Below are 55,245 nucleotides of genomic sequence, written 5' to 3'. Positions count from 1 at the left end.
AAAACCCGTTGCCAATTACGGCAACGGGCTTGAGCTACCGGGTAGGGTCAGGAAGGCAATATGTAGACCCAACAACACGATGCGCCACGCCTCATGATCGAGGTCTTAACCGAACCGCGACAATTCTAATCATCTTGTCGACGTGTGAATAACTTTGCTGACTCCAGATCATCGGCAGGGAAGACGTGATTTGACCTTGGCGGAACAGCCGCTCACGATGAGACGGCTTGGGAAGGCGCGAGATGCAAGTATGCAAAGACATGATTGTGGTGCCGCCGATCGGCGCACAGTTCGAGACGCCTGAATTCCTCGCCGAGATCAGCGCCCTGCTTGATGAGGCCTATCCCGACTACGATTTCACGATCACCACCATAAGCAAGTTTCGGGATGACAGCTTCGTGTTGATCCCGCTGCTCGGCAGCGTCGGTGGTGAAGGCTCCGTTTTAGCGGCTTACCCGGATATGACGGCAATGCAGGAGATGGGCAATCTCCTGTTCAAGCACATCATCGGCCATCACCATCGCGACATTAGGTGCCGCACGTGGCCCCAATCCGTTCCCGGACCTCCGTCTCACATCTGCCCTGGCGGCTAATCCTTTAGCGCATCCGCGCCGCTATCGTCGTCGCGATGACGTTGACGAAGGCGCTTCAGCAGATCGCGTGAGGCTTGGATCGCCCTGCGCGATTGATCCATGTTCTGGCGAAACGTGGCGCGTTCCTCCATGGACTTCTGCCACTTCAGCAAGGTGGCCGTAGTCGCAGTGGCCGCTTGAGCGATATCTATGGGCGTTGCAACCATCGCATCCTCCCAAAAAGGCAATGGTAAACGCAATCTTTATAGGCCCAACGAAACCCATTCTTCAATCAAAAACGAACATACGGCACATGGCAAAATGGCTATTCGTCGGGCCGCTCGACGGCGGCTTCGTCGACCTCGGCTTCCATCTCGTCGTTGACGGTCTTGGTCTATCCAAAACCAGCCATCGGCACACCGTCAAAACCCTGCAGCCACCCGTCGGCATGTTCCTGCCAGTAATGGCACCTCACGCTCCTTGCCATCCTTGCACGCTTGGGCGCCGTACATCCAGGCGTAGGTGGCGCGCTCCTGATCTTTCTTAGGCACGGCGATTTGTGTCATCCTCAGCGAACGCCGGCTTGCCCGCTTCACGCTCGACGCCGAGCAGATCGAACTCGTCGTTCGCAAAGCACTTGGCCTTCAGCCAGTTGGTCGACGGTATTTGCTGTCCTTGCGCTTCGACACCTTGCATTCAAGTCCGGCCTTGTCGAGCAAGTGAAAGATGGTCTTGGCTTCCCCCCGGCAGAGGCTCGCTGAACTGAATACGCCCGCCGGGCGCGATATAGCGCGGCCTCGGTCAGTCAGCCAAGCGGCATCGCGGTGCACGATAGCACCGAGAATCGCCGCGTACACGCTGCCGACCTCCTCTGCGCAGGATATGCCCAGCTTGTCCGCGCGGTCTTCCATCGCTTGCTCGGCCAGGTCGCTGATGCCAAGCGCGATTGTCTGCTGCGGATGGAAGGACGCTGACTGTAAAAGCCCGCCCAACCTTTCGGCGGGCGGGCTTCCACTGTCGGAACTGGAGAGTGTCATGTCGACAGCCCCGACAGGTCGGAAAGGGGTCGCTGGTTAGCGGCGCGAGATCAGCAGGCAGAACCGGCGCAGGTCACGATCATAGGTGTCTTCGTTGCTAAGCACTTCGACGCAGCGCTTCTTCATCCGAGTGACCTGGGCGTTCGACATATCGCCGACAACGCTAGCCAGATTCGGGTTGCTCGAAGCGGTCGGGTTGCTGGGGTTGGCGGCTGGATTGGTTCCAACGCCGACATTTACGTCGGTACCAACCCCGGTGACGACACCGACATTGGCGCTGCCGGTTCCGATGGAAGCAGTCGCTCCGCCAGTGTCGCCGACGGAGGCTGCGGCATTTGCCCCAGAACCGCCTAGGGACACGCTAGCCGTAGCGCCGCTGTTGCCGCCCACATTAGCGCTGGCGCCTCCGCTGCCGACGGATACCCCGCCGACGCCTCCGACACTAATTCCAGCTGCTGTCGCTGGCATGCAAAGAATTGCGAGAACAGATCCGGCAGTCAGACTGCCCATAAGAATTTCAAAAATTCTTGCCATAGTACGCCTCCTTGTTGCCCTTCAAAGGATGGGACATTTTTGGGCATTTACGGACCCGATAGTGACGCACTAAAGTTTAAAAACAAGCTAACGGCCCGCGAAAGATGCGTCTTGGGTCATTACTTGGTAATTAGCAAGAGTCAGATATAATAAAATTTTACTTTGACTCGGACGTGATTCCTCTACTTGTCATTCAATATCCTTGCCTAAGCACCCCATCGTCAATAATATTGTGCGGTGCAACAAGATTCAGAGATGGACCATGCGACGTCAGTAAGCGGCTAATACCGCCGATCTGACATACAATGCTATATTAGCTCCTCTTGACGAACCCGACCGGCGGGCCGAATCAGAATCCCGTCAGCGCAACCCTGCAAAATCGCACTGGTCTGCCTGAAGCATCGCGACGATGGCCGACGATTTCTTTAGGAGATTTGAATGTCGCACAACGTGCTGCCCACCAAGCCGACGGCCGCGCTGAGCTCCGCGCAGTCACCGGTCTTGGCTACGGCCGGATCTATGATCAAAGCCCTGAGCCGGAGCCATCCGGGGTCCACGCCTGCCGCCCCGTATTTATTGTCACCAAAAGGGGAACAACGGCAGCTCGGCCGTGTTGGGCCAGTTAAGCAATATTGCAGGAGCACAACATGCATTTCGTCAAAGCGCTTTTAGCTGCGATCGCCATCGGTCTCATCAGCCCGGGGGCAATGGCTCAGACCGCGACGACGTCCCCGCAGGAATTTGTCAAAGCAGCTGCGAGCTCAGATATGTTCGAGATCCAGTCGAGTGAATTGGCACTGCGGAAATCGAAGACATCACGAGTGAAGGAATTCGCTCGCATGATGATCAAGGACCACACGACCTCTTCCAAGCGGCTCATTGCGGGGCAAAGAAGGACGACGTCGCAGTGGCGCCGGAGATGACAAGCAAGCATGCTGCCCAATTGGAAGCGTTGAGCAACGACAGCAGCGGGGCGTTCGATAACGCCTATATCGACGCCCAGGTGGCAGCGCACCAGGAAGCCCTGACGCTGATGACCTCCTATGCAGAAAACGGTCAGGCAAAACATCTGGCGGCCCATGCGAAAAAGACCGCGCCGGTCATCCGGCAGCATTTCAAACTTGCCCAGCAACTGAGCAAGAGCGGTTCTCAGTGCTGAGTGGATCTGGCCACGACGTTGGTTCTTCGCGGCGATGTGGAGTCTGTGGCCAACACTGCCTCCGCCCTCAGGGACGCTGCAACCTTTAAGCGGTGGTCGATGCAGGAACTCTAAAGGTACGTCGCTCAGGTAGTCCGGCGTGCAAGCACCAGCGTCGTCGAAGTTGCCAAACGAACAGGAGACCTGACATGCCAAAGCAAAACGAGACCTCGCATTCGAGACGAAGTGACTTCGCCAATGATGAACCCATTCGCCCGGAGGATGCCGCCGTGTTGGACAGCCCCGTGGGCCACGAAGACAGGCACGGCGCGGAGCCAGGTTTCGTGGGAGCCGACGATGTCGACCAGTCGATCGGCGCAAGGCCCCGCAGCGAAATTACCGGTCGTCATGATGAAGGGGCAGGCGCCAATGAGACGATGGACGGCTTAAGCGAAACCGAGGAACTGACCCGCAGCTACGCCGAGGACATACCAAACGGTGACAATGATGAGGACGAAGAAGACATCCCTGTCTTCGAAAGAGGCCGAAGCAACACCGACCTCTGAGCGGCGCCAAGTTTGAACCCACGGTGAGGAACATGACAATGAGCACATTCGGACTTCGGATTGTGTCTTTGGGGCTCCGGGCTTTTTTGGGGCTGGGGGCCTCGCTGATTTTGGGCGCCCAGGCATCTGCGCAGACAAGTCAGCCGGCTCAACAATCCGGCGACTCATCGCAAACAGGCAAGCACGATCGTCTGCCGGCGCAAGGATCGTCGCCGACCGCCAAGGATGATGTCGGCGTTGACGTCTCGCTCGGCCGGCCGGAGGTGAAGCAACAGGTTGCAAGACATCTAGGAGTGGCTGAGACCGAGTTACCACTGGCGGTGCATGTGCCGATCGCGCTCGCTTCGCAAGTCTGCGGGCAAGAGGTATTTACCGCCCACGACAATGTAAACCGAAGCTGCACCGCGACGAAGTTCATTCCGGAAATCGCCGAGGCGGCACGCAACCATCCACAAACCTCCGCGGTACCGGAGCAGTAGCATCGAAATGTCCGAACCCGGCGCGACGGTCGCGCCATGCTTACCCTAGGATAGCGCTCCAACCCGGCGTAAATCAGCCCCACCGCCGTCTGTTGGCGGCATGCATGATGGCGTTCGCCGCCGTCTCTTAACCAATGTGAATGCTGTCGCTCCGCAGCCACGCTACGAGATCCTGTCCGAAGCGGAGGCAGGCAGATGCCACTGGAGTGCCTGATCGATCAATATGTGAGCAGCCGCAAGCGGCGGGGTCTTTTGTCGACACGGCATGCTCTCGAGGCGTTGAAAGAGGCCCTTCCGGCGCTGTCGATCGGCGAAAGCCATCTTGTCAATATGATCGCCGAGCGAGCGCTCGCCTTTGGCCTCGCCATCCACTTCGATCATTCCGGCGAGAATGCCGGGTAAGACATCCACGAGAGCGTCTGCTGATGCCACAGGACGAGGAACTCGGTGTCGCGTAGTTCCATCTTCATTGCCTGGCGGTCGGGCAAATCATTCCGAGGCTGCTCCCGTCCGTGTTCTGGGCGGGTGGTGAAGGTCGCCGACGCGATGCCACGGCGTGCGCCGACCTCACCCCGGCATTCGACAACCCTCCAGCTTTGGCCAGTTGGAGCTTTCGTCTACTTGCAGCAGCCCTAGCGAGGCTCGATCAGCCTCCGCGTTCGGCGGTTTCGGAAGTTTTGCTCCAGCGGGCGGTTCGGGCCGACGAATTGAGGTTGAAGGAGAAGATGATGACGGACAACAAAAGCGAGCGTGATTTTGGCGACAGGAACCGGGTCTCGTCCAACGAACGCAACGAACACTTCCATTTTGCCCAGCAGAACGGCATAACGCCTGAGCAGGCGATGGAGTTCATCATAGCCGCCGGGAATGACCGCGCCTCGTTGCGGCTGCGAAGGAATTGAAGTCAGTTTCCCGGGGCGGCTCGCTTACGGCATGTCGCTATCGAGGAGGACCTTGAGCCGTGGTGAGAATTTGAGTGTATCGTCATGCTGACGCACACGCGGGCAGGTCGAGCGTGAAAGTGACAATTGTACCCTGCCCAACATGCGGCAAGCACTGGAGGTTCGAGGCTGCGCAGATCTCCTATCGTGACCCCGAACCATAATCCACTCCAACCCGAGTCCTGGACGCACGGCGTAGCAACGAGCCTACTTCCTGCCGTCGTTCAACAATAATCCCGCGCCGCAGTCAGCCACGAGATCACCGTCGTCTGCCGGACGCGTGTCGGCTTCCAAACTGACAAACGCACCGCCTTTGTAGCGACGCTTTCCAGCCACGATCACCTGCGCAGCTTTGCCGCGCTCGCTGCGCACCAATAATTTCCATCTCCTTCCCTCAAACTGATCTTGCGCAGGCGGTCGTTTTGCCGCTGGCAGGCGCTGTCCTTCCGCTTCGATCGCGGTAGCGCCCAGTATCAACGCTGGCGGATCAAACCGCACAATCAGCACCTCAAAGCTGATCAGCAGAAGCAGCAGTGAATCAGGATCTTGTCGATCAGGGTCCAAAGGGGCCGAGCACATATGTCTGGGCACGGTGACCGTGGCATAGCCGGCGCTGCAATGACGGCGTCGGCGCCCGGAGCCGGAAAGCCCAACTAAGAAAATCGTCGGCGGTGCCGATCTCGAAGAAATTCTAGCCCGGCACGGTGAACAGGCTGGGGGCCGCATCGCGATATAGGGTTCAGCACAGCTCTGGCGGCACCGAGTTGATCGACCCACTCCCGCTCGACGGCCCCGACTACGTCCATGGTCAGCACGCGCAGCATGGTCAGCTGGCGCTTCATCGCGCGCAGATCGCGACGGTCGGCCTCTTTCGGCTCATGAAAACGTCACTCTGTGTTTGCTAGACGCGGTGCTGGATCGGTTACCACGCGTCAGATCTGGATCATCACGTTGCCGGCCTCGATTCTCACCGGATAGATCGCGAGATTGACGCAGACCGGCGCGCCCTGGCCTGGCCGGTGTTGTAATTGAAGCGGCCATTGTGCTTCGGGCATCGATGACGTCGTCGATCACCAGCTTTCGGCTAGATGCGCCTTCTCATGCGTCCAATATCCGTCGGTGGCGAAGAACTCGTCATCGGGCGAGCGGCAAACCGGGAGGATCGAAGCAGATGACATCCTCTTTGGAGATGTCGTCCACCGCGCACGCTTCGATCCAGTCAGCAATCTCCGGCTCCGGCAAAATTCGCTGTCGCTATTCAGCGGCCGCCGACATATCCACCTGGTGAAATTCGCCGCGATAGGGTCTGGCTGTCGGCGGCAATTTCCGCTTAAGATAGAAATCCTCATATTTCAGCTGTCGAAGCAGCACCGGCCAGACCTCGCGATAGGCATGCCACATCGACGGGTTCGCCACCGGCAGGTCGTGCTTGATCAGCTCGTGCAGTCTTGGCAGCGCATGATAGGGCACCATCGGGAACATATGGTGTTCGACGTGATAATTCATGTTCCAGTAGATGAAGCGGCTGACCGGGTTCATGTAGACGGTGCGCGTGTTCAGCCGGTGGTCGACGACATTGTCGGCCAGGCCGATATGCTGCAGCAACCCTGTCAGCACCATGTGCCAGCTGCCATAGAGGCGCGGCAGGCCGATCAGCACCAGCGGCAGCAGCGACCACGTGAACAACGCCAGCCCGACTGTCGCCGCATAGATGGCGACATGCCAGCGCGCAGCGATCACCGCCTTGTGCTGCTCCATCTCGGGGATATAGCTCTTCTCTTCATCGGACAGCTTGCCGAACGCCTGGCGCACCAGCGTCGGCAGCGAATAGCGGAAATCGAGAATACCGGTGAAGGCGAGCGCCGCCCGCAGCAGATCTGGGGGGCGCATGACGGCGATTTCGGCATCGCGGCCGACGATGATGGTATCGGTGTGATGGCGGGCATGGCTCCAGCGCCATTGCACTGGGTTGCGCATCAGCATGAAGCTTGAGATCTGGTAGACGACATCGTTCATCCAGCGCGTCCGGAACGCGGTGCCGTGGCCGCATTCGTGCCAGCGCGAGTCGCTCGACGAGCCGTAAAGCACGCCATAGACGAACAGGAACGGCACCACCCACCACGTGCCCCAGAACCATACGATGCCGGCGGCCGACACCAGGATCGCCGCGACCCAGATGATCGTGTCGCGGATCGCCGGCCCGTCGGAGCGTTGCATCAACTCCTTGATCGCCTTGCGCGGGACATCGGTGTGATACCATTCGGCCGAAGCCAATCCGGTCTCGATGGCGCGCTTGGTGCTTTCACCGACCAGGCTGTAGTCGCGCTTCCTGCTTGCCGTCATCGTCATCTCCGTTTCCCGCCTGCGCTCCGCAAGGGCCGCCTGGGGTCGGCCGGGCCGCGCCTGCTTCCGTATTCCGGCGCACTTCCCGCCCGCCGCGGCAACCGATCGTGTGTTTCAAGCCGGTCACGCCTGCAGTCTCGCAAAAGCGCCCGACGGCGCAGGGTAATCCTGTTGCGGCTGCCGGGCGATCGACCCTATCCTCGCTTCCGCTTGGGCGATCTGACCGGCACCGTCGAGCACCCGGAACACGGCGTCATAGGAGCGGCTTTCGCCATGGTCCAGCCAGATCATCTCGCCCCGTTCGCGCGCGGCGAGATTGCCCAGAACATGATGCGTCGAGGGTTCGATTCCCAACGCATATAGGCCGGCCTGGAAGTTCTGCCACTGATAGGTGCAGGGCAGCTGATCCTTGCGGGTAACGACCTCGAAGCCGAGGCCCAGGTGATCATTGACGACGGCCACCGGCACCTCGCCCGCCGCATCGGCGCCAAGCTCGTGCTCCCAGACCTGCTCACTGAATCCCAGCTGCGGCGCCGGCACGGTTCGGTAGCCGACCTTCTGAGCCTCGTAACGATCGCCGGCGTGCGCCGCCCAGACGACATCCCGGATCGGCGCCAGGTAGCGCGAACCCTCGTCGAGCAAGGGATGGCTGACGTTGACGTGATAGAAATACATGTGCGGCGTGCGGCTGAAACCATGATTGACGACGCGGTCCGACAGCCGGATCTCGCTCCCGCCGACATCGGCCTCGATGCGGCGCAGCAAATGGAGATCCTCGCCGAACACGGTTGCCTGCTGGACGATGCCTTCCGCCCACAGCACGCAGCGGTCGCCGTCCCAGGCCTCGCCGTAGCCGGTCAGCCGCGCCGGCACGGTGCCGATGCGGCCATGCAGCGAATGCAATACCCGCTTGCGCCCCGGATAATTGTAGCTTTCGGCCGGCACGTCTTCCCGGCCCAGTATATGGTCGAGGCCGCAGGTGACGAGCAGCCCCGAGAACGACCGGCCAAAGGCGAAGCCGTCCTCCCCTTCATGCTCGTGCAGTCCGGGGTGGCGAAAGCCGCTCGGCGAATGCCAGCCGATCGCCTGGCCCCGGAAGTCGCAATCGGCGATATCGAGCGCCCGGTCGACCAGCGCCGTGAAGCGCAGGCCGGAGCCGGTGCGGAACTCGAGCATCCGGATGCCGCGCTCCACGCCGTCGCCGAGCGTCATCAGCCGCACGCCGGCGAACTGCGACAGCATGCCGGACCGCTCGGCCACCTGCCTTCGCGACAGCGTCTTGCCGTAAAGCTCTACCATGCGACGTCCTTCACTTTGCCCTCGCCTCCTTGAGCAAGGCCGACATGTCGGCGCCGGTGATGATGCTTTCCACCGTCAACAGGTCGGTGTCGGCGACCGTCTGTTCCGCGACGATTTCGCCGCGGCGCATGACGATGATGCGGTCGGCGACCTGGAACACGTGGTGGATGTTGTGGGTGATGAGCAGCACCGAGTGGCCGGCGTCGCGCACCTCCTTGACGAAGCGCAGCACGCCGTGGGTTTCCTCGACGCCAAGATTGTTGGTCGGCTCGTCGAGTATGATCACCTTGGCGGCGAACTGCATGGCGCGCGAGATCGCGATCGATTGCCGCTCACCGCCCGAGAGCGTGCTCACCAGCGCATCTGCATCGAGCTTTTTCGAAATGCCGACCCGCTTCAGCAGCGCCGAGGCGGCGTTGCGAAGCTTGGCGAGGTCGAGGGGCGCGAACACGCCGAGCCAGCCGAAATTGACCGGCTCCCGACCCAAGAAAAGATTGCGCGCGATGCTGAGGTCCGGCGCGAGCGATGTGTCCTGATGGATAGTCTCGATGCCGAGGTCCATTGCGTCGCGCGTCGAGCGGATCGACGCCTTCTCGCCGCGCACGAAGATGTCGCCGTGGTCGGCCGGGAAGACGCCGGAGATCGCTTTGATCAGCGTCGACTTGCCGGCGCCATTGTCGCCAAGCAGGGCAACCACCTCGCCTTCGTTGAGGGTGAACGAGGCGTTCTTCAGCGCACGCACGTTGCCGAAGGACTTTTGCAGGTCTTGCAGACGCAGCACTTCCATCGTCAGCTCCTTGCGGCGTTCTTCTGCAGCAAAGCGTGCAGGATGAGCATGGCGAGGATGATGACGCCGACGAAGATGTTGTATGCCAAGCCCGGCACGCCGATCAGCACGATGCCGTTGCGGATGGCGCGCAGCATCAGCGCGCCGACGATGGTGCCGAGGATGGTGCCGCGCCCGCCAGTGAGCGCCGTGCCGCCGACCACCACCATGGCGATCACTTCGAGTTCGTAGCCGGTGCCGGCCACCGGCGAGGCGGCCGAAATCCGGAACGCGCTGATCATGCCGGCCAGCCCGGCCACCACCGAGGTCAGGATGAACAGCCAGATCTTGACCGCGTCGGCCGGCACGCCGCGCGCCACCGCTGCGTTGCGGTTGCTGCCGATGGCGCTGATCCAGTTGCCGAGCTTCGCGTAGCGCAGGATGTAAATCGCCAGCAGCGACAGGCCGATGAACCACCAGAGCGAGGTGTAGAACCGGAACGAGCCTACATTGAAGCTGCCGGCAAGCAGCGTGACGAAGAAGCCGGGCTGGTCCCACGACTTCAGGGGGAATCCCTGCGTGATGTAGAGCGCCGCGCCGCGCACGACGAGCAGCATCGACAGCGTGACCAGGAACGAGGAAATGCCGATCTTGGTGACGATCAGCCCGTTGATGGCGCCGATCGCGATGCACAGCACAAGCCCGGCCAGGAGGGCGACGCCGATGTCGATACCGCCATTCTGCACCAGCAGCATCACCACCACGGGCGCAAGGCCGAACACGGCGCCGACCGACAGATCGAACTCGCCCGCCGTCAGCAGCAGCGTCATGCCGAGCGCGATGATGCCGAGCTCGGGCAGGAACGCCATCATGTTGGATATGTTGAGCGGCGACAGGAAGTTGCCGTCGGCGATGGCGAACACCACGAGCAGCACGATGAGGATGACGAGCGAGGAGAATTGCGGCGAACGCAGCAGCGCAGACCTGCCCTTCGCTCGCTGCGTGTCGTCGTCTGCTGTGATTGCCATATCTGTCAGGACCATGCGTTTCGTCCGGCGCCCGCCATTTCGGGGCGGGCGCCGATTGTCGTCACTTGTTGTAGAGTTTCAGGATCGGCTCGACGCTCGAGGCGTCGTAGAGGCTGAATGTGTGAATGTCGTAGCCGATCGGCTCGCCAGAGGCCGCAAGCCCGAGCAGCGCCACCGGCATGAAGCCCTGCGCCGACGGGTACTGCCAGGCCGCAGCATTGACGAAGCCGGACTTGACCGCCTCGGCCGTCTCCTTTGAGTTGCCCCAGCCGACGACCGGGACCTTGCCGGCCGACACACCGGCCCCGTCGAAGACGCGTTTGATGCTTGCTGCCACGGAATCGCCCAGTGCAATGATTGCCGGCGGATTGTTGGCGACCATGTAGTCGGTCATCTTGGCGATGATGCCGGCTGGGTCGGTGCCGCAATCGACCACGTCGTACTTGATGCCGAGCGGATCGAAGACGCTGGCGATGCCCTCGGTCTCGAGCTGCTGGTAGCTGGCGCCCGGCACTTCGACCGGCAGGAACACCTTGTCGCCCTGCTTCACCATCTTGTGGTCGACGAGATACTTGGCCCAGATGACGCCCGCTTCCCTGAGGTCGGCCCCGACATAGGCCTGCCGCCCGGTCGCCGGATCGTCGGTGTTGAAGAACACGATCGGTATGCCGGCGGCCTTGGCGGCCTTCACCTCCTCCGTCCACAGGCCGGGCTGAGCCGAGGTGGTAGCGATGCCGTCCGGCTTGGCGGCGAGCGCCGAGTTGAAAGCCTCCTTCTGCGCCGCCATGTCGCCGCCGCTGAACGAGATCTTGCAGGTCACCTTGAGCTGGTCGCAGGCCTTGGTCGCGCCGGCATTCCAGTCGATCCAGAACGCGTCCGAAGGGCCACCATGCGACAGCAGATAGAAGGTCTTCTGGCCGTCCTGCGCGAATGCCGGCAGGCTCAAGGAGACCCCGGCTACCAGCGTTGCCGCGGCAGCCACTTTCAATGCGAATTTCAACATTCATTCCTCCCTTGGTTGGAGCTGCGCCGCCATGCTCCGGCGGCGCAACCGGCACTCACAGGCCGTTGGCGCGGAACTTCCCGTCGAGGAATTTCTTCGCGCGCGGCACGTCGTCTTCCGAGAGATGCTCGATGATGACCGGGATGTTTGGGTGCTTTTCCGCCAGCCGCTGCAGATAGAGATCGTAATTCAGCGATCCCAGCCCGGGCGCCGGCAGCTCGATCTCGCCGACGCCGCGGAACGTGTGGCTCTCCATCGCATCCTCGTCGCCGATGTCGGCATGCTTTTCCGACTTGTCGCTGCCGGAGCGTTTCACATCCTTGGCATGCGCGATCCGGATCTTGTCGGTCAGCGTGTCGAACACCTGGTTGAGGATCTGGTCCATTTTGTCGATATTGTGGATCTCGAAATAGTTGGTCGGATCCATCAACAGGCCGAGGCCGGGATGGTCGACCTGGGCGAACATCTTCACCGTCTCCTCGACCGAGCCCACGACGTTGTTGACGTAAGTCTCGAGGAGGAAGACCGCGCCGTGGTCGTAGGCGGTCTGGGCAAGCTCGGCGATCACCTTGCGGCATTCCTCGAAGCCTTCCTCGGTCTTGTTCTTCGGGTGATGCACCCAGTCGGATTCGGTGTTGTAGGTACCGGTCTCGGAGATCACGTAGGGCGAGCCGAAGCTGCGCGCATTGCGGATGATTTCCTTGAGATACCCGACGCGCTTATCGCGCTCGGCCTTGTCGGGATGAATGATGTTGGTGTAGCCCGACACGCAGCAGATCGGCAGGTTGTTGTCGCGGAAGACGTCGCGCACCTGCTTGGCCTTTTCCTCAGTGATCTGCCCGGCCGACAGATCGATATCCCTAAAATGCAGGTCGAGCTGCACCGTGTTGAAACCGAGCCCGCGGATCTTCTTTGCCGTCTCTTCGAGGCCGTACGGGAAATAGCCCGTGAAAATACCTGCCTGCATCATGATGTGAATTCCTCCCTGTAAGCGATTCAGTTGGCTGATTTTATCGAGATTTCGGACAGCTTGACGGTGCGGACTTGCGCCATCGAGCGATAGCCGGCCTCGACCAGCGCCATGGTCTTGACGTTGTCGGCCACCGATAATGCCGGCGGCGCGCCTGTCTTCACCGCATGCTGCAATTGCTCCATCACGCCGATGAAGGCATGCGGGAACCACATCGTGTCCCAGCTCGGGCTGACCCACTTGCCATCCGTCGTCTCGGTCGAGGCATAGGTCAGCGTCGAGGCCACGCCTTTCGGCCAGCCGATCGTGCCTTTGGCGACACCGTTGGTGCCGTCGACGCGCCAGTTGATGTGCTGGTCGTCCAGATAGCCCTCCTGACGTGGGCCGGACCAGACATCCTCCAGCGACACGGCGAGCACGCCGGAGGGAAAGCGCAGCGTCGAGACGGTGATGCCGTCGGTATGTTCGAATGTCGTGCGCGGGTCCTTGCGTGTCAGCGTGGTGATTTCCGAGGGATCGCCGAACAGGAAGCGCAGCACGTCGAGATGATGCACGCTCATATTGGCCAGCGTCAGCCGGTCGTAGTCCTGAAGGAAGGTCTGCCAGTGCGGGATCGCATGCATGTCGATCTGCGCAAAGACGATGTCGCCCAGCGCGCCGCTCTCGATGATCTGCTTCAGCACACGCATCGATTGGTCGTAGCGCATGTTCTGATTCACCGAGAGGATCTTGCCGGACCTGGCCGTTTCGTCGCGCAGCTTCACGGCTTCATCGACCGACAGCGCCAGTGGCTTCTGAGCCAGGATCGCTTTGATGTGAGGCTGCTTCAGCGCATGGCGGATCAATGCCGGCTGCTGGTCGGGCGGAAAGGCAAGGTCGACGATCTCAATCTCGGGATTCTCGATCAGTTGTTCCGGCGTGTCGTGGACGGTCGGGATGTCCCAACGCTTGGCGACCTTCTGCGCATTGGGACGGGTCCGCGAGGCGATCGCCATCACGTTGAACCCCGCTTCGCGATAGGCTGCCAGATGGCACTCGGCCATGATCATGCCGGCGCCGATGCAGCCGATACGGTATTCTTTCGTGCGGACCTTCACGTCCGGCTCGAAGCCTTCGCTCGCCATGTCTTCCTCCCGCAATTCTGTTTTCGCAGCCGCGATCATCTCGCCAACGCGCCTCCGTCCTGCCCGAAATAATGCACCCGGGCCGGCTCGCAGGATATCGCTACCACCGCATCCGGCCTGATGTCGGGCTGGCCGCGCAGCAGCGCCTTCAGCCGCGCCTCTCCGGCGGCGAGCGTTACCACCGTGTAACCGCCAAGTGGCTCGACCTCGAATACGCGCGCCGGGCGGCCAGCGCCCCCGTCGACCCAGGGCCGGACCTTGATGTCCTCCGGCCTCAGCCCGATTTCGATCGCGTCGGCCGGAGCAGCGCGATCGTCGATGCTGACCGTGCCTTCGGCGGCCTCGACGCCATCTTCGCCGCGAACGGATTTAAGGATGTTCATCATCGGCGAACCAAGCAGTCGCGCCACATAGGTGTTCGCCGGGCGGTCGTAGATCTCGGACGGGGCGCCGATCTGTCGGATCCTCCCATTCTCCAGAATCGCGATGCGGTCGGCGATCGACATCGCCTCTTCCTGGTCATGGGTGACGTAGATCAGCGTCTTGCCGAGTTCGCGCTGGATGCGCTTGAGCTCGACGCGCGTTTCCTCGCGCAGCCGCGCATCGAGCGCAGAGATCGGGTCGTCCATCAGATAGGCGTTCGGGTCGCGCACCAGGGCCCGGGCTATGGCCACGCGTTGCCGCTCGCCACCGGAAAGCTGCGCCGGCGGCTTGTGAAGGATGTGGCCGATATGCAGCTTGGCGGCCACATCGGCGACACGCTTCTCGATCTGGGCCTCGGCGACCTTGCGCTCGACCAGCGGGAAACGCACATTGTCGCGCGCGCTCATATGCGGGAACAGCGCCAGGTTCTGGAACACCATGGCGACATTGCGCTCGGCCGGAGAGACGGTGTTGACCGGTTTGCCGCCGATCAGGATCTCTCCGGCGTCAGGCGTCTCCAGCCCGAGCACCAGGCGCAGGATTGTCGATTTGCCCGCCAGCGGCGGCCCGAAGAAGCAGAAGAATTCATTGTCATTGACGGTGAACGAGGCGTCGTCGACGGCGAGCGTCGTGCCGTAACGCTTGCTGACATTGCGAAAGACGATATCGGCCATGTCAACCTGCCTGCATCGCGATGCCGCTGCGGGCATCGAAGACACGCACGGACGATGCCAAGGGGGCGACGACGGCAAGCTCGCCGATCGACAGTCCGACAGCATTGTCGAACACCGCCTTCACGGCGGTCTCGCCATCGCCGAGATGGACGATGGTCCTCGCGCCGATCCGCTCGACGAAGCTCACCGGCATGGCGAGGCCCTGCCCGCTCTGCACCAGCGACACCTGTTCGGGCCGGAAGCCGTAAAGCACCTCGGAGCGCGATCCGCGCAAGGTGGCGGCCAGCGCATCCGGCAGCGTCGGCGTGACCCCCAGTGGCCCGAGATCGACCACCAGGCCCCGGTCGCTCTCCGCCGGCCTTCCCTTCAGCAGGTTCATGCCCGGAGCGCCGATGAAGCGGGCGACGAAGACATTGGCTGGATTGTTGTAGACTTCCAGCGGCGTTCCCACCTGCTGCAGCACGCCGTGATCCATGACGGCAATGCGGTCGGCCATGGTCATGGCCTCGAGCTGGTCATGGGTGACGTAGACCATCGTCTGCCTGAACTGGCGCTGCAGCTGCTTGAGCTCGGTCCGCATTACCGCCCGGAAGGCGGCGTCTACATTGGACAGCGGCTCGTCGAGCAGGAAGATCGCCGGCTCCATGATCGCCGAGCGTCCGATTGCCACCCGCTGCAGGATGTTGACCGAGAGCCGGTCGGCCTTGCGGTCGAGCAGCGGCGTCAACTGCAGCAGCTCGGCGATGGCGCCGACGCGGCGGTCGATCTCGGCTGTCGCCGCACCGCGCATCCGCGGCCCGTAGGCAAGGTTCTGGCGCACCGTCATGTGGGTGAAGATGGCGTAGTTCTGGAAAACGAAGCCGACGCCGCGGCGGCCCATGGGCACGCCGGCCATGTCGCGATCGCCGAACAGGATCTTGCCGCTGGTCGGCTCTTCCATGCCGGCGATCATGTTCATCGTCGTCGACTTGCCGCAGCCCGAAGGCCCGAGCAGCGCCATGAACTCGCCATCGGCGATGTCGAGGTCCATGGTCTTCAGCGCCGTGAACTCGCCAAAGGTCTTGACCAGGTTGCGCAGCTGGATCGCGCTCATGCCGGCACCAGCCTTGCGCGCGCCATGCGCTTCATGGCCAATACCGCAACGATCGAAAGCACGACCAGGATGGCCAGCGCGATCGCCGCCACATAGCCCCAGATCAGGTCCTGCGTCGTGACCTTGTAGATGTAGACGGAGATCGTCTCCGTGGCGACGCCGGGGCCGCCGCCGGTCATGATGTAGAGCGTGTCGAAGATCTTGAAGTTCTCGATGACACGGATCGCCAGCGCGATGATGATGATCGTCTTCATCTTCGGCAGCACGATGGTGACGAAGCGCTGCCACGGGTTGGCGCCGAGCAGGGTCGCCGCCTTGATCTGGTCCTGCGGCACGCCGACCAGGCCGGCAAGCAGGATCAGGAACATCAGCGGCGTCCATTGCCAGATGTCGGCGATGATCACCGCGATCAGCGCCAGCGTCGGGTCAGACAGCCAGGCGATGGTGACGCGGGAACCGCTGAGTGCCGACAGGATGTCGTTCAGCGGCCCGCCCGACTGGAACAGCATGAAGAACATGTAGCCGGCCACCGCCGGAACCACCATCATCGGCATCAGCAGGATCGAATAGAAGATCCGCTTGCCCGGAAAATCGTCCGCGAACAGCGTCGCCAATGCCAGGCCAAGCAGGAATTCGACAGGCACGCACAAGACCATGACGATGGCCGTGCGCCTCAGCGCGCTCCAGAAGCGCGCATCGGCGGCAAGGTCGGTGTAGTTGGCGAAGCTGTTCCACATCTCCCATGCGTTCCACCAGCCCAGGCCGGATAGCGGCGACCAGTCGGTGACGCTGATGTAGAGCTGCATCAGCAGCGGGAAGACGGAGATGAAGAGCACCAGGATCTGCGCCGGCAGCGTCAGCCGGAATCCCAGCCGCGCTCCCTCGTCCCGCAGCGCGGGCTTGCCAAGCGCGGCCTTTGCGTCCTTCGAGACAGTCACGGTCACCGCGCTCATTGCTTGAGCGCGCCGAACGTCAGCCCGCGCACCAGATGGCGCTGGATGGCAATGCCCATGATGACCGGCGGCACCGCGGCGATAACACCGAGCGCGGCCTTGGCGCCATAGAGTTGACCGGTCATCGAGGAGGACAGCGAGGCCATGTAGATGGGGATCGTCACCCATTCGCGCGTCGTCAGCAGCAGCGCGATCAGATAGTCCGACCAGTTGAGGATGAAGACGAAGAGGGCGGCGCTGGCCAGCGGTGCGCGCATCATCGGCAGCGTGATGCGCGTGAAGACGCGCAGCCGCGAACAACCTTCGACAAGCGCCGCTTCCTCGATCTCGCGCGGCATGTCGTCGAAGAAGGTCTTCATGAGCCAGAAAGCGAATGGCAGGGTGACGATGCCGTAGATCAGCGCCAGGCCAAACCAGCTGTCGGTGAAGTTCAGGAAGGCCCACATGATCATGACCGGGATCATCACCGCCATTGGCGGAAACAGCCTGAGCTGGATCAGCGCCAGCGGCAGGTTCTGGCCCGAGCCGAAACGCGACAGCCCGTAGGCCGCAGCCGTGCCCGCCGACATCGCGATCGCCGTGCCGAACACCGCCGACAGCAGCGACGACAGGATCGGCTTCAGCGCGGTGCGGTCGAGCGCCACGATCAGATTGTTGTTGGATTCACCGAAGACGAACTGGAAATTGCCGAGCGTCGGGTTCTTCGGCCACCATGTCAGGTCGGCGCCGGTCGCCGACCATTCGGCGATCGGCTTGAAGGCCATCGACACCATCCACAGGATCGGCACCAGCGTCACCGCCATCGCCGCGAAGATCGCGGCGTAGCGGAATATCTCGAAGGGGACGGAACGCTTCATCTGGCTGCTTTGCTGGTGGCGTTGACTGCGGCGGGGAGGAACAGATGCTCTTCCCCTCCAGCGCTGATCCAGGGAGACGGATCAGCTGATCGGGTCGAGAACAGTCGGCCAGGCCTCCTTGTTCGTCCTGATGGCTTCGAGCAATTTGTCCTCGCCGATGCGGCGGGCGATCTTCTTCCACTCCGCTTCCGTGTCGGCCATCGCCTGTTCCGCTGTCTTGGCTTTGGTCAGCGACGCCATCAGGTTTTCGTCCAATGCGTTGTGGAAGGCGGTGGCGCCGGGATAGTTGATCGTCGGCACCGTGCGGGCGACGGTCTCGCGCACCACGTCGATGTGGTAGGCGTGGTAGGTCTGGCGCACCAGCGGATCGGAGAAATCCGAGAGCCGGAACGGATCGAGATAGCCGCCCGGATTGGCGCTCATCCAGGCATAGATGCGGGCGGAGCCCAGCCACTGCAGCAAGAGGTAGGCGACCTCCTGGTTTTTCGACTGAGACGAGACCATGCCGGTCAGCGAGAACCACAGCACGGAACGGCTGATCAGCTTGCCGTCGACTTCGCGGCCGGGCGGCAGCATCGAGCCGATCTTGCCGGTGACGGCAGAATCCTTGTTGCCGGCATTGTCGAGGAATTTCGGCAGGTTCGAGAAGGCGCAGGTCATCGCCGCGCCGCCCTTGGCGAAATTTCCATACTGCTCCGGCCAGCCCCAGGAGATCGCGTCCGGCGAGTGATGAACCAGCGAGCCGACATATTCGTTGGTGGCGGCAATGCCGTGCTCGGAATTGATCAGCGGCTTGCCGTCGTCGCCGAACAGGAACTGGTTGGGCGATGCCATCGAGACATAGCGCTGATACCAGTTGGTGTAGCCCCAGCCCTGGTTGCGCAGGTCGGTGGAGCCGAACAGGCCCTTGTCGGGCCGCTGGAAGAAGCCCGCGATGTCACTGTGCTGCTTCCAGGTCTTCGGCGGCGCCAGATCGTAGCCGAATTTGTCCTTGAACGCCTTCTGCTCGGCAGCGTCGCCGAACAGGTCGGTGCGGTAGACCCAGGTCTGGAAGTCGCCGTCCAGCGACACGCCATAGTTGGACCCGCGATATTTGTTGAGCAGCGACACGCCCTTGGCGCCGTCGACATAGCCGGTCTTGGGATCGTCCCATTCGGGCTTGTACTGGGCGACGAAGTCGTCGAGCTTGGCGATGCCGCCGGTCTCGGCAAGGTCGCCGAGGCGGTTCCATTCCGTCGAGTAGATGTCATAGGCCCCACGCTTGGTGGAGATGTCCTGCATCGTCTTGGTGAATTCCTGGCCGTTCGGCAGGCCGACGATCTCGATCTGGATGCCGGTCTCCTTTTCCCACAGCTCCTTGATCGACGGCGCACCCGCAGGGAAAGGCTGTGTGAGTTGGCCAATCGAGCCATCCGACAGGCCAAGCACGATCTTGGCCGGTGCCTTGCCAGCTCCCTTCAAGGCCTTGGCCGCCTCAACGGCACGGCCTTCCGGCGTGTCGGCGCCATATTGATAGCGCTCTGCGCCCTTGAAACCGGTGGGGCCGCCGACCATGCCTGGCGCCAGCGCGTCGGCCGCGACGGCACGGCCGGGACGGATGAATTGCGGTGCGATACCGGCCGCAGCCACGAACGCCGCGGCCTTTCCTCCGGACGCCAACAAGCCGCGTCGCGATATGCGGATCAAATCAGACATTGGAATTCCTCCCTCAGGGCCGATGTTTCCTCCACGAGCCCATTGAGGGATATTGACGGCAGCACCGGAAGGCTGTCAACATCATAAATACTCAAAATACATCGTAACACCGCAACCGCGGAGAAAATACGTCATGCAAAGGTCGACACACGGGCTCAATGCCTCGATTTGATGGGAAATCTGCCTTTCTGGCACGCGACTATCACGCCGGGCGACGCGATTTAGCCTAACCTCCTTGCGCATCGGCTAAGGCTCGATACATCATTTCCCATCAGAATCGCTGATGGCTGGCAGCTGTGGCCGTCGGACGGGCTAGCGGCATTGTGCGATCTGATGCATTGAGGAGATGAAGACGGTGCGTTCCACCTTGACTGACATAGCCCGGGAAGCCGGCGTTTCCGCCGCCACCGTCGACCGCGTGCTGAACAACAGGCCCGGTGTGCGGGCGCGCACGCGTGAGATCGTGCTCGAAATGGCGCAGCGCCTCGGCTACATCGCGGAGGGCCCGAACGGAGCGCCGCCCAGGCCCTCACCTGGAGAGGTCATTCGTCTCGACTTCGCTCTGCCGGCCGGCACCAATTCCTTCATCAAGATGCTGCATCGACACATCGAGGCGCAGGCCCTAGCGCGCCCCGATCTCGACGTCCACATCGCCACCATAGAGGGCTTCAACCCCGACCGGCTCGCCCGCCTGCTGCAAGAATTGCGTGGACAGACACAAGGCGTCGGCGTGATCGCGCTCGATCATCCAACGGTGCGCGAGGCGATCCGCTCGCTGTCAGCCAATGACGTCAAGGTGGTGACCATCGCCTCCGACATCCTGCATGTTCCGAGAGTGGCCTATATCGGCATCGACAACCGCGCCGCGGGGCGGCTGGCCGGCTATCTGCTCAACCGCTTCATGGGATCGGAACGCCCAAGCAAGGTGGCGCTGTTCGCCGGCTCGCTGTCCTATCGCGGCCATGAGGAACGCGAGATGGGATTCCGGCACATCTTGACCGAGGAGTCGCCCAATCTCAAGATCGTCGAGATGCGCGAAATGCTGGATGACCGAGAGAAGGCTTATTCGGAAGCATCAGCGCTTCTGGACCGGCACCCCGATCTTGCCGCGATCTACAATGTCGGCGCCGGCAACACCGGCATCGCTCGGGCGCTCAAGGAGCGTGGACGCGCCAAAGACATTCTCTTTCTCGGCCACGAGGTGACAGACGGCACCAAGGAACTTTTGTTGGATGGGACGCTCGATGCGGTCATAGATCAAAATCCGCGCGTCGAGGCGCGGGAAGCGCTCAACATTTTAAGCCACTCCGTCAGGCACCTGAACTATGAACCGCATCAACCACGACTTCAGGTCATCTTCAAAGAGAATATACCTGAAATCTGATCAATGGATCCGTGATCTTATCGCAAAGCACAGCGTTGGCGTCGCCACCGGTCACAAATACGAACGAGAGCCCGAATGATCTCGTCAAAGCCGCCGATCTGGCACTATTCCGTGCGAAGTCGGAGGGACGAGATCGGGTCGTGGTTGATGGTGCATGAGAAGGCCGTCGCCCGTTGCAACTCGGTCAGCCTTTCCGAACCTAAAAAGACCAAGTCCACTCATAGCACCGAGGTCGCGAACGATTGGGGCGAAGACGGTTCTGGATGTCGCCGGCACGAAGCCGACGAATGGCATACGCCCGTCCGTCCGCCACGATCACCTGAAGCATCGCCCCGATCAAAGGCGCTCGAGCAGATATGTTGCAGGCGACCTCGTGTGTTATACACGCACGCTGAGTTTTCGGGTCGGACACGAGATCGATGGATCAGGAGACGCTTCTTGCCGCAGTCCTCTTAGCTGATGTCGTGGGCAGCACGCCGCTCTATGAGCGGATCGGAGACGATGCCGCTCTACAGCAGGTCTCTGATTGCCTGGACACAATGCGCGAGATTGTCGCCAAGCACCGTGGTGATTTCATTTACTCGAAAGGCGATGACATACTCAGCCTCTTCGAGAGCCCGGAAATGGCGCTGAGGGCCGTCTGCCAAATTACCCATCAACTGACTAAAGGGCCGTTGAGCGCCCGTATCGGATTGCATTTCGGGGCGGTCATTCGCGCGCGGGGCGCGATATTCGGTGACGTTGTCAATGTCACCGCAAGGTTGTCCACCACGGCGAACCCCGGAGAGGTGCTGATCAGCCAGAGCTTCTGCGAAGCCCTTTCCCCGAGAAGCCGCAAGGGCCTGCGGCTCCTCGACAAAATGGCCTTGAAAGGGAAGCAAGAGTTCTTCGATGTCTATACCCTGTGGAGCGACGATGGGGCCCCCGGTACGCAGATCACCAGCCATGGCGCCACTACAGATAGACGCTCGGTCCTGCCGCGGCAGATTCATCTGGTCATCCGCTACAGAGATCAGCTGCGATCCTGTCGAAACGGCGAATCCGTGACAATCGGCAGATCGGCGGAATGCGATATCATCGTCGAGCGGCCCTGGGTATCGAGGCGCCACGCCGCCTTCACCATATTGAATGGCAGAGCTCGGCTTCTCGAACGAAGCTCTTCGGGCACATTTGTTTCCATGGGACTCGGCCATGAAGTATTCGTACGCCGTGAAGATATTGTCCTCTTCGGCTCCGGCGTCATCTCGCCTGGAGTGAAGTCGGCACTCGACGAAGCCCAGCTTCTTCACTACGAAATTGTCTCGGATTGACCCGGCCCGGCTACTAGCTCGACCGGTTTCGAGCTGGTTCGCTGGCGCCCTCAATGTCGCGCTGTATTCTTTGACAGCCATTGGAATCGACCGTTCATAAATGTGCCAAGGCCAATCCAGGAACGTCTGCTCTCGAAGTTGGGCTGCGAAGAGCTGACTTCCGTTCCCTCGCTGAGTTCGACGGAGCCGCGGCCGGTGCATCTCCCTCGCAGGATGCGGAGTTCTACCTGCTCCTAGGCGACATTCTGCAGGTGGATGGCTTCGGCAGCAAGCTGGCCCGCTCGATCGGTGACGCGATAGGTCTTGCCGCGAAAAGGCCGGTGCGTGGGAATTGTGCTGGACTGTCGGCCAGACAATGAGTTGGCGACGGGAGCGGCCGGCTGAAGCGGGATGCCAGGACCAATTCCCTGCCCTGTGTCGCCTTGATATCCCTAGGTGCTGAAGGTCAGCACAGGCTGTTGCAGCCCGGGGTCGACGAACGCTTCATCAGACCATTGCGCCGCAATAGCTCCTCGACCACCTGCGAAGGCTCGCGATTGGGCTACCGTCACGAAATTGGCGCAGAAGCGCAGACCACTGACATATCGCGACGTCGAGATGGAGCTCGATGCCACCGTGTTTGCAGCACCGGGGAAAATTCCTCTTGGGCCGATCGAGTTCAAGTTGCTGCGCCACATGGCTCGAGAATCCTGAAAGGTGATCAGCCGTGATGAATTCATCGCAGCTGGCTGGTCGCAGAAAGCCAGTGCGAGCGCCCAGGTGGTCGACGTTCACATGAGCCAGTCGCGAAAGTTGTTGAAGCAGTCGTCGCAGAGTTGCCATTCGCACCGTGCGGCTTGCCGGCTATTCTCTCGATGACACTGCGGGCTGACGATCTCGGCGATTGGGTTCAGAAAGGTCGCTGCGTGACGCCGCAAGGGGACCGACGCGATGGGAAAGGTCTTGGCAGCTAGGGGACTTAGCGCCACCAACATTGCAGCCGTGGCGCTGCTCTAATCGAGAGAAAGTCTGGGCGTATAGAACAAGCGACATGAGCGTGTCGGATTGTTTGCATTCAAACGACCTTTGCGACGTTATCCGTGCCTTCGCCTTGCTGGTGCCGGAGGAAATCATGACGTCGCCCGACAATTCAGTCGAACTCGTTCGCGACAAGAAGTGGACGGTCCGCATCACCGCCTACGGCAGCACCCTGACGTTTCCGTTCGAAGCAGAAAGCTATGCACGTTCTTATGCCGATGGTCAGGCATTCCGTCTCGGCGTTCAGGTGGCGGAACTGAAGCGATGCGGCTGTCACTTTGTCGACGCGTTGGCGGATAGCCTGCATCGCGATCGGAACGAATAGGTCGCTGATTGCAGCCTCGCGATTTTTCCATCAATCCCGCCTGCAATCTTGACAGCAACTCGGCAAAATCCCTCGCCGACTAGTGTTGTCATATGAGCTGGAGCTTTCCTCGCCGCCGGTGGTAGGCGGGATACGCTGCCGGGAAAGCCCTCTTTTCGCATAGACGCGAACCTTGTGCTTTTCCATCTCAAGGCTGATTGGCGGCTGGATGCGCGCGCCGTCTTTCATAGTCTGCCATCGGCCCGCGCGGAGCGTGGAATCAACGGCGGGGAAGCGGATGATGTTTCCTGTTTGCGCTCGCGTAGCGCAAGAAACGCTGCGAAGAGCATGATAGCCATGCCGATGATGTCGATCAGGCTAACCTCCTCGCCGTAGGTGATGATGCCAAGCACGACGGCAATCACGGGTGAGACCCTATGAACGAACCAAACAGCACGAGGAACAGCCACCCGACCCAGGCCGGCCAGCCCCAATCGCCTTTCAGAGCCGCGGCCGCGCCTGGCTCCACAACGAGTGAGATGAGAATTAGGAATGCGCCCCCGAAAAGGGTGGTGAAGCCGGCGATGAAGTCCGATGAATATACCTCAAGAAGCGGCCGCGCGAGCACCGAACCCCATGCATAGATTACAGCTGCCGACGCCACCGCTGTCATCGCCAGCAGCCGTAGCCCCCTGCCCTGCTGGTCTGCGTGTGTCCAACCAGCATAGGCTTCGGGCCCGAACAGGACGCACAGACCGGCCGCACCGAGCAAAATCGCAAAGAGCCTGCGGCCGTCATAGCGTTCGTCCCCCAGAAGCAACGCAAACCCAAGCAGCGTGACGGGGGTCAGCGAAAGCTCAAGAACAGCCGCGGTGCCCGTATCGATGGCTACACACTCTTTATCCAGCTCCTGCACGAAATCGGCGCCTCGCGTGTAGAGCATGCCCCAAAAGAGTGGGCCATAGCAAAGCGGAATCATAAACAACGTAACAACGAAAAGGCGCGGCCAACTCCTTTTCGCCACCCGTGGTAGAGCAGCGCCCCTTAGGCGCGCGTCGCACTGAGGATCAGCAAGCCGGCTACTGTAAAACGCGTGCCTGCGAACATCAGAGGCGGCACGGTGGCGATCCCTGCCTTGATACCGATCCACGTGGTGCCCCAGATCACACATAAATCCAAAAATGTCGCTGTGTTGCGGTTCATCGGAAGCAGCCTTCGCTGGGCGTTTGTTGGTTCGTCGTAACGGCCAAAAGACGTTTATTTCGTTACAACGGCCTCTTGCCAATACGGTTCCGCCAACCGATGTTTCCGCGGATGGATTGTGCGAAGACTATCGTCGACATGCGCATGGTTGGCGGTCACGCCTGCCTGGACTTCGTCAACACGGTCGACGCGCGACGCGATGTATGGGGCCCAGACCTCTTGCAGACCTATGCCGACCTGGTCGTCTGGGCTGGACGTGCCGATTTGATCGACGTCGATGAGGCGCGAGCACTGCTCGCGGAGGCTTCCGCCCGCCCGCTCCTTGCGGAGGCGGCATTGGAAAAGGCCAAGATTTTGCGCGAGGCCGTTTACGCGGCTCTCCAGGCCGAGGCGGCAGGCGCCCGGGTGCCGGACGATGCCTTGCAAATCGTGCGCGATGCAGTCGCCCTAGCCCTGCCGAAGCGCTCGCTTTTCCCGTCCGGCGACCGCCTCGCTTGGCAGTGGACCGACGCAGCCAGTCTGAACACGATCGGCCACCGCGTGGCCTTTGAGACAGCCGAGTTTTTGGTGTCCAGGAATGACCGCCGCCGCGTGCGCGAGTGCACCGGGCCGAACTGCGGTTGGCTTTTCATTGACACCTCGCGTGGCGGGCGCAGGCGGTGGTGCTCGGATGAGAGCTGCGGCAGACGCAGCCGGGTAAGGCGCTTCAGGGCAAAAGCCGCAGGGAACATGGCTCCCAACAGCAAGAATTAGTATCTGACGCCAGGCTTGGATGACCAACGCAGCATAGTTGGCTTCACGCTATCCCTGTCGCTGTTTGTCCAACGAAGCTGGTCTCGCGAGCGACTGTGGCCAAGACTGTGGAGAACACAGCCGGCGCGGCAAGCCATCATCGCGTTCCAGAGCGGGTTGCTTCGGGGCCGCCTACCTCGCCACGCTTCGATCGGTCGATCTGCTCAAACTTGACGGGAACTCCGGTAGCGTTACGGCGTTTTTCTCAGTCCGAAACAAACAAGGATAGGTGCCATGGACTGGAACCGTGTCGAAGGCAATTGGAAGCAGGTAAAGGGCAAGGTCAAGGAACAGTGGGGCAAACTCACAGACGATGATCTGGACCGTATTGCCGGCAACCGCGATCAGTTGGAAGGCAAGATTCAGGAGCGCTACGGCATTGAGAAGGACCGCGCTCAGCGCGACATCGATGACTGGTATGGCCGGCAAGGCTGGTAGGTCGCCGGTTCCAAACTGAACTTGAAAAAGGGCTCCGAGAGGTACGGCGCCCTTTTTTGCCGCGCTTCCTGTCGCCTTTTCGTCTCACGACAATAGCGCTCACCGAGAGACGTGGAACCGCCAAAGGTGCCCGTCGTTATCTGGTTCTCGAAATTACATTGGGGGATTAGTTGGACAGAGACGACGCCTCAGCGATCGCAACTGGAGTTAGTGGGCTCGACTACATTCTTCGTGGCGGCTACGCCAGGAACCGCTCCCATCTTATCGAAGGGAAACCAGGTTCTGGAAAAACCACTCTTGGCCTCCAGTTTTTGATCGAGGGCGCCAAGAAAGGCGAGACATGCCTTTACATCACTTTGTCAGAAAGCAAGCGCGAACTGCTCTCGGTTGCTGGCCGTCACGGCTGGGACCTGAAGGGGGTGCAAATTCTTGAACTTGTGCCGCCGGAGCTCAGTTTCGATCCGGCGCAGCTACAGACCTTGATCCATTCCTCGGAATTGGAACTCGGCGAAACCGTGCAGTCTGCCATGGCCGAGATCGGACGCGTCAGACCCGATCGCGTGGTGTTCGATTCGCTCTCTGAAATTCGACTTTTATCGCAAGGGTCATTGCGGTATCGGCGCCAGGTGTTGGCATTGAAGAGCTTCTTCATGCTCAACAATGTGACGGTGCTTATGCTCGACGACCTGACGGCTGAGCAGGATGACCTCAATTTGCATTCGATCAGTCACGGCGTCATTCGGATGGAGCAGCTGTCGCCCGTCTATGGTGGAGAGCGTCGGCGGCTACGCGTGATCAAAATGCGCGGCGTGCAGATCCGGGGCGGCTTTCACGATTTCGTAATTCGCCCAGGCGGCGTTGTCGCCTATCCGCGGCTCGTTGCAGCCGAGCATGAGGTGGCCGAGCATGATACGCCGGCCATGAGCAACAACCGGATCGACACCCTGCTTGGCGGCGGGCTGGCCCGTGGTACCAGCACGATGCTGATGGGGCCGTCTGGCGTTGGCAAGTCTACCATTGCCTGCACCTATTGCTATGCCGCACTCGAGCGTGGCGAGCGTGTGCTGGTGCTTTTGTTTGACGAGACAAAGCGCATCTTCTTGGCGCGCGCCGCCGGGCTCGGCATGCACCTGGAGCCGTTTGCCGAGGACGGCACGCTGATGCTTGAATCTGTCAATCCGGCTGAGCTTTCACCAGGCGAATTATCTTCGCGCATCCAAGCGGCCGTCGAAGAATCCAATGTGCGGATCGTCGTGATCGACAGCCTAACCGGCTATCTCAATGCCATGTCCGAAGAACAGCATCTGGTGCTTCAGATGCACGAGATCCTCACCTATCTCAATCAGAAGGCAGTGGCGACGATCCTGCTGTTGGCCAATCACGGGCTGTTTGGGCAAACGGCAGCGCCGGTCGATATGACCTATCTCTGCGATTCCATCATGCTTCTGCGCTTCTTCGAGAACGCAGGTCAGTTGAGACGCGCGATTTCCGTTGTCAAGAAACGTGTCGGCCCCCACGAAGAGACGATTCGTGAGTTTAAAATCGGCGGTAACGGCGTGGCCGTAGGTGAGCCACTGGAACAATTCCGCGGCATCCTGATGGGATCTCCGGAATTTGAAGGCAAGCCGACAGACCTTCTGAGGGATAAGGCGCTGTGATGTCGTCCAGCCCCGCCGTTCTCGTGCTGGCGCCGCTTGGCCGTGACGCGAGGATCGCGGCCTCCATCCTGGCTACAAACCAGATTGCCTCGCGTGTGTGCGGCAGCTTGGAAGAGGCAGTGCCGCTTCTCGACGAGGCTCAGTGCCTTGTCGTGGCCGAGGAGGCCCTGCTCAGTTCCGATCGAACGCAGTTTGCGGCCTGGCTTGAAGCCCAACCCGCATGGTCGGATTTTCCGATCGTGCTTCTGACGATGCGGGGGAACGAAGTCGACACGCGGATGGCATTTCTGGACCGCTATCTGATCGTGCTTGAACGGCCATTTCTGGCTTCGAGCCTCGCCAACTCGGTGCGCTCCGCCTTGCGTGCCCGCGCCCGCCAGCGCGAGGTCCAGTCCTACATCGAACAGAAGCGGGAGGTCGCCGATCGGCAGAAATTGCTCATCCGCGAGCTGCATCACCGCGTCAAGAACACGCTGGCCAACGTTCGCGCCATGATGGGCGCGACGGCCAAGTCGAGCGGCAACGTCGATGATTTCGTACGCGATTTTTCAGCCAGGCTCGTTTCCCTGGCCCAGACCCATTCGATGCTTACCGACGATTATTGGCAGACTGCCTCCCTGCACAAGCTGCTCGAAAGCGAGCTTGACCACTATGAGACGCGCGACAGGCCGCGTATCGTTATGGAAGGCCCGAACGTAGCGCTAGTCGCCGACATTGCGGTCCCTGTCGGGATGGCTTTCCACGAACTGGCCTCCAATTCGTCGAAGTTTGGCGCGCTTTCGCAAACGGGCGGCCGCCTTGATGTCCGCTGGTCGTTAGGCGGGTCCGGCGATACACAGATCGTCAATCTTGACTGGCGGGAACGAGATGGGCCGAAAGTCGAGCAGCCCAGTCGCCGCGGGTTTGGCACGACACTCCTGGAAAAAGTCGTGACCGTGCAATGCAACGCCAAGATCGAATTGAACTACCATCGTGACGGCTTGCAGTTCACCATGGCCTTGCCGTTGCGAAACACGCGCCTTGTGCCGGCTTACTGAGCGGCAACGGAAAGGCAGGCTGGGCGCCGCGATAGGGATTAACTGAGCGTCACTCGGCAGGCTGGTCTAGCGCTTTAGCCAAAACATCAGTTCCGAAAAAGACCGCCTCTATATCTCCCATGTGCCTCTGCAACATTGCGAGAGCTCCGGCGTGGTCTATGCGGCCGACCTTGGTGATGAAGTCGAAATCGTGCCGCGGCGCTGTGACCCGGGTCATGCGTCCTAGACGAAACTTTGGGCTCCCGGAGCGCAGTTTTGTCGCCTTCGTGGTCACCCCCGCCATTTTGCTCACGATCCTCGTTGATAGCCGGATGCGCATCTGAATCATCTGCGACCCGTCGGGGTTCCGACTGGCGTCGTAAAAAAACAAGAGGCCCGCAGGCAGGCTCGATCGACGGTCAGCTATCCCGAACAGCAAACGAAATCACCCTCGCCTTTGGCCAACCAACTTTCGCCAGATCACCTTCGCAATGCCTGCGGCCCCAGTCCGGTCGGACAGCCCGCGCCTCTGGCGGCCGAAGTGAGGCGCCGGGAACATACAACGTCGGTCGTTGTTTCTCTGATCAGGAGGAAAGATAATGGCGGACGATAAGAGCAAGCGTGATTTTCGAGATCGCAACCGTGTATCAGTCGATGAAGATTATGAGGTTCGCTATTTCGCCAAACAGCATCGTATCACGCCAGAACAGGTCCGCGAGCTAATCAGAGAACACGGCAACGACCGGAAGAGGCTCGAACGCGAGGCAAGAAACGGGCTGATATCGGCTGATGGTCGCGACGCATCACGCGGCTTTTCGACGAGCGGGTCTGAATGGCTGCGCGAGCGTGAAAACGTCTGGCCGGATGCCCGCCTCGACTTGCTTCCATGTGACCGGGTGGGCAATTGGGAAGCCGAGCCGCGCTCGCGGGGAAAAAGCGCCTATTGCGGTATTGCCCCGTCCGTTGCGGAGATAGTCGAGAAAGATCCGGCCTCCTCGGGCGGCGGGGTCAGCTGACAACAGGTATCGGTCAGGATCGGTATCAACCAGACGGTGGGCGAGCGACTTGGCCAGTTTCCGGGCGCTGTCATGGTTCATCTTCGCAACGAGTGGGGCCATCAAGTGGATGCCTTTGCCGCCAGTGACCTTTGGCCAGCTCTCCAAGCCTGCCGCTTCCAAGATGCCCCGTAGCGCCAGCGTGGCCTCGATCACAGCGTCCCATGGCACGCCTTCTCCGGGATCGAGGTCGAGGACGAGCCGGTCCGCATGTTCGATGTCGTCAATCGTCGCGTTCCAAAGATGAAGCTCAACGGCATCCATCTCGACCAAGCCAAGCAGACCATCCATGTCATCTATCCATACCCGAATGCCTTCGCCGCCTTCGCGCTTTTGAACGCGGAGCTGGTGCACGGACGCCGGTATCCGAGGTAGCGGTCCCTTGTGATAGAAGGTTGCGCCGGAGGCGTGGCGGACCAGCTTCAGCGGTCGCCGAACCAGATGAACTAGAGCTTGATCAGCGACCCGCCGCCAATAGTCTGCCAGCTCTTCCTTGGAAGGTGCAACCGCATCGGGTAGCAGTTGGAGAATGTTCTCGCGCGGGACGCCGTGTTGGCCATCCGACCTCCGCTTGGACGGCGATGGAGGCTTGGGCGGGATTGCCTGAAGGTCCTCGCGGAGTCCCTTGAAGACCGCCTCACGCAAGATGCCCCGGTCCGACACGCCACTGAATTGCACCTCGGCGAGAACGTCTGGTTTGACCCATGTCGCCTTGGGCTTTTTGATCGGCTCCGACAGCGGTGACTTGGCGACAACAAGCGGATCAAGCCGCTCCCTAACGCGCCGGGCTGCGTCCAGCGTATAGCCGGTCTGGGCCTTCCCGGCATAAAGCAGCCGGTCGCCCTCTCGCCTGCCGATGTACAACGATGCGATGCGGCGCGGCTGCGCGCCAAGTTTCTCGACGAAAGCCACGATTGGAAAAGTGTCGCTCTTGACACATTTGACCTTGACCCAACTGGTCTGGACGCCCGAGCGGTAGTGAGCATCCGCTCGCTTCGATACGATTCCCTCTATGCCCATCCGGCAGGCATGGTCGAACATATCCTTGCCGTTCACCTCCAGATGCTCGGCATAAGTCAGGGTTGGCTCGGTTTCGGTCAGCAGCTTCTTCAGCGCAGCCTTGCGCTTCACTAACGGTTGTTCCCGTAGATCACGGCCATCGAGGTACAGGAGGTCGAAAGCGTAGAGAGTCATCCGTAGCGAACTTGGGTTGCCCAGCTCCCGTTCCAGGGCTTGATAGTCCGGCAGGCCGGTGTCGCCCAGGACGACAGCTTCACCATCGATGATAGCGGATTTGACCGGCAGGCTTGCCGCGGCCTGAACAATCCCCTTGTAACGGTGGGACCAATCGTAGCCGCGACGCGTGAATGCTCGCGCCTTTCCGCCTTCAACGACCAGCTGCGTCCTGTAGCCGTCATATTTGATCTCGTGAAGCCAATCTCCGCCTTCGGGAGCTTTCTCGACCAGTGTGGGCGATTGGAACTCGATGAACGAAAGCCGGTCAATGGCACTGGTCATATGCTCGCGACTCCAGGAATCGCGACTCAAGCCCCAGCGCCCCTGTCGGTTCCGAGCCTTTTAGAAGAATTGCATCGCGACGATTGGTTATCCGCCTCACTTGTTGATGTGACGGCGCAGCAGAGTGACGTTGCGATTGTTCGCCTTAAAATAGACGTCGAAGATCGAGCCGAGAATTGGGACACTTCCTACGAGCGTATCCAGCAGCACGTTGCCTAGCATGCGAGCGACCAAGCCATTTCCGGCACCGACGTTTCGAGCTCGCAAGACGATGTAGGCCGAGACAATGCCCGTCGCCGCATCTCCGAGTACGGGGACCAGACCTACGAGCGCATCCAGTCCAAAACGAATTGATGTGCCTGGAATGCGCCAGCGGGAATCGAGTAGCGCGGCCAATAGATCCAACTCGGCAAGTACGTTTGCTGTATCACCACCGTGACCGCCCTGCCCGATCATGCCAACTCGCGCGCCAGTACGATTTAGTATCTCTCCCTGATGGATAGCCGTCACCTTAGATATCGCTTTGACCGCCTGAATTCGCTTGCGTCCTGTGCGATGGCACGTCGTCGAGCAAGGTCGTCTCACCGGAGCTTTTCGGCGCCTCAACGGGCAATTCACCAGTAGGCGTCATTTTGCTGACGGCCTCAGGCAAATCTCGCGTGATCCGGCTTATGAGCTCCTCGCGCGAAAGGCCGGTCTGCATCGAGAGGGAAGTCAGGGTGTCTTCGTCTATGGCTGCTTCCACCTCGCTTGGCTGGATCGGCTCGTTCGGCCCGGTGCCTACCCACGAATCGACCTTCGATCCGGCGCCTGCCCCTCTGAACCGGTCGAGAATATCGCCAAGCGCGGCCCCCGAAACGCCTTTTGAAAGCTGATCCAGAATCCCGCCTTGCGGATCATTTGGGTTGCGATCACCCGCTCCACGGATCATGTCGCCGATCTTGTCGCGATTTTGGTATGCCAAGACGCCGAGCATCGCGATCGCCAATTTTCCCAGGTTAGCCATTGGTACCTCCACTGTTCAATGGACAAGGGCTCAACATCACAAAAGTTCCGACTGGCGACGATCTAATTGAATAAGGGCTGGCGTATCGACACAGACGTGAGCGGTGCTGCCTAACCGGCTTGTTTCCGTTTGCGGTGCAGCTTCGGCCTCGCAGACGTTGATCGTGCAAAGCTCGTTGCCTGCCTGATCGCGCATGCGCACTAACCATCCGGTCATATCGTCATCGCCCAGATCAGCCAACAGGCCGATTCCGCAACGGATCGCTTCGGCGCGAGCGGCCTCAAAACTTGGCGTCTCGGCAGGCGGAACCTAGCGAGCCTGGTCGCCGTCGCGATAGTACAACGTATAAGCGAGATGGATTCCACGCGCTGCCTTAGAGTATGGAACTACCACCCTCATCTTTGACGGGGGTTTGGCCAAACAGCGAACATCGGCTAGGCCTAAGACGATCGATCGAGGTCGACTCGCGCGACGGCGTAGGCGCCAAGCGAGATGCTTTGATCATCCAGCGGTCTTGCGGAACTTTCCATGAAGTCGGGATCGGTTGCCGCCCGCTCGAACTGCTCGGCGCCGAGAAGAGCAATGCGGGCGCTGCTCGGCGAATCCGAAAGCCGCACAGATTGCGTCTTGGCGGTAAGGTTAGCGACCCACAGGGTCACGCGGCGATCTTTTTCAGCCGCGATCGTGGCGACGCCGTCAGCGCCGGAAGTTCCTACGGACAGCAAGGTGGCTCCGCCGAGCTTTGAGAGACCAGCCAAGACATGGAAAGCGGGATAGACCGTTGGGCCATCCTGCTGATCATACCATGGCTGCACGAAATCAGCCTTCCTATGGATTTGGCCAAAGCGGCCGGCGAAGTCACCGAACGCGACGGCCTCGATTCCTTCGCGAGCGCAGGCCGCGAAATATCCGACAGTCCAAGCCGCATTGAACAGCCCGCGCTGACGAGGATCAATGCGCGATAGACAGACGCGAGCGTTCGCTTCATTCGGCGTAGTGGATTTTCCGTATGGGTTCTCACGGCAGCCGAGCTGGATGGGACCGATACGCAGTGGCAAGCGTTCCCCCATGAAAGCATGCGCGGAGCGGATTAGATGGGGGATTGCCTGAAGTGTCTCCATCACCGAGACATCATCTGCGGCGTGCACGCTGGGACAGGTGGTGAAGGTCACGTAGTCGAGCGCTTCGGCTGGCGGACGCTTGCGGTTGAGTTCGGTGAAGTAAGCGGCCATGCCGCCGCCCAGCGCGATGCCCGGGAAAGCCCGGCGAGCGGCGGAGTAGCTTTCGTGGAAGCTGGGCATAGTCGGCCACGGTGCTCCCGGCTGTACGGATGTCATGTCCTGCGCCGGAAAGACGGAGACAGCTTCTAGTTTGAGGCCGAGTGAGTGGACAGCATCCGCGACCGGCGCCAATTCGCCGAATGGATCGCGCGTGCCCTTGGTGACAATCTCGAGGACCACGCCAGCGCCGGTCAGCCGTGCGAGCGCGGCGTAGCTTTCTAGTTCGTCCTGGCCGTGTGCGATCCGGAGATCGACCTGGCAGACCATCCACTGGGGAGCCATTCGTCGTAGGAGCTCGGGGGTTTCGAGCGCGTGCTTTGCCTCGTCGGCGGCGACGCCGACGCCAGTGCGGGGCACTCGGCCGACCGGTCCGCCGATCGTCAGGTTGATGAGTGGATTGCGATTTTCAGACGTCCCGGCAGGGAGCGTTCCTGACACGTGAAGCCGGACGGCCTGCGTGAATTTCTGGCCCCTGGGCAGTCTGTAAGGCCACGGGCGACGCAGAGGGCGGACATATGTTTTATAGGAGGCGTCAGACCAATTGCGTTGGTCCTCCATCTCAAAGGCATCACCCTCCATGGTGCATGTCGCCCAGATCCCAGGCGCGATTTCGTGCGACAACGCCCGGATGTCGGTGAACGGACATTTTGGATCGATGTGGTCCGGAAAGAACGATAGCTCGTCGTGACCATCCTCATGCAGCACCTTTATCGGCTTGCCGGCCAAGCCCTCGATCGGATGAAGGACCACGAAGCCGGTCCGATTCGTCAAAAGGTCAGTCTCGGGCTCTGCCTCCGCCACAAACGACAGCGCACCATCGCCACTGCCTGAGACGCGCGCCCGGTAAATCAGGCGGCCGGATGTTGCGGCACATGTTGCACGGTATTCAATGGCGAACGCATCCGGCCTCTCGTCGATCCGCAGATCATCGAGAACGGTGGTACATGTTCCCCAGTTTTCGTCCCGTACAAGAAACGAGATTCCGCGCAAGATCTCGATCGTCCCGATGCGGATGTAACGCAAGGCGCCATTGTCGAACGCGACCGACAATGATCCGGCGCGCAGTGTGCGCAGCGGTGCCTCGAGCTGTTCGGTGCCACACAAGCGGACTGCCAGGGAAGCTGTCGAGGTCAAATTGCCCGCTCCGTCGTGGCGTCGAAGATCGAGGCCCGGTTCATGTTGATGTCGATCGCAAGCTTCTCGCCCGGACGGCTGACATCGTGCGCCTGCAGCTCAGCCATCACCGGCGCGCCGGCCAGTCGGAATGTCGCGTAACTGCGCGAGCCGGTCGGCTGCAGCAGGTCGATCGTTGCCTCATAGCGAAACGTGCCCTGCTCCGGCATGGCAGTGTGCGCACGAGTGAGGTGTTCTGGCCTCAACCCGAGCAGCACCTGCTGTCCGTCCGCGACGCCCTTCAGCCCCCTGCCGGGCGCTAAGGGTAGCAGTGCATCTGCGAGCCGGATGGCAGCGGCGCCTGCGTCCAAGGCAAGGGTGCCTGGCAGGAAGCTCATCCGCGGCGAACCCAGGAACCCAGCGACGAACGTTGAGGCCGGGTGCTCGAACAACTCGAGTGGCGCGCCCTGCTGCTCTATCAACCCGTCGCGCATCAGCACGATACGGTCAGCCAACGTCATCGCTTCGATCTGGTCATGGGTGACGTAGATCATCGTTGTCGCAATGTCCTGGTGAAGGCGTTTGATTTCGCCGCGCATTTCGTCGCGAAGCTGTGCGTCGAGGTTGGACAGCGGCTCGTCGAACAGAAAGATGCGGGGGTTGCGGACTATGGCGCGGCCGATGGCGACGCGCTGGCGCTGGCCACCGGATAATTGGCGCGGAAAACGCCCCAGCAAGGGAGTGATGCCAAGCATGCGTGCCGCCTCGGCCACGCGCACCTCGACCTCTGGCTTCGGCATCTTGCGAGCCTTGAGGCCGAAGCCAATGTTCTTGGCCACGCTCATATGCGGATAGAGCGCATAATCTTGAAACACCATTGCCACGTCGCGATCGCGCGGCCGGAAATCATTGACCACCTCGCCGCCGATCTCGATCGTGCCTTCCGATATCTCCTCCAGGCCGGCGATGGTCCGGAGCAGCGTCGACTTGCCGCAGCCGGACGGTCCAACCAGGACGGTGAACTCGCCGTCGCGGATGTGGAGGTCAATGCCGCGCACGGCATGGAACGCGCCGTAGCGCTTGTGCAAGCCGGTAATTTTGACTTCGGCCATGCGGGAGCTTTCCTAACCGCGAACGGCGCCGAGCGTCAGCCCGCGCACCAGATGACGTTGAGCAAGGACCCCGAGGGCGATCGATGGCACAAGGGAGACGATGGCAAGGGCCGCGGCTTCGCCATATTGCGCGCCCTGGAAGCCGATGAAGGCGCGGAAGACCGTTGGCAGTGTAAAGGCAGTTCGGCTGGTCAAGATCAGAGCGAAGAAGAACTCCGTCCAGCATGCAATGAAGGCGAAGACAGCCGCCGCGACGATGCCCGGTGCTGCGAGCGGCATGGCAACGCGCCAGAACGCCTCCCATCTCGTGCAGCCATCGACGAGGGCCGCCTCCTCCATCGACTTCGGCATGCCGCGGAAATAGGCGAACATCATCCACACCGAGACCGGCAGCGTGAAGACCGTATAGGCGATGATCAGGCCGACATGAGTGTCGTAGAGCCCGACCTGGCGATAGATCAGGAACACCGGCAGCACGATCCCGATCGGCGGCAAAAAGCGCTGCGACAGCACCCAGAAAGACAGATGCTTGCCGCCGGTGTCGTAGCGCGCCAGGCTATAGGCCATCAGCGTGCCGAGCAGCGCCGAAAGCACCGTGGCCGAAAGCGAAATAATCAGGCTGTTGATGAGCCCGTCGAGACCACGATAGGCGAACAGCGCAGCTTTGTAGTGGACAAGCGTCGGAGCGGCGGGGAACCAGACAGGCGGTACGGTGAGGTAGTCGTCGCTGGGCTTGATGGAGGTGTTGAACATCCAGTAGAGCGGCCACAGCACGAACACCAGGAAGAACCCCAGCAGCAGAATTCGGCCGATCGGCAACGACCGGCGTTTCCTGCGGCGGGCGGGCGCGACGGCGGCCATCAGACCGGTTCTACCTTCAAGAGCCGACGCACCAGCAACGTCACGATGAGCGCCGTAAAGATCAGGAACAGCCAACTTCCTGCTGTTGCCTGCGACAGATGAAACTGTGTGAAGCCGATGGTATAAAGATAATAGGAGGCCGTGTAGGTTTGTGTTCCCGGGCCACCCCCTGTCATGATGAAAATGGTGTCGAACATACGGATTGCGTCGAGCAGACGGAAGGTCAGCGCCAGCAGCATCATCGGCCCGAGATGCGGGAGCGTGATCGCCCAAAAAACCTGCCAGGCGTTGACGCCGTCGAGTTCTGCCGCCTCATAGAGATTGGGTGGGATTGCGGTCAGCCCGGCGAGCAGGATGACGAACATGAACGGCGTCCACTGCCAGACATCGGCGATGATCAGCGAGACGTAGAGCCACGGGCGCTCCGTCATCCAGCCGATCGTAACCTCCTGCCCCAATAGTTGCGTCAGGATATAGTTCGTCGGTCCGAAAGGCCGCTGTAAAAGCAGCGTCCAGGCTTGGCCGACGATGACCGGACTGATGAACAGCGGCACGATCAGGATCGACATGATCACACCGCGGCCCGGAAAGCTGCGCACCATTGTCAGCGCCACCAAGAGGCCGAGAACGAATTCTATAGCGACGCTGATGCCCGACAGCGATGCTGTCAGCAACAGGGACCAACGTGCTACGGGATCGAACACGACCCGCTCGAAGTTCTTCAATCCGACAAAGGCGTGGCCCGGCACCTGGAAGTCGTAGTTGATGAAGGATACCACCAGCGAGAACAGAAGCGGATAGATCGACAGTGCCAATATCAGCAGCACAGCGGGGCCGACCAGCAGCCACTTGAAATGACGGTCTGCCCATTGAGCAAAGGCAGACAGCCGGGGCGGTGCGCCGGCTGCCTTCAAACGACGGATCGTGGCGGTGGGCTGCATAGGCGTATCCAAAATCGCCGCTTAGCGGGGAGGTGTTGCGAGCCAAGCGCCCGCAACACCGATTGCTCCAGAGAAGTCCGCCTGCCCTCAGAGGGTGACCGCCATGCCAAGTTTTTCCACCGTGTTGTCGGCGGTGGCGCCAGGCAGTTTCAAGAACTCGGTGTAGAAGCCCTTCTGCGAATCCACACCCAGTCGGTCGGTCGTCTCGTTCCACTCGGCGGCCGCCGTTTCAAGCGACGCCTTCGGATCCGCACCAGCCCACACCGCCGTGCACATGCGATCGATGCTCAAGAAGTAGTCCTGCGCGCCTGGCATGATCGGGTCGAGCAGACCGACATTTGCCGAGTTGTTGAGGTTGGCAAGGTACTCCTTGGCACTCGGGAAGAGCGCGCCGTAGAGCTCGGACTTGAAGTGCGAGATGCGGTACGGGTCGCGTAGAGCGTAGGGCAGCATGCAACGTGCCAGCGAGACGGGTGGCGAGCATACCCACTGCATGAACAGATACGCCGCCTCAGCGTTGGGCGAGTCGGCCGACAGTGCCTTGTTGTAGCCGGTGGCATGTTCCGGATTTCCCGGAACCACGGCATAGCCGACCTTGCCGGCGATTTGGGACTGCGGAATGAAGTTGATTGCCGTGGCCGACTGCGAATAGTTGGCCGCCATACGGCCGCTAGGAGGCCAGGAATAGATCATCGCGACTTTGCCGGTCAGGAAAGCCGCCCACAAGGAGACGGCGTCGAGCTCGTTGTTGCCGGGGATCGAGGCCTTGTTTGCGGCGAGCATGTTTGTCAGCGTCTTGACGCCGGCATCCGAAACCAAACCTGCCTTCATGTCGTCGCCGAAGAGTTTTCCGCCGTTGGCCCGGTACTGCTGCAGAAAGTCGAACTGATTGCCGGGGCTGCCCGCCTTGCGGAAATGTCCCGCGCCATAGACCTTTGGCGCCATCTGGTCGGTGATGAACTGGGCGATCTGGGCATATTCTTCCCATGTCTTGGGCGGTCCAAGCTTGGCGTTGAACTTCGCCTGGTAAGCCTCCACCATTTTAGGGTCCTCGAAAATGTCCTTGCGGTAGTAGAGAGCGAACATGTCGCCGTCGTCGAAGAACCCCCAGATCTTACCCTTGTAGGTCGGCAGCGCCTTGTACAGGGGATGATAGTCCTCGAGGTCTGCCGGGTTCATGTATTTGGCGATGTAGTCGTCTAGAGGGGCGATGACGCCGCCATCGGCAAGCGACGGCGTCCAGGCCGGCGAGATGTCGAGGACGTCATAGGCACCCGAGCCGGCGATGTGCTCGGCGACCGCCTTGGAGTACTGGTCCGGGTTCGACAGCTCGACGACATTCGACTTCATCCCGGTAAGCTGCTCCCACATCGGCCCACTGAAATTGCGCGGGTCGAGTGCCTGCAGGCCAGCCTCGTAGGTCATGTTGAGGGTGACGCCCGAATGCGCCTTGGCCGCCTCCGCCGCGCGAAAGGCGGAACCGTCCGCAGGCCCTCCCTTCGATGCTTTCAGGGCTGCGGCCTGCGCCTGGCCGAGCGGCGACGTGGCGTCCGCCAATTCCAATGTTTGCTGCGCCAGCGCCCAATCGGTCATTATCCCCAGCAGCGGGCCGGACACGGCCAACATACCGGTCATCTGACCGAAGCGGGTGATGAAAGTTCGGCGGGTGGTTTCGCCGCGCATGAAGGCGTCGACCTCAGCTTCGAGGCCTGCCTGAAAGTCACGTTTTTCACGATCGTTCATAGTGCTTGGTCCTCCCATTTTCCTTTTGCTTCACTCGCCGCCGGCGCAGCGGTCAAGCATTTCCTCCCGTAAGGTCGCCGCAAAGAGGCCGCGGCGGCGCGCCGAAAATCAGTCTCCTCCTAGGTTCCGAAGCGGGCGGCGAGCCCAGACAGCCTGGTCTTCCACAGCTCGCTCGAAAGCACCTCGCGATTGACCACGCCGCGCGGCTCGCGACCACGCTGCACCTCGATTACCGCTTTGACGTCGGCGGCACCGTTGCCAGCAAAGCACTGGTCGGTCCAGCAAAGCGCGTGCGGCGCCAGGATGACATTGTCGAGTTTGAGGATCGCATCGTCTGCGTCGGGAGGCTCTTGTTCCAGCACGTCGAGACCGGCGCCGGCGATGCGGCGCTCCTGCAGTGCTTGCGTCAGCGCTTTCTGGTCGACGATCGGGCCGCGCGCGGTGTTGATCAGGTAAGCTGTCGGCTTCATCAGGGCGATCCGCTCAGCATTGACGATGTGGTGGGTCTGGGGCGACAGGGGGCAACTCACCGACAGCACGTCGGCGCGGCGAAACAGATCCTCCAGCCCGACCAGCTCGACGCCCAGGTCGGCAGCGACCCCCTTGCCGGCAAACGGGTCATGGGCAATGAATTGCATGTCAAAGGGCTTCGCCAAGCGGAAGACCTCGGCACCGATGTTGCCGATGCCCAGCGACCCAAGCGTACGCCCGACGAGGCCGACCCCCATATGTTCGGAGCGCTTCTCAAAACCAACAGACCCTTTGCGGGTGAGCGCGTCCTTTGTCAGCAGCTTGCCGGTCAGCGCCAGGATGAAGGTGATGACGGATACGGCGACGGGCCGTCGCACGCCATCGGGCGTGATGACCAAGGCAATACCGGCTGCGGTGCATGCCTCAACGTCGACAGTGTCGTAGCCGACCCCGAAGCGGGCAACGACGGCCAGGCGGCCGCTCCTGGGGACACTCGTGGCATCGAAACGATGGGCGAGGAGGATCAGCGCATCGAAATTCTCAAGTTGGTCGCCGCGAAGCGGACTGTTTGACTCCAGGAACACCATCTCGACACCTATCGCATTGCGCAGCGGCTCCAGATCGAAATCTGGGTAGGTCGGCGAGCCGTCCGGCCTGCGGAAATCACCGGAAAGCGCCACCCTGAATTTCACGCTGTCCATCGTCTCTTCCGCTCCTATTGGCACCCGGCCCGGATCTTGGAAACCGCGTCGGCGATCGCGTCGTGCAGGACCCAAACGTCGCCTGAATAACATATGAAATCGAAGCCCTGTGCGTAGAACTCGTGTCCCTGGGCGACGTTGGGCACCAAGCGTCCAAGCGATTTGTTGTGCTTCTTGGCGGCGGCCACGATTTTGGCCATTGCAGCAGTGAAAGTGGGGTGGGCGAAGTCGCCAGGAATGCCGAGCGAGACGGACAGATCGAAATGCCCAACCCACAGACAATCGACCCCGTCCAGTCCCGCGATGCCGTCAATGTTCTTGACGCCGTCGGCGGTCTCGATCAGGCAGATGAACGTCGAGCGCTTGTTGGCGGCCTCGAATTTGTCAGCGACCGAGCCCGGACGGTAACGGTCATGAGCGATCTGCAGCGCCACGCCGCGGGCGCCGGCAGGGTGGTATTTCATGGAGTTGATGATGTGCTGCGCCTGTTCGACGCTGCTCACCATCGGCGCGATCAGGCCTTCGGCGCCCATGTCCATGGCGCGGGCGAGGAAATGGTAGTCCTGCGATGGCACACGAACCATCACCGGCAGATCGGCCGCCTCGAAATAACGGATCGCACTCTTCAGCGTTTCCAAGTTAAATCCCGAATGCTCCATGTCGAAAAAGACGAAATCGCAGCCAGCGGACTTCAGGATGTGACCGATTCCCGGCGTGGCGAACTCGGCGACGAGCGTACCGAGCTTGACCCGCCTGTGAGAAGCTAACGCCCTGAGACTTGGCTCCGACATGCACTTCCTCCCGTTCGCCCCAATGGGCCAATCCGCCCATGTTCGCTTCAATGCGTGGCTTCAAGAACGAGGTCGCAGGTCGTCACCAACTTGGTCACGACGAGCGGCGCGCTCTGCGTATTGAATTCGTCGAAATGAGCGGTGCGGCAGTGGTCCTCGAATGCGGCCTCGCTATCGTAAATCTCATAGAGCAGGACCCGATCCAGTTCGCCGCGCGCCTCCGTCACGTCAAAGCGGCGGCAGCCGGCCTCGGTGCGCATCGAGGCGGTCGCATTGGCGTCGACAAGTTCTCGGAATCTGTCCCGGGCACCAGGCCTCAGGCGGAAATCGACCCAGACGACAAATCCGGTCATCACTTGGGCCTCGCAAGTTGCAGATAGCGCTTGGCCACATATTCGAGATGGCTGCGCATGGCCGCCTCTGACGCGTCTGGATCGCGCGCGGCGACGGCCTCGAAGATTTCGCGATGAGCCTGGTAAGCCTTGCGGTCTTCACCCTTGGCCAATGTGGTGCGACGCTGTTCGAGCAACCATTCAGCCAACGCCGCGTGAATAGCTGTAAAGATCCGATTGCGGGTGATTACCGCCAGCACGTAATGGAAGTCTACGTCCGTGCGCTCGAAGCGCGCCAGGTCGCCGATTGATTGACGGTTGAGTTCGAGCGCCTCCTTGAGGCTCTCAATGTCTTTCGGGGTAGCATGCACAGCGGCGTTGCGGGCAAGGCCGACCTCGAAAAACAACCGCGCGCTCTGGAAGTCGTGAACTCCTCCCGGCGCCGAAATCATGTGCCGAGCCGGCCCTGAAAGGGCGTCGATCACGAATTGAGGAGTGGGTCGAGTGACGCGGGCACGCTCCCCCGATTTTACCTCGACAAGGCCCATTTTGCTCAGATGCAGCAGCGCCTCACGGATGGAAGGCCGCCCTACCCCGAACTGCCGCATGAGTTCCCGTTCAGATGGGAGACGGTCGGCTTCGGCCAACTCTCCCTCTCGGATCATCCGCTCGAGGTGCGCTGCCACCTCGTCCGAAAGCTTCCGCTGTTTGATCAGAACTCCGATCATGTGGCATACCTGTTATACCAATCAGGTACGTTATGATCCCATAGCACCCTTGTCAACGATGTCTAAGCATCCGGTAGCCGAGCCGTTTAATCACTCCGCCGATGTCGAGGCGTCCTTTGCACACGCCTTCAACGTCTTCACCAAGGATATCGGTGACTTGAGGAGCGCGAGCACACTCTGCTCGGTGTTCCGATCGGGGACCGTCTTCGAACCCTGGGTCGGGTGGTCAGTTTCAACTGCGGTGTGGACCGCAGTGAGTGCCACCGGGCCGTGTGCTGGCCGAGACCTACCCAACCGCCTGCTTATGAGCTGCAACATTGAACGATGCGCATTTGAAACTGGTTTTCTCAAGATCTTTTAGTCCTGAGGGCCTCAGGCGGGGGCGCTTGCCATTTAGTTATCGTCACCTGCAAATGCCGAACCCGCACTCGACGCCAATCTACGCGTTGGCCAGTTTGCGACATCTGGTTTCGGCGATTCCGCTTTCAGTAGCGACGATCATGCTGGACGGCTGATATGAGGCGCGTTCCCGCCTGGCAGCTTAGGGGCAGCAAGCAGGACGTCGGCTTTCTTGCCTCGACCTGGCCTAAGCAGTCATTCAATTCGTGGCCTCAAGCAACTCATCCACGCTCCTCCTGACGCGGCGTGCCAACCAGCCGATCTCGGGCTGATGTGCGTGGACGGCAGTCGTCCTTTGACCACCGCTTCTGGCGGCGCCGATTGGCGAGCCGCCTCGCCATCATTAGCTATGGAACGGAAAAGAAACCATTCAGCATCAGACTACCGCTTTTCGACGCACCTTTTCGAATATGTCGGAACGAGCGCTTGTCGCGCAGCCCACGATGCCCCCCATTGGTGAACCGGTTCCATGAAGAGTCTGACAATACGCCACCGCATCCTCGTCAGTTTCGCAGCCGTTCTGGTGGTCATGTCCGTGATAGCCCTCATCGCGTACGCCTGGTTTCTTCAGGCGGGGGAGGAGGCGACTGAGGTCGAGAAGGGCATCCTTCCGGACCTTTATCACAGTACCGAGATCATGACGGGCCAGATGGCGGCCCATAGTCTGCTTCAGGAATATGCCCTTCAGGACAACCCGTCAGACAGAAGCACGGTTGCAAACGCGATCACGACCAATCGCAACCAGGTGCAGCGGTCGATGGACGACTATGAGGCAACGATCGTCTCCGATATCGACAAGCAGAATTATGCAGCCGTCAAACAACTCGCCAACCAATTCCATCTGGCTGAAACTGCTGTGCTGGAAACAAGCCGGGCTGCCTTGTCGAAAGGTGAAACTCCCAATGAAAGCCCAGCTATCAAGAACGAAGTAGAGCCGATCTTTGTAAAATTGCAGTCCGCTCTGCAGGCCATGGTTGAGGATCACAGAGGCGAGGCAAACAGCGCGACGCAGCGGATCAGCTCGATCGTCAGAACGGCCGAAGTCGGTTTGAGCGTTGGCTTGTTGATAGCCCTCGGGCTAGCCCTTCTTTTGGGTTACCAGCTGTTTCGCGCCATTACAGGTCCGCTCACCCGTTTGGTCGACGCGGTTCAATTGATGCGGCAAGGCGACTTCAGCGAACGGCTCGATCTGAGGCGCCGAGACGAATTCAGCGTGCTTGCCGACGGCTTCAACGCAATGGCGGACGATCTCACAACCCTCATTGGTCAGGTTCAAAGGTCCAGCATACAGGTCGGCACGTCGATAACTGAGATCGCCGCCACCTCCAAGCAACAGCAGGCAACTGCGACTGAAATCGCAGCGACCACAACAGAAATCCGAGCGACAGCCAAGGAAATCTCCGCCACATCAAACGAACTGGTCCGCACGATGAACGAGGTCTCCACAGTTGCCGAACAAACCGCTGCCGTGGCTGGCGGGGGGCAAGCGGGGCTGACCCGTATGGAAGAAACCATGCAGCAGGTCATGGAAGCGGCTGGCGCGATCAATTCCAAACTGGCGATCCTGAGCGAGAAAGCCGGCAGCATCAATCAGGTGGTGACGACCATCACCAAAGTGGCCGATCAGACGAACCTGTTGTCGCTCAACGCTTCCATCGAAGCGGAGAAGGCAGGCCAATATGGCCGGGGTTTTGCAGTGGTGGCAACGGAAATCCGAAGGCTCGCGGACCAGACAGCTGTCTCCACCTACGATATCGAGCAAATGGTCAAGGACATCCAGTCGGCAGTCGCGGCCGGGGTGATGGGCATGGACAAGTTTTCCGAGCAGGTCCGTCGGGGTATGCAGGACATCCAGCAGGTCGGCGGGCAACTCTTCGAGATCATTCAGCAGGTTCAGGGGCTGGTGCCACGTTTCGAAGTCGCCAATGAAGGCATGCAAGCACAGGCGACCGGCGCGGGGCAGATCAGCGACACGCTAACCCAGCTAAGCGAGGCAGCTCAGCAAACAGTCGAGTCCCTTCAGCAATCGACGCTCGCGATCGACGAGCTCAATCAAGTCTCAGGCGGCATGCGAAGTAGCATATCGAGGTTCAAGCTACGAGCATAGCGAGCCGGCAGTAGGAGGTGACAATGCTATTCCTCGCCTTCAGCATGGGTCCGGATCGCTACTTGATCGATGTCCACAAAATTGAAGAGGTGCTGCCCTATATCGACGTGAAAGTTCTTCCGGGTGCGCCAACTGGTGTGGTGGGTTTGGTCAGCTATAACGGAATACCCATCCCCCTGATCGATGTCACCCTTCTTGCGCTTGGCCGACCATCGGAGCGCCTGTTGAGCACCCGGATCGTTGTGACGCGCTATCCGGCGGATGATGGCGAGCGACGCCTGCTGGGGCTGATCGCGGAACGGGTGACGGATACGATCGAGCGAGACCCGGCCGATTTCGCGCCGTTCGGACTGGAACCAGGAACCCCGCCCTATCTTGGGCCGGTGGCTTCCGATGGTTTGGAGATCATTCAGTGGGTCAAAGTGGAAGCGCTGCTTTCGGAAGAGATTCGTACCGCTTTGCTCCGCCAGGCGGCAATAGGTGATCAATGACCGGAGCAATAGAAAAGCTCCTGACGGAAACCATTGGACTGGACAGTGCCAGCGTTGGTCCGACAGTGGTTCGTCAGGCGGTCAGAGAACGGATGGAAGCATGCCGGATAACCAACCCTCAGGCCTATAGGCAACACTTAGCCGGTTCCTCGCAGGAGCTGCAGGAGCTGATCAATGCGGTGGTGATCCCAGAGACCTGGTTCTTTCGCGACCGAGAAGCGTTCACGATGCTGGCGCGGCATGCGCGCGCGCACAAGCCTGCTCAGCCGATAAGAATCCTGAGCCTGCCATGTTCAACCGGCGAAGAGGCTTACTCGGTCGCCATGGCCATGTTCGATGCCGGCTTTGAGGCGCATGAGTTCAAGATCGATGGCGTGGACGTCAGCAGCCGCAATATCGCGACGGCTGAACACGCCATCTATGGCCGCAATTCGTTTCGCGGCAGCCATTTAGAATTCAAGGATCGCTATTTCGAAGCGGCCGAGGGCGGGTTGCGGCCTGTTGCTGGGGTGCTGAAACAGGTTCGGTTCATGGTAGGAAACTTGTTCGGTTCTCACGCGCCTTTCGGGCAAGAGGTCTATGACATCCTGCTTTGCCGCAATTTGCTGATCTATTTCAATCGAGAGCTGCAGGATCGCGCATTGATCTGCCTGAAGGACCTGCTGGCCAAAGACGGACTTCTTCTGGTCGGTCCGGCGGAAGCAGCTCTTCCAAGGGTGCATGGCTTTCTTTCCGCTGAATGGCCATTGGCCTTCGCCTTTCTGAAATCGGAGCCCGTCAAGACCACGGCGCCGAAGGTTTCGGCCGCCGTCCCGGTGCGGACGCCAAGCCCTAAGGTCAACAAGAGCGAGCCTCTTCGTCCGTTCCGACCGACAAGTGGCAATGAAGGCCGCGGGCAGGCTCCGGCCAAGCCGCTTGCACGCGCCTCGGAAAGCCTCATCGCGGTTGAACGGATCGCCAATGCAGGACGCGTAAAGGAGGCACAGGAGGTCGCCCTGGCGCATCTCAGGGAGTTCGGTCCTTCCGCAGAAATCTTCTACCTGCTGGGCCTCGTCCAGGATGCGGATGGTTCTGCACCCGAAGCCGCGCAAAGTTATCGCAAGGCGCTCTATCTCGCGCCAAATCATCGAGAAGCTCTTGTCCATCTGGCCTTGCTGCTTAGCAAGCAAGGCGACCATAACGGCGCCGAGGCGCTGGCCGGCCGGCTGGGTCGGGTCCAGAAAAGGAGCGGCAGTTGATGGCGGCTTCGACAAGGATCGCTCAGCCGGTGGAGGAGATCGAAATCAACGACTGCTGGCGGCAAATAGGCGTACGGGGTGACAAGTCATGTCCGCTACTAGAGCAGCATCTCCACTGCCGCAATTGCCCGACCTACAAGAAGATCGCACGACGCCTCCTCGACCGTGCAGCTCCCTCGGCATCTCGCGACGAATGGCCTGACAAGGCTGGTCGTGCAGGGATCGATTCGGCAGACAGCGACGCGCTGCAGACGGCCGTTCTCTTCCGTTTGGGGGAGGAATGGCTGGCACTTCCGGTCGGTATTTTTCATGAAGTGGCTGAATCTCGTCGCGTTCATTCACTTCCACATCGCAGGAACAGTGCACTGCTCGGCATTGCGAATGTCCGTGGTGAATTGCTTATTTGCCTGTCCCTGGCCGAATTGCTCGGGATAGACGAGCGCAAGGAAGGGGAACAAGGCACACGAACCAAGGTATTTCGCCGCCTTGTCGTGGTAGGCGAGCGCGACAAGCGGGTTGCTTTTATGGTTGATGAGATCCACGGCTTACATCGGTACCAGGAACGCGACACTCTCGCTGTTCCGGCCATGATTGGCAAGGCACTGTCGGCCGCTACGGTTGCCGTGCTGCCATGGCAAGGACGAGCCGTTGGCTGTCTCGATCCACGACAACTGCTCACGATGCTGGATCGGAGCATCGCATGACAGATGAAGACTTCAGCCAGGTTTCGATGCTCAGCCTCTTCCAGGCCGAACTGGAGACGCAGTCACGGGCTCTGACCTCTGGACTTCTGGCACTCGAACGCGATCCTATCGCCGCCGACGCCCTGGAAGCATGCATGCGTGCCGCGCATTCCCTGAAAGGAGCTGCCCGCATCATCGACCTGATGCCCGCAGTCAAAGTTGCAAATGCGATGGAAGACTGCCTGGTCGCAGCGCAACGCGGGCATCTGAGGGTGCGACGGGAGCATATAGACGCGCTTCTGCAAGGTTCTGACCTTTTGAAATTGATCGCATCGGGATCATCGAGCGAAAGCGCCAACTCAGAAGTCGAAACCTTTCTCGCGAAGTTCGAGGGGTTGTCCCTCCCCCAGGCAAAGCCCGGGCCCCAAGATTCTGCAGCTGATTTCGCAACTCCAGATCATGCCCAGGAGCAACTGGCGACGACCTCTTCAGCGAACCTCCTCGTTGGGGCGGTGCCGCAAGCCCACGGCAGCATCAGCTCTGATAGAATGGTTCGGGTGACGGCAGACAGCCTGAACCGATTGCTCGGGCTGGCTGGCGAGTCGCTGATGGAAGCTCGGCGGCTCAGGCCATTCGCTGACGGGCTGCTACGGCTGAAGCGACTTCAATCGGACCTCGCAAGTGCATTCGACAATCTTCATGCAGTGCTGCCGCCGGTTTCAAACGATGCGGCGGTGGTGGAGGCGCTGGCTGAAGCGCAGCGAAAGCTTCGGTTGAGCCAAGCGTTCCTGGCGGAGCGTTTCGATGAGTTGGATTCAGTGGATCGGAAAGCGACCGATCTTGCCAACAGATTGTACGACGAAACGTTGGCGAGCCGGATGCGGCCTTTTGAGGACGGCGTGCGACACTATGCGAGAATGATCCGCGACCTCGGTCGTACCCTTGGCAAGCGGGTGCGACTGGAGATCGTAGGCGGCTCGACCGGCATCGACCGCGATATCCTCGAGCAGCTCGATGCCCCTTTGGGGCACCTTCTGCGCAACGCTGTAGACCATGGGCTTGAACCGCCTGAGGAGCGCCTCGCGATGGGCAAACCCGAAGAGGGGCTCATCAGGCTCGAAGCGAGGCACAATGCCGGGCTGCTGCAGATAGCCGTGGTGGACGACGGCAGGGGGATAGAGCTCTCGAAGCTGCGCGAGGCCGTCGTCGCCCGGCAACTTGCAACCAGGGAAAGTGCTGAAACACTCAGCGAAAGCGAATTGCTCGCGTTTCTGTTTCTGCCAGGCTTTTCCATGAAAGCGGGCCTTACCGACGTCTCAGGTCGCGGTGTGGGGCTCGATGCAGTGCAAGCCATGACGAAGGAAGTCCGGGGAGTCGCAAGCGTCTCCTCAGAATTTGGCCACGGAACCCGATTTCAACTGCAATTGCCGCTGACACTGTCGGTCCTCCGCACGCTGCTCGTCGATGTCGATGGAGAGCCCTATGCTTTTCCACTCGCTGCCATTTCCAAGACTTTGAAACTGCAACGGACGGAGATCAACGTCCTGCAGGGCCGGCCGCATTTTCGATTGAACGATCGACAGATCGGGCTGGTCACCGCTCGCGAGGTGCTCGATCGAGGTGAGCCCGGATCGGAACCGAACGAACTATCGGTCGTCGTCGTGGATGCGGGTCGGGGCGATGCGTACGGCCTGATCGTTGACCGTTTTCTCGGGGAACGCGAGTTAGTGATCAGACCTCTCGATCCACGGTTTGCCAAGATCAAGGACATCAGCGCAGCGGCCCTGATGGAAGACGGTTCGCCTGTTCTGATCTTCGACGTCGACGATCTGATCCGATCGGTGGAAAAGCTTGCATCGTCCAGCGGATTTCGAGCTCTTCGGCGCGCCGCGGGCGGTCCCGAAGCGAGCAGGCGCAAGCGCGTGCTCGTGATTGACGATTCACTGACGGTTCGCGAACTCCAGCGCAAGATGCTCGGCAATTACGGTTATGAGGTCGAAGTGGCGGTAGACGGCATGGACGGGTGGAATGCCGTCCGGTCTGGTCCTTTCGATCTCGTCGTCACCGACATCGACATGCCTCGCATGGATGGCATCGAGCTGGTGAGTTTGATCAGAAAGGATGCTGATCTCAAGAACACACCCATTATGATCGTTTCATACAAGGATCGGGAAGAAGATCGCGCGCGCGGGCTCGACGCAGGTGCGGACTATTATCTGACCAAGAGTAGTTTTCAGGACGAGGCGCTGATCCATGCCGTCGTGGACATGATTGGCGAGGCGGCTGAATGAGATCGAGATTGGAAGCCAGCGAATGAGAATCGGCGTAGTTAACGACATGCCGATGGCGGTTGAACTTCTGCGTCGACTGGTTCTGTTGACCGGCGAACATCAGGTCGCGTGGATCGCGACTAATGGGCGTGAGGCGGTCGAGGTCTGCAGACGTGATCTGCCGGATCTGATACTCATGGATCTAGCGATGCCAGAGATGGACGGCGTGGAAGCGACCCGCAGAATCATGGCGGAAACCCCGTGCTCAATCTTGCTGGTGACCGCCAGTATCGAAGCCAACCTCGCCGGCGTCTACGAAGCAATGGGTCATGGCGCGCTTGACGCAGTCGATATTCCGTCAGTGGGCATCGAAGGCAACGCGTCCTCGCAATCCGCCCGGCTTTTGACGAACAAGATACTAACGATAGGCAAGCTGATCGGTGATGCGCCTACCCAGGCAAAAAGGCGGATGTCACGTGCGGCTGAGCCGTCAACTCGACGCCTGATAGCAATCGGCGCCTCTGCGGGCGGGCCGGCTGCCGTTGCCGCAGTCCTGAGCGCGTTTCCCGTTGATTTTGGCGGCGCGATTGTGCTCGTCCAGCATCTCGATGCTCAGTTCGTTCCAGGCCTTGTTGATTGGCTAGGGCAGCATACGCGTCTCCCGATCCGTCCGGCGGGGGAAAGGGATAGCCCTCAAGCGGGCACCGTTCTCGTTGCCAGTTCTGCGGATCATCTGGTTTTCAAGTCAGCTCAGCAACTTGGCTATACGCCCAGCCCCAAGGACAATGTTTATCGGCCGTCCGTAGATGTGTTCTTCGAAAGTGCGGCGCAATGGTGGCCTGGCCCGGTGATTGGTGTTCTGCTCACAGGCATGGGCAGGGATGGTGCGCGCGGGCTGAGACAGCTCCGTGACAAGGGGCATCTCACAATCGCGCAGGATAGAGCAACCAGTGCCGTCTATGGCATGCCGAAGGCCGCCGCCGACATCGGCGCGGCTGTTGATATTCTTCCTTTGGGTGCGATCGGCTCACGTATAATCGAAGCCTGCGAGCGCTCCACGTGAAAGGCCCCTTCCGATGACGCAAGAACCAGAGTTGGTCCCGCCACTCGCAGATAACTATTCATCCATGGTTCTGCTCATCGATGATCAGATCATGGTTTGCGAGGCGGTCAGGCGCGCTCTAGCCAACGAGCCCGATATTTCCTTACACTTCTGCACCGACCCGTTGAGAGCGATGACGGTCGCGGATGAGGTAAAGCCAACCGTTATCCTGCAGGATCTCGTGATGCCAGGGGTCGATGGGCTGCATCTGGTGCGAGAATACAGGAAGCATGCGTCGACACGCGCGGTGCCAGTCATTGTGCTGTCGAGCAAGGAAGATCCAGCCACCAAGGGCGAAGCCTTCGCTGCGGGCGCGAACGACTATCTCGTCAAACTGCCGGATCGTATCGAGTTGATTGCACGCATTCGATATCACACGCGGGCCTATCTGGATCACGTCCAGCGAGACTCGGCACACCGAGCGCTGAGGGAAAGCCAGCGACAGCTGATCAGTGCAAATCTAGAGCTTGAACGTCTGACGCGGATCGATGGCCTGACGGGTCTCGGCAACAGGCGCTATTTTGACGAATATCTGGCGGCTGAATGGAAACGCGCTTTTCGCGCACAGTCCCCACTGTCGCTGTTGATGATCGATGCCGACAACTTCAAACGATACAACGATACCTATGGCCATATGGCCGGCGACGATGTGCTCAAGCAAATCGCCCGCGTAATCCAGAGCGGTTCCGGCCGCTCCACCGATCTCGCTGCGCGGTACGGAGGCGAAGAGTTCGTCATCGTGTTGGTCGACACTATACTGGAACAATCCAGTGCGATCGCCGAGCGGCTCGTCCAGAGCGTGCGGGAGTTGAACATACCCCACGGCCCGGATCGCGTGACCATCAGCGTCGGCGTCGCAACAGCGGTGCCCACCGAGAACGAGACGCCAAACGATTTCGTCAATGCCGCCGATTTGGCTCTGTTTCGTGCCAAATCGGAAGGACGAAATCGTGTTGCGCTTCATATGTCCCGCAGCTAGAGAAGCTCACATCTCAGTCAACGAAGCGCGCCCTGTTCGATTTGAGGACGACCTTGGCAAAGTCGGGCATCTCGAGACCTTGCCGCACCAGGCCATCAAGAGTTTTCTCAGCCGCCCTGATGGCGGAGAGCCGGGCCAGCACAGTCTCAGCCTCCAGGCGAGGCACCACGGCGACACCGTCGCGGTCGCCGACCAGTATGTCTCCCGGCGAGATAGTCACTCCTCCCAGCACCACCGGGAATCCGACCGTGCCTGGACCATTTCGCGCAGGCGAATTCGCAATGACCCCGGCACAGTAAACCGGCAACCCGACCGCCTCGATCCCGACAACGTCGCGCACCAGGCCGTCAGTGATGAAGCCGGCGACCCCCTTGTTGCGCGCCATGCCGAGCACGAGATCGCCAGTTACCGCGGTACCGGCAAAGCTGTCGGTGGCCGCGACGATGACATCGCCACTTGCTGCGGCATCCAGTGCTCCAAACAGGGCGAGGTTGTCGGCGGGACCGCAGTGACAGGTCACGGCGACGCCGACCATCGTCGCAGTAGCTGGCGACAGTGGCTTGATCGCATAATGCAAGGCGCCGCGTCCCCCCATCGCGTCTACGACCTGGCTAACCGGCACGCCCGCAAAAGCACTGATGATTTCTGCTGCGGGCCGTTCGAAACGGCGCTTGATGGTGAGCAGTGGTGGGTCTTCAATCATGTAGCGGCCCCATTCCCTGAACGAACGAAATACAGTCCGGCCCGAGGTCGCGCAGGCTCCGCGCGCCCATCAGTCCCATGACGCGGTCGATTTCCTTGCGGTAGAGTTCGAGCACGTGGCGTACCCCCTCCTCGCCGGCGACCGCGAGCCCCCACAACTGCGGCCGCCCGATCAGACAGCACGAGGCGCCGAGCGCCAGGGCCTTGACGACGTCAGAGCCTCGCCTGATGCCGCCGTCGATAAGCACTGGTACGCGGCCGGCGACAGCCGCGACAACTGCCGTCAACGCGTCCAGGGATGCGGCGGCGCCGTCAAGCTGACGTCCCCCATGATTGGATACGATGATGCCGTCGATTCCTCGGGCTACAGCCTCGGCGGCTTCGCTGGGATGCAGGACGCCTTTCAGCAACAACGGTCCGGACCAGACAGTGCGCAGCCAGTCGACATCGGCCCAGGAGAGTCCGGGATCGAGCATTGCGGCCATCCGGCCCGCCAATGCACCGACCGTCGCCGTATCTCCGGGGCGCGCGTAGTTGCCGAAGGTCAGTTTCGGGAGTCGGGTGCGCATACGAAGAAGCCACGCCGCCTTGGTGGCGGTCGCGAGGGTTCCGGCCACACCGAAGCGCGGCGGGATGGCAAAACCGTTGCGGATGTCGCGTTCACGGTTGCCAAGCATCTGGTTGTCGATGGTGAGCACCAGCGCGTCGTAGCTTGAGGCACGCGCCCGATCCACCATTTCTCGGGTGAAGCCGCGATCGGTGTAGACGAACACCTGCATCCACCGTGGGCTACTTCCGGTGGCTGCTATATCCTCCAGCGTGCAGACGGATCCGTGGCTGGCGCAGTAGAATGTCCCTGCGGCCGCTGCGGCTCGGGCGGCTGCGCGCTCGCCGTCGGGCCAGAACAGCCCAGCCAGGCCGGTTGGCGCGATGCCCAGCGGGATGGCAAGTTTCGCGCCGAAGAGGTTAAGGGAAAGGTCTCGCGTCGTTGCACCGTTGAGCGGTCGCGGCAGAATGGCAACCTCACTGAAAGCTTGCTCGTTCCGGCGCAGCGTTCGCTCATCCTCGGCACCGCCATCGGCGAAGTCGAACACCGGGCGTGGCAAAGTCCGCCGCGCGGCGGCGCGGACCGCGGCCACGCTGTACAGGCGCTTCAACGCCGCCATCGAAGCAGACGATGCCGCACCGCCGGCGCCGGGGTCATCGCCTGTGTTTGAGGCGGACGAGGAGCTACTCACGGTTGCTTTCCGCCGATGCGACCATGATGCGTCGGTCCACCGCCTCCCGGAACACGCACGCAGGAGAGTGTTCCCTCAAAGGAGGGATCGCTGCCGGTCGCCAGCACGCCGGCATTTGTCACCCAAAGCATCTCGCCCGAGAAGACGCAGTTGGTCGTTGCCTTGCCGCAGACGAAGAAACCTTCCGCTGTGCCGTTGGGCTTCAGAACGTGAATGCCGTTGGCGGCAATATCCGTGACATAAAGGCGGCCATCGGCTCCGACCTTCAGCCCGTCCGGGATCGGATTGGGCCCAGGCAAGCGGCCCAGGTCTTCGACGGAACCATCCGGACGCTGCCGCTTGACGCGCCCCGTATAGGACTCCCCCCAAATGATCGAGCCGTCGGCTTCGATCGCCACACCATTGGGGAAGGTCGGCTTGTCGAAGCCGAGAGCAAGGTACGCACTGCCGTCGGGGTTGACGGCAAAGATGTAGCTTGGGTCCGGATTCCCCGGGTTGTATGTGCCGGGATCGCTGAAGATGAGCCGGCCGTCAGCAGCAAATACAAGATCGTTTGGCCCATTGAGCCGAATGCCCGCGACTTCGCTCAGCAGGATTTCCGGCTTTCCGCCTTCGGCAACCCGCTGGATCGATGGCGTCGTCATGTCCGCGGCCCGCCAAGGTCCGGTCGTGCCGCCGTTCTGGCAGACATAGAGCAGGTCATCCGATCCGAGAACGCAGGCGTTGGGCGCTCCGGCAACATACGCGAACTGGCGAGCACTTCCGTCGCGATCTATGGCCGTCAGCTGGCTGCGATAGCTTTCGACGATGACAATTCGGCCATCGGGCAGCACCGTCGGGCCCTCGGGCCAGCCAAGGCCGGTCGCGACAACCTCGACGGCCAGCTTTTCAACCTCGTTCATCGTGCGACCCCCAGAACGGCAGCCTATCAAGATTTGTCGGGTATAATCCAGCCTGGCGGTCTCCGGACCCGGCGACTCAAAGATAGCTAGGCTGACGTGCGCGTTGCTGGGCCCCCCCTAGGCCGGCCCCCCACCCCGGCGCCGGTGAACCCCGACGGGCGGAGGCCTATGGCTACAGCGCGAGCCGATCGGTGTCTACATAGCTCGGTAGCACTGGCTTGCTCCTCCAGGTTGCGTGGCAGGATTAGGTGCTGCTGAGGCCAGGGTGCAAGGACCAAGTGCAGGTGGAGAAGGTTGAATCTCAAGTTCCTCTCCCTCTAACACTCACAAAGTCCAACAATTCTCTGCTCCGCTGCCAGGCGCTCTTGAGCCGAGCGTTTGCAGGGCGTGCGTGTGGCCAAAAGCTGGGGAGCGCCGCAGCGCCCAGGCGTGCAAATTGCTCTCTGAACGCCGATCCTTCTCCGAAGCTGGGGAGTAGCCCCAAAATCCAACAGCAATATCATGCCTCAACGGCGGTTTTGCCACTACCAGTTTGCGGTTCGCTCGCCTGTCAAAAGGGACAGTCTTTCGGGTCACGATCCGGAGTGGGTTTGCCAAGGCTCCCGGAATCGAGGCGGCCCACTTTTGCGTCGGGGCTCCGCCACTCTTCAGATCAACAGCAACCAGCACCAATACGCACCAATCACCATTTGCACAGCGAACGCGGTGAACCTGAGACTGACCGCGAGTTGGCTGGTTGAGACGAGGTGGATCACCGACTGCACTATACGTGCGCCTAACATCGTGGAGGCCAAGGGATCCGTGACATCTGTCTTTGAAATGATGATCGCGACTCCGAGCAGACCTCCGAAGATTGGAAGCCCTT

The 55,245-nt window shown here is 60.8% G+C and carries 57 protein-coding genes and 3 pseudogenes (1 of these 60 cut by a window edge); 22 read left to right on the top strand and 38 right to left on the bottom strand.

Annotated features, from left to right (window positions below):
* Positions 1-242 precede the first annotated feature (242 nt).
* Entirely contained in the window at positions 243-593 is a 351-nt protein-coding gene (locus NKI15_RS25450) for a hypothetical protein (RefSeq protein ID WP_156934016.1), read from the top strand.
* On the opposite strand, the gene NKI15_RS25445 is transcribed toward NKI15_RS25450, so the two are convergent.
* The 3 genes from NKI15_RS25445 to NKI15_RS25435 all read right to left on the bottom strand — a co-directional run bounded on the left by NKI15_RS25445 (position 590) and on the right by NKI15_RS25435 (position 2,143).
* Complete coding sequence (locus tag NKI15_RS25445; protein WP_023708908.1) at positions 590-799, bottom strand: hypothetical protein; 210 nt, start codon at positions 797-799, stop codon at positions 590-592. The two genes, NKI15_RS25450 and NKI15_RS25445, sit on opposite strands and share 4 nt — an antisense overlap.
* Before the next feature lie 417 nt (positions 800-1,216).
* Positions 1,217-1,609 (bottom strand): hypothetical protein, encoded by a 393-nt coding sequence (locus NKI15_RS25440; RefSeq protein ID WP_023708909.1) that lies wholly within the window; start codon positions 1,607-1,609, stop codon positions 1,217-1,219.
* Between the two features lie 36 nt (positions 1,610-1,645).
* On the bottom strand, positions 1,646-2,143 hold the full coding sequence (locus NKI15_RS25435; RefSeq protein WP_031196803.1) for a hypothetical protein: 498 nt from the start codon (positions 2,141-2,143) through the stop codon (positions 1,646-1,648).
* A gap of 647 nt (positions 2,144-2,790) precedes the next feature.
* Here NKI15_RS25435 and NKI15_RS25430 point away from each other — a divergent pair.
* From NKI15_RS25430 to NKI15_RS25405, 6 genes are all read left to right on the top strand, one after another.
* Complete coding sequence (locus NKI15_RS25430; protein ID WP_023708912.1) at positions 2,791-3,066, top strand: DUF4142 domain-containing protein; 276 nt, start codon at positions 2,791-2,793, stop codon at positions 3,064-3,066.
* Positions 3,063-3,302: a DUF4142 domain-containing protein gene (locus NKI15_RS25425; protein ID WP_023709413.1), complete on the top strand. Its 240-nt coding sequence runs from the start codon at positions 3,063-3,065 to the stop codon at positions 3,300-3,302. The genes NKI15_RS25430 and NKI15_RS25425 overlap by 4 nt, the downstream gene beginning before the upstream one ends.
* A gap of 188 nt (positions 3,303-3,490) precedes the next feature.
* Positions 3,491-3,847: a hypothetical protein gene (locus tag NKI15_RS25420; protein ID WP_023708915.1), complete on the top strand. Its 357-nt coding sequence runs from the start codon at positions 3,491-3,493 to the stop codon at positions 3,845-3,847.
* A gap of 38 nt (positions 3,848-3,885) precedes the next feature.
* Complete coding sequence (locus tag NKI15_RS25415) at positions 3,886-4,326, top strand: hypothetical protein (RefSeq protein ID WP_023709414.1); 441 nt, start codon at positions 3,886-3,888, stop codon at positions 4,324-4,326.
* Between the two features lie 195 nt (positions 4,327-4,521).
* The gene (locus NKI15_RS25410) at positions 4,522-4,728 is read left to right on the top strand and encodes a hypothetical protein (RefSeq protein WP_023708917.1); all 207 of its coding nucleotides are present in this window, start codon (positions 4,522-4,524) and stop codon (positions 4,726-4,728) included.
* A gap of 326 nt (positions 4,729-5,054) precedes the next feature.
* Positions 5,055-5,228, top strand: coding sequence for a DUF3606 domain-containing protein (locus tag NKI15_RS25405; protein WP_023708918.1), 174 nt, complete (start codon positions 5,055-5,057; stop codon positions 5,226-5,228).
* 246 nt (positions 5,229-5,474) lie between these two features.
* On the opposite strand, the gene NKI15_RS25400 is transcribed toward NKI15_RS25405, so the two are convergent.
* From NKI15_RS25400 to NKI15_RS25335, 14 genes and pseudogenes are all read right to left on the bottom strand, one after another.
* Positions 5,475-5,831, bottom strand: a complete 357-nt coding sequence (locus tag NKI15_RS25400; RefSeq protein ID WP_156932493.1) for a hypothetical protein — start codon at positions 5,829-5,831, stop codon at positions 5,475-5,477.
* Positions 5,832-6,199: 368 nt separating this feature from the next.
* Positions 6,200-6,494: pseudogene (locus tag NKI15_RS25395) on the bottom strand (Rieske 2Fe-2S domain-containing protein).
* A 27-nt stretch (positions 6,495-6,521) separates the two neighbouring features.
* Complete coding sequence (locus NKI15_RS25390; protein ID WP_023709721.1) at positions 6,522-7,616, bottom strand: fatty acid desaturase family protein; 1,095 nt, start codon at positions 7,614-7,616, stop codon at positions 6,522-6,524.
* A 117-nt stretch (positions 7,617-7,733) separates the two neighbouring features.
* On the bottom strand, positions 7,734-8,909 hold the full coding sequence (locus NKI15_RS25385; RefSeq protein ID WP_023708922.1) for an aldose 1-epimerase family protein: 1,176 nt from the start codon (positions 8,907-8,909) through the stop codon (positions 7,734-7,736).
* A 10-nt stretch (positions 8,910-8,919) separates the two neighbouring features.
* A complete protein-coding gene (locus tag NKI15_RS25380) occupies positions 8,920-9,702 on the bottom strand; it encodes an ATP-binding cassette domain-containing protein (protein WP_023693351.1) in 783 nt (260 codons plus the stop codon).
* Entirely contained in the window at positions 9,699-10,703 is a 1,005-nt protein-coding gene (locus NKI15_RS25375) for an ABC transporter permease (RefSeq protein WP_050588831.1), read from the bottom strand. The genes NKI15_RS25380 and NKI15_RS25375 overlap by 4 nt, the downstream gene beginning before the upstream one ends.
* A gap of 61 nt (positions 10,704-10,764) precedes the next feature.
* A complete protein-coding gene (locus NKI15_RS25370) occupies positions 10,765-11,706 on the bottom strand; it encodes a sugar ABC transporter substrate-binding protein (protein ID WP_023689426.1) in 942 nt (313 codons plus the stop codon).
* A gap of 55 nt (positions 11,707-11,761) precedes the next feature.
* Positions 11,762-12,676, bottom strand: coding sequence for a sugar phosphate isomerase/epimerase family protein (locus tag NKI15_RS25365; protein ID WP_023707408.1), 915 nt, complete (start codon positions 12,674-12,676; stop codon positions 11,762-11,764).
* A gap of 26 nt (positions 12,677-12,702) precedes the next feature.
* Positions 12,703-13,800, bottom strand: coding sequence for a Gfo/Idh/MocA family protein (locus NKI15_RS25360; protein WP_286439036.1), 1,098 nt, complete (start codon positions 13,798-13,800; stop codon positions 12,703-12,705).
* A 35-nt stretch (positions 13,801-13,835) separates the two neighbouring features.
* Positions 13,836-14,897 (bottom strand): ABC transporter ATP-binding protein, encoded by a 1,062-nt coding sequence (locus tag NKI15_RS25355; protein ID WP_023705645.1) that lies wholly within the window; start codon positions 14,895-14,897, stop codon positions 13,836-13,838.
* 1 nt (position 14,898) lies between these two features.
* The gene (locus tag NKI15_RS25350) at positions 14,899-15,990 is read right to left on the bottom strand and encodes an ABC transporter ATP-binding protein (RefSeq protein ID WP_023705646.1); all 1,092 of its coding nucleotides are present in this window, start codon (positions 15,988-15,990) and stop codon (positions 14,899-14,901) included.
* Positions 15,987-16,943, bottom strand: coding sequence for a carbohydrate ABC transporter permease (locus tag NKI15_RS25345; RefSeq protein WP_023708924.1), 957 nt, complete (start codon positions 16,941-16,943; stop codon positions 15,987-15,989). The genes NKI15_RS25350 and NKI15_RS25345 overlap by 4 nt, the downstream gene beginning before the upstream one ends.
* Positions 16,940-17,800, bottom strand: a complete 861-nt coding sequence (locus NKI15_RS25340) for a carbohydrate ABC transporter permease (protein ID WP_023705648.1) — start codon at positions 17,798-17,800, stop codon at positions 16,940-16,942. Before NKI15_RS25340 ends, NKI15_RS25345 begins: the two co-directional genes overlap by 4 nt.
* A gap of 81 nt (positions 17,801-17,881) precedes the next feature.
* Positions 17,882-19,495: an extracellular solute-binding protein gene (locus NKI15_RS25335; protein WP_023705649.1), complete on the bottom strand. Its 1,614-nt coding sequence runs from the start codon at positions 19,493-19,495 to the stop codon at positions 17,882-17,884.
* Positions 19,496-19,850: 355 nt separating this feature from the next.
* On the opposite strand from NKI15_RS25335, the gene NKI15_RS25330 reads away from it, so the two are divergent.
* Entirely contained in the window at positions 19,851-20,879 is a 1,029-nt protein-coding gene (locus tag NKI15_RS25330) for a LacI family DNA-binding transcriptional regulator (RefSeq protein ID WP_023669472.1), read from the top strand.
* 419 nt (positions 20,880-21,298) lie between these two features.
* Positions 21,299-22,189 (top strand): adenylate/guanylate cyclase domain-containing protein, encoded by an 891-nt coding sequence (locus tag NKI15_RS25325; RefSeq protein ID WP_023705650.1) that lies wholly within the window; start codon positions 21,299-21,301, stop codon positions 22,187-22,189.
* Positions 22,190-22,620: 431 nt separating this feature from the next.
* Here the strand turns inward: NKI15_RS25325 and NKI15_RS25320 are convergent, their stop codons facing one another.
* Positions 22,621-22,866 carry a hypothetical protein gene (locus tag NKI15_RS25320; protein ID WP_156932624.1) on the bottom strand — a complete coding sequence of 82 codons (246 nt, stop codon included), beginning with the start codon at positions 22,864-22,866 and terminating at the stop codon, positions 22,621-22,623.
* A gap of 353 nt (positions 22,867-23,219) precedes the next feature.
* Here NKI15_RS25320 and NKI15_RS25315 point away from each other — a divergent pair, with 353 nt between their 5' ends.
* Positions 23,220-23,531 carry a hypothetical protein gene (locus NKI15_RS25315; protein WP_023705651.1) on the top strand — a complete coding sequence of 104 codons (312 nt, stop codon included), beginning with the start codon at positions 23,220-23,222 and terminating at the stop codon, positions 23,529-23,531.
* A 224-nt stretch (positions 23,532-23,755) separates the two neighbouring features.
* Here NKI15_RS25315 and NKI15_RS25310 read toward each other — a convergent pair whose 3' ends face one another.
* From NKI15_RS25310 to NKI15_RS25300, 3 genes are all read right to left on the bottom strand, one after another.
* Positions 23,756-23,935 (bottom strand): hypothetical protein, encoded by a 180-nt coding sequence (locus NKI15_RS25310; protein ID WP_050587705.1) that lies wholly within the window; start codon positions 23,933-23,935, stop codon positions 23,756-23,758.
* Positions 23,932-24,453 (bottom strand): DMT family transporter, encoded by a 522-nt coding sequence (locus NKI15_RS25305; protein WP_050587706.1) that lies wholly within the window; start codon positions 24,451-24,453, stop codon positions 23,932-23,934. The genes NKI15_RS25310 and NKI15_RS25305 overlap by 4 nt, the downstream gene beginning before the upstream one ends.
* A 101-nt stretch (positions 24,454-24,554) precedes the next feature.
* Positions 24,555-24,713 carry an EamA family transporter gene (locus NKI15_RS25300; RefSeq protein ID WP_198020364.1) on the bottom strand — a complete coding sequence of 53 codons (159 nt, stop codon included), beginning with the start codon at positions 24,711-24,713 and terminating at the stop codon, positions 24,555-24,557.
* Positions 24,714-24,851: 138 nt separating this feature from the next.
* On the opposite strand from NKI15_RS25300, the gene NKI15_RS25295 reads away from it, so the two are divergent.
* From NKI15_RS25295 to NKI15_RS25275, 5 genes and pseudogenes are all read left to right on the top strand, one after another.
* Positions 24,852-25,466, top strand: a complete 615-nt coding sequence (locus tag NKI15_RS25295) for a CGNR zinc finger domain-containing protein (RefSeq protein ID WP_352887316.1) — start codon at positions 24,852-24,854, stop codon at positions 25,464-25,466.
* 273 nt (positions 25,467-25,739) lie between these two features.
* Positions 25,740-25,943, top strand: a complete 204-nt coding sequence (locus NKI15_RS25290) for a CsbD family protein (RefSeq protein ID WP_023682266.1) — start codon at positions 25,740-25,742, stop codon at positions 25,941-25,943.
* 170 nt (positions 25,944-26,113) lie between these two features.
* On the top strand, positions 26,114-27,601 hold the full coding sequence (locus NKI15_RS25285; RefSeq protein WP_023705654.1) for an ATPase domain-containing protein: 1,488 nt from the start codon (positions 26,114-26,116) through the stop codon (positions 27,599-27,601).
* On the top strand, positions 27,601-28,638 hold the full coding sequence (locus NKI15_RS25280; protein ID WP_023746308.1) for a sensor histidine kinase: 1,038 nt from the start codon (positions 27,601-27,603) through the stop codon (positions 28,636-28,638). Before NKI15_RS25285 ends, NKI15_RS25280 begins: the two co-directional genes overlap by 1 nt.
* Positions 28,639-29,216: 578 nt before the next feature.
* Positions 29,217-29,366: pseudogene (locus tag NKI15_RS25275) on the top strand (DUF3606 domain-containing protein); the annotation flags it as partial.
* 54 nt (positions 29,367-29,420) lie between these two features.
* On the opposite strand, the gene ligD reads toward NKI15_RS25275, so the two are convergent.
* The 13 genes and pseudogenes from ligD to nanR form a co-directional block, all read right to left on the bottom strand.
* On the bottom strand, positions 29,421-31,190 hold the full coding sequence (gene ligD / locus NKI15_RS25270) for a DNA ligase D (RefSeq protein WP_023705656.1): 1,770 nt from the start codon (positions 31,188-31,190) through the stop codon (positions 29,421-29,423).
* 96 nt (positions 31,191-31,286) lie between these two features.
* Entirely contained in the window at positions 31,287-31,646 is a 360-nt protein-coding gene (locus NKI15_RS25265) for a DUF4112 domain-containing protein (RefSeq protein WP_032891802.1), read from the bottom strand.
* A gap of 55 nt (positions 31,647-31,701) precedes the next feature.
* Entirely contained in the window at positions 31,702-32,196 is a 495-nt protein-coding gene (locus NKI15_RS25260; RefSeq protein WP_023705658.1) for a YidB family protein, read from the bottom strand.
* Positions 32,197-32,232: 36 nt separating this feature from the next.
* Positions 32,233-32,481: pseudogene (locus tag NKI15_RS25255) on the bottom strand (hypothetical protein); the annotation flags it as partial.
* Between the two features lie 155 nt (positions 32,482-32,636).
* The gene (locus tag NKI15_RS25250; RefSeq protein ID WP_352887312.1) at positions 32,637-34,610 is read right to left on the bottom strand and encodes a D-apionate lactonase family protein; all 1,974 of its coding nucleotides are present in this window, start codon (positions 34,608-34,610) and stop codon (positions 32,637-32,639) included.
* Positions 34,607-35,701 (bottom strand): ABC transporter ATP-binding protein, encoded by a 1,095-nt coding sequence (locus tag NKI15_RS25245; RefSeq protein WP_023705660.1) that lies wholly within the window; start codon positions 35,699-35,701, stop codon positions 34,607-34,609. The genes NKI15_RS25250 and NKI15_RS25245 overlap by 4 nt, the downstream gene beginning before the upstream one ends.
* 12 nt (positions 35,702-35,713) lie before the next feature.
* A complete protein-coding gene (locus NKI15_RS25240; RefSeq protein WP_050586890.1) occupies positions 35,714-36,562 on the bottom strand; it encodes a carbohydrate ABC transporter permease in 849 nt (282 codons plus the stop codon).
* Positions 36,562-37,503 carry a carbohydrate ABC transporter permease gene (locus NKI15_RS25235; protein WP_023705662.1) on the bottom strand — a complete coding sequence of 314 codons (942 nt, stop codon included), beginning with the start codon at positions 37,501-37,503 and terminating at the stop codon, positions 36,562-36,564. The genes NKI15_RS25240 and NKI15_RS25235 overlap by 1 nt, the downstream gene beginning before the upstream one ends.
* A gap of 87 nt (positions 37,504-37,590) precedes the next feature.
* Positions 37,591-39,246, bottom strand: a complete 1,656-nt coding sequence (locus NKI15_RS25230; RefSeq protein WP_023705663.1) for an extracellular solute-binding protein — start codon at positions 39,244-39,246, stop codon at positions 37,591-37,593.
* Positions 39,247-39,365: 119 nt separating this feature from the next.
* Positions 39,366-40,418, bottom strand: coding sequence for an NAD(P)-dependent oxidoreductase (locus NKI15_RS25225; RefSeq protein ID WP_023705664.1), 1,053 nt, complete (start codon positions 40,416-40,418; stop codon positions 39,366-39,368).
* Between the two features lie 14 nt (positions 40,419-40,432).
* Positions 40,433-41,260, bottom strand: coding sequence for an HpcH/HpaI aldolase family protein (locus NKI15_RS25220; RefSeq protein WP_352887309.1), 828 nt, complete (start codon positions 41,258-41,260; stop codon positions 40,433-40,435).
* A complete protein-coding gene (locus NKI15_RS25215) occupies positions 41,257-41,562 on the bottom strand; it encodes a putative quinol monooxygenase (RefSeq protein WP_023669450.1) in 306 nt (101 codons plus the stop codon). The genes NKI15_RS25220 and NKI15_RS25215 overlap by 4 nt, the downstream gene beginning before the upstream one ends.
* Positions 41,562-42,269, bottom strand: a complete 708-nt coding sequence (nanR, locus tag NKI15_RS25210; RefSeq protein WP_023705666.1) for a transcriptional regulator NanR — start codon at positions 42,267-42,269, stop codon at positions 41,562-41,564. The genes NKI15_RS25215 and nanR overlap by 1 nt, the downstream gene beginning before the upstream one ends.
* Positions 42,270-43,137: 868 nt before the next feature.
* Between nanR and NKI15_RS25205 the strand changes: the two genes are divergently transcribed.
* The 7 genes from NKI15_RS25205 to NKI15_RS25175 all read left to right on the top strand — a co-directional run bounded on the left by NKI15_RS25205 (position 43,138) and on the right by NKI15_RS25175 (position 51,538).
* On the top strand, positions 43,138-44,775 hold the full coding sequence (locus NKI15_RS25205) for a methyl-accepting chemotaxis protein (protein WP_352887305.1): 1,638 nt from the start codon (positions 43,138-43,140) through the stop codon (positions 44,773-44,775).
* A gap of 23 nt (positions 44,776-44,798) precedes the next feature.
* A complete protein-coding gene (locus NKI15_RS25200; protein WP_023700505.1) occupies positions 44,799-45,266 on the top strand; it encodes a chemotaxis protein CheW in 468 nt (155 codons plus the stop codon).
* Positions 45,263-46,504, top strand: a complete 1,242-nt coding sequence (locus tag NKI15_RS25195; protein WP_023705670.1) for a CheR family methyltransferase — start codon at positions 45,263-45,265, stop codon at positions 46,502-46,504. Before NKI15_RS25200 ends, NKI15_RS25195 begins: the two co-directional genes overlap by 4 nt.
* Positions 46,504-47,208 (top strand): chemotaxis protein CheW, encoded by a 705-nt coding sequence (locus tag NKI15_RS25190; protein ID WP_023705671.1) that lies wholly within the window; start codon positions 46,504-46,506, stop codon positions 47,206-47,208. The genes NKI15_RS25195 and NKI15_RS25190 overlap by 1 nt, the downstream gene beginning before the upstream one ends.
* Positions 47,205-49,478 (top strand): hybrid sensor histidine kinase/response regulator, encoded by a 2,274-nt coding sequence (locus NKI15_RS25185; protein WP_023705672.1) that lies wholly within the window; start codon positions 47,205-47,207, stop codon positions 49,476-49,478. Before NKI15_RS25190 ends, NKI15_RS25185 begins: the two co-directional genes overlap by 4 nt.
* Positions 49,479-49,500: 22 nt before the next feature.
* A complete protein-coding gene (locus NKI15_RS25180) occupies positions 49,501-50,520 on the top strand; it encodes a chemotaxis response regulator protein-glutamate methylesterase (RefSeq protein ID WP_023705673.1) in 1,020 nt (339 codons plus the stop codon).
* A gap of 64 nt (positions 50,521-50,584) precedes the next feature.
* Positions 50,585-51,538 (top strand): response regulator, encoded by a 954-nt coding sequence (locus NKI15_RS25175; RefSeq protein ID WP_023669440.1) that lies wholly within the window; start codon positions 50,585-50,587, stop codon positions 51,536-51,538.
* 13 nt (positions 51,539-51,551) lie between these two features.
* Here the strand turns inward: NKI15_RS25175 and NKI15_RS25170 are convergent, their stop codons facing one another.
* The 4 genes from NKI15_RS25170 to NKI15_RS25155 all read right to left on the bottom strand — a co-directional run.
* Positions 51,552-52,241: an RraA family protein gene (locus NKI15_RS25170; RefSeq protein ID WP_023682289.1), complete on the bottom strand. Its 690-nt coding sequence runs from the start codon at positions 52,239-52,241 to the stop codon at positions 51,552-51,554.
* Positions 52,234-53,406 carry an alpha-hydroxy acid oxidase gene (locus NKI15_RS25165; protein ID WP_352515027.1) on the bottom strand — a complete coding sequence of 391 codons (1,173 nt, stop codon included), beginning with the start codon at positions 53,404-53,406 and terminating at the stop codon, positions 52,234-52,236. The genes NKI15_RS25170 and NKI15_RS25165 overlap by 8 nt, the downstream gene beginning before the upstream one ends.
* Before the next feature lie 68 nt (positions 53,407-53,474).
* On the bottom strand, positions 53,475-54,380 hold the full coding sequence (locus NKI15_RS25160; protein WP_352515026.1) for an SMP-30/gluconolactonase/LRE family protein: 906 nt from the start codon (positions 54,378-54,380) through the stop codon (positions 53,475-53,477).
* 647 nt (positions 54,381-55,027) lie between these two features.
* Positions 55,028-55,245, bottom strand: partial view of an MAPEG family protein gene (locus NKI15_RS25155; protein WP_023682292.1) — the 3' portion only. The gene runs 187 nt beyond the window's last position; 218 of the gene's 405 nt are visible here — the last part of the coding sequence; its start codon lies off the right edge, out of view — the gene reads right to left on this strand; it ends in the stop codon at positions 55,028-55,030.

The sequence above is a fragment of the Mesorhizobium sp. M0862 genome (assembly GCF_040319795.1).
Classification (GTDB): domain Bacteria; phylum Pseudomonadota; class Alphaproteobacteria; order Rhizobiales; family Rhizobiaceae; genus Mesorhizobium.
The sequence above is the reverse complement of the archived record's forward strand: the minus strand, read 5'-3'. Positions and strand labels throughout refer to the sequence as shown.

What these genes read in the sequence shown, in the direction of transcription:
- NKI15_RS25450 (WP_156934016.1), top strand. Translation starts at nt 243, where the DNA reads ATGCAAGTATGCAAAGACATGATTGTGGTGCCGCCGATCGGCGCACAG.
- NKI15_RS25445 (WP_023708908.1), bottom strand. Translation starts at nt 799, where the DNA reads ATGGTTGCAACGCCCATAGATATCGCTCAAGCGGCCACTGCGACTACG.
- NKI15_RS25440 (WP_023708909.1), bottom strand. Translation starts at nt 1,609, where the DNA reads ATGACACTCTCCAGTTCCGACAGTGGAAGCCCGCCCGCCGAAAGGTTG.
- NKI15_RS25435 (WP_031196803.1), bottom strand. Translation starts at nt 2,143, where the DNA reads ATGGCAAGAATTTTTGAAATTCTTATGGGCAGTCTGACTGCCGGATCT.
- NKI15_RS25430 (WP_023708912.1), top strand. Translation starts at nt 2,791, where the DNA reads ATGCATTTCGTCAAAGCGCTTTTAGCTGCGATCGCCATCGGTCTCATC.
- NKI15_RS25425 (WP_023709413.1), top strand. Translation starts at nt 3,063, where the DNA reads ATGACAAGCAAGCATGCTGCCCAATTGGAAGCGTTGAGCAACGACAGC.
- NKI15_RS25420 (WP_023708915.1), top strand. Translation starts at nt 3,491, where the DNA reads ATGCCAAAGCAAAACGAGACCTCGCATTCGAGACGAAGTGACTTCGCC.
- NKI15_RS25415 (WP_023709414.1), top strand. Translation starts at nt 3,886, where the DNA reads ATGAGCACATTCGGACTTCGGATTGTGTCTTTGGGGCTCCGGGCTTTT.
- NKI15_RS25410 (WP_023708917.1), top strand. Translation starts at nt 4,522, where the DNA reads ATGCCACTGGAGTGCCTGATCGATCAATATGTGAGCAGCCGCAAGCGG.
- NKI15_RS25405 (WP_023708918.1), top strand. Translation starts at nt 5,055, where the DNA reads ATGACGGACAACAAAAGCGAGCGTGATTTTGGCGACAGGAACCGGGTC.
- NKI15_RS25390 (WP_023709721.1), bottom strand. Translation starts at nt 7,616, where the DNA reads ATGACGATGACGGCAAGCAGGAAGCGCGACTACAGCCTGGTCGGTGAA.
- NKI15_RS25385 (WP_023708922.1), bottom strand. Translation starts at nt 8,909, where the DNA reads ATGGTAGAGCTTTACGGCAAGACGCTGTCGCGAAGGCAGGTGGCCGAG.
- NKI15_RS25375 (WP_050588831.1), bottom strand. Translation starts at nt 10,703, where the DNA reads ATGGCAATCACAGCAGACGACGACACGCAGCGAGCGAAGGGCAGGTCT.
- NKI15_RS25370 (WP_023689426.1), bottom strand. Translation starts at nt 11,706, where the DNA reads ATGTTGAAATTCGCATTGAAAGTGGCTGCCGCGGCAACGCTGGTAGCC.
- NKI15_RS25365 (WP_023707408.1), bottom strand. Translation starts at nt 12,676, where the DNA reads ATGATGCAGGCAGGTATTTTCACGGGCTATTTCCCGTACGGCCTCGAA.
- NKI15_RS25360 (WP_286439036.1), bottom strand. Translation starts at nt 13,800, where the DNA reads ATGGCGAGCGAAGGCTTCGAGCCGGACGTGAAGGTCCGCACGAAAGAA.
- NKI15_RS25355 (WP_023705645.1), bottom strand. Translation starts at nt 14,897, where the DNA reads ATGGCCGATATCGTCTTTCGCAATGTCAGCAAGCGTTACGGCACGACG.
- NKI15_RS25350 (WP_023705646.1), bottom strand. Translation starts at nt 15,990, where the DNA reads ATGAGCGCGATCCAGCTGCGCAACCTGGTCAAGACCTTTGGCGAGTTC.
- NKI15_RS25345 (WP_023708924.1), bottom strand. Translation starts at nt 16,943, where the DNA reads ATGAGCGCGGTGACCGTGACTGTCTCGAAGGACGCAAAGGCCGCGCTT.
- NKI15_RS25340 (WP_023705648.1), bottom strand. Translation starts at nt 17,800, where the DNA reads ATGAAGCGTTCCGTCCCCTTCGAGATATTCCGCTACGCCGCGATCTTC.
- NKI15_RS25335 (WP_023705649.1), bottom strand. Translation starts at nt 19,495, where the DNA reads ATGTCTGATTTGATCCGCATATCGCGACGCGGCTTGTTGGCGTCCGGA.
- NKI15_RS25325 (WP_023705650.1), top strand. Translation starts at nt 21,299, where the DNA reads ATGGATCAGGAGACGCTTCTTGCCGCAGTCCTCTTAGCTGATGTCGTG.
- NKI15_RS25320 (WP_156932624.1), bottom strand. Translation starts at nt 22,866, where the DNA reads ATGTGGCGCAGCAACTTGAACTCGATCGGCCCAAGAGGAATTTTCCCC.
- NKI15_RS25315 (WP_023705651.1), top strand. Translation starts at nt 23,220, where the DNA reads ATGAGCGTGTCGGATTGTTTGCATTCAAACGACCTTTGCGACGTTATC.
- NKI15_RS25305 (WP_050587706.1), bottom strand. Translation starts at nt 24,453, where the DNA reads ATGCTCTACACGCGAGGCGCCGATTTCGTGCAGGAGCTGGATAAAGAG.
- NKI15_RS25300 (WP_198020364.1), bottom strand. Translation starts at nt 24,713, where the DNA reads ATGAACCGCAACACAGCGACATTTTTGGATTTATGTGTGATCTGGGGC.
- NKI15_RS25295 (WP_352887316.1), top strand. Translation starts at nt 24,852, where the DNA reads ATGCGCATGGTTGGCGGTCACGCCTGCCTGGACTTCGTCAACACGGTC.
- NKI15_RS25290 (WP_023682266.1), top strand. Translation starts at nt 25,740, where the DNA reads ATGGACTGGAACCGTGTCGAAGGCAATTGGAAGCAGGTAAAGGGCAAG.
- NKI15_RS25280 (WP_023746308.1), top strand. Translation starts at nt 27,601, where the DNA reads ATGTCGTCCAGCCCCGCCGTTCTCGTGCTGGCGCCGCTTGGCCGTGAC.
- ligD (WP_023705656.1), bottom strand. Translation starts at nt 31,190, where the DNA reads ATGACCAGTGCCATTGACCGGCTTTCGTTCATCGAGTTCCAATCGCCC.
- NKI15_RS25265 (WP_032891802.1), bottom strand. Translation starts at nt 31,646, where the DNA reads ATGATCGGGCAGGGCGGTCACGGTGGTGATACAGCAAACGTACTTGCC.
- NKI15_RS25260 (WP_023705658.1), bottom strand. Translation starts at nt 32,196, where the DNA reads ATGGCTAACCTGGGAAAATTGGCGATCGCGATGCTCGGCGTCTTGGCA.
- NKI15_RS25245 (WP_023705660.1), bottom strand. Translation starts at nt 35,701, where the DNA reads ATGGCCGAAGTCAAAATTACCGGCTTGCACAAGCGCTACGGCGCGTTC.
- NKI15_RS25240 (WP_050586890.1), bottom strand. Translation starts at nt 36,562, where the DNA reads ATGGCCGCCGTCGCGCCCGCCCGCCGCAGGAAACGCCGGTCGTTGCCG.
- NKI15_RS25235 (WP_023705662.1), bottom strand. Translation starts at nt 37,503, where the DNA reads ATGCAGCCCACCGCCACGATCCGTCGTTTGAAGGCAGCCGGCGCACCG.
- NKI15_RS25230 (WP_023705663.1), bottom strand. Translation starts at nt 39,246, where the DNA reads ATGAACGATCGTGAAAAACGTGACTTTCAGGCAGGCCTCGAAGCTGAG.
- NKI15_RS25225 (WP_023705664.1), bottom strand. Translation starts at nt 40,418, where the DNA reads ATGGACAGCGTGAAATTCAGGGTGGCGCTTTCCGGTGATTTCCGCAGG.
- NKI15_RS25215 (WP_023669450.1), bottom strand. Translation starts at nt 41,562, where the DNA reads ATGACCGGATTTGTCGTCTGGGTCGATTTCCGCCTGAGGCCTGGTGCC.
- nanR (WP_023705666.1), bottom strand. Translation starts at nt 42,269, where the DNA reads ATGATCGGAGTTCTGATCAAACAGCGGAAGCTTTCGGACGAGGTGGCA.
- NKI15_RS25205 (WP_352887305.1), top strand. Translation starts at nt 43,138, where the DNA reads ATGAAGAGTCTGACAATACGCCACCGCATCCTCGTCAGTTTCGCAGCC.
- NKI15_RS25200 (WP_023700505.1), top strand. Translation starts at nt 44,799, where the DNA reads ATGCTATTCCTCGCCTTCAGCATGGGTCCGGATCGCTACTTGATCGAT.
- NKI15_RS25195 (WP_023705670.1), top strand. Translation starts at nt 45,263, where the DNA reads ATGACCGGAGCAATAGAAAAGCTCCTGACGGAAACCATTGGACTGGAC.
- NKI15_RS25190 (WP_023705671.1), top strand. Translation starts at nt 46,504, where the DNA reads ATGGCGGCTTCGACAAGGATCGCTCAGCCGGTGGAGGAGATCGAAATC.
- NKI15_RS25185 (WP_023705672.1), top strand. Translation starts at nt 47,205, where the DNA reads ATGACAGATGAAGACTTCAGCCAGGTTTCGATGCTCAGCCTCTTCCAG.
- NKI15_RS25180 (WP_023705673.1), top strand. Translation starts at nt 49,501, where the DNA reads ATGAGAATCGGCGTAGTTAACGACATGCCGATGGCGGTTGAACTTCTG.
- NKI15_RS25175 (WP_023669440.1), top strand. Translation starts at nt 50,585, where the DNA reads ATGGTTCTGCTCATCGATGATCAGATCATGGTTTGCGAGGCGGTCAGG.
- NKI15_RS25170 (WP_023682289.1), bottom strand. Translation starts at nt 52,241, where the DNA reads ATGATTGAAGACCCACCACTGCTCACCATCAAGCGCCGTTTCGAACGG.
- NKI15_RS25165 (WP_352515027.1), bottom strand. Translation starts at nt 53,406, where the DNA reads ATGGCGGCGTTGAAGCGCCTGTACAGCGTGGCCGCGGTCCGCGCCGCC.
- NKI15_RS25160 (WP_352515026.1), bottom strand. Translation starts at nt 54,380, where the DNA reads ATGAACGAGGTTGAAAAGCTGGCCGTCGAGGTTGTCGCGACCGGCCTT.